The 55,190-nt window shown below is 65.6% G+C and carries 56 protein-coding genes and 1 pseudogene (1 of these 57 running past the window's edge); 27 read left to right on the top strand and 30 right to left on the bottom strand.

Annotated elements, in window-relative coordinates; translation table 11 throughout:
* On the bottom strand, positions 1-1,579 hold the 5' portion of the coding sequence (gene acs, locus QX051_RS20105) for an acetate--CoA ligase (RefSeq protein WP_315777312.1). 374 nt of this gene lie to the left of the window's left edge; 1,579 of the gene's 1,953 nt are visible here — the first part of the coding sequence; it begins with the start codon at positions 1,577-1,579; its stop codon lies off the left edge, out of view.
* A 377-nt stretch (positions 1,580-1,956) separates the two neighbouring features.
* On the opposite strand from acs, the gene QX051_RS20100 reads away from it, so the two are divergent.
* Positions 1,957-3,144: a DNA topoisomerase IB gene (locus QX051_RS20100; protein WP_315770588.1), complete on the top strand. Its 1,188-nt coding sequence runs from the start codon at positions 1,957-1,959 to the stop codon at positions 3,142-3,144.
* 12 nt (positions 3,145-3,156) lie between these two features.
* On the opposite strand, the gene QX051_RS20095 is transcribed toward QX051_RS20100, so the two are convergent.
* Positions 3,157-3,525 (bottom strand): hypothetical protein, encoded by a 369-nt coding sequence (locus QX051_RS20095; protein WP_315777311.1) that lies wholly within the window; start codon positions 3,523-3,525, stop codon positions 3,157-3,159.
* A 481-nt stretch (positions 3,526-4,006) separates the two neighbouring features.
* Between QX051_RS20095 and QX051_RS20090 the strand changes: the two genes are divergently transcribed.
* The 3 genes from QX051_RS20090 to QX051_RS20080 all read left to right on the top strand — a co-directional run bounded on the left by QX051_RS20090 (position 4,007) and on the right by QX051_RS20080 (position 6,227).
* Positions 4,007-4,561 (top strand): fasciclin domain-containing protein, encoded by a 555-nt coding sequence (locus QX051_RS20090; RefSeq protein ID WP_315777310.1) that lies wholly within the window; start codon positions 4,007-4,009, stop codon positions 4,559-4,561.
* Positions 4,562-4,776: 215 nt separating this feature from the next.
* Positions 4,777-5,430, top strand: a complete 654-nt coding sequence (locus QX051_RS20085) for a cytochrome b/b6 domain-containing protein (protein ID WP_315777309.1) — start codon at positions 4,777-4,779, stop codon at positions 5,428-5,430.
* A 14-nt stretch (positions 5,431-5,444) separates the two neighbouring features.
* Positions 5,445-6,227, top strand: a complete 783-nt coding sequence (locus QX051_RS20080) for a molybdopterin-dependent oxidoreductase (protein ID WP_315777308.1) — start codon at positions 5,445-5,447, stop codon at positions 6,225-6,227.
* A 167-nt stretch (positions 6,228-6,394) separates the two neighbouring features.
* Here QX051_RS20080 and QX051_RS20075 read toward each other — a convergent pair whose 3' ends face one another.
* Positions 6,395-7,627, bottom strand: a complete 1,233-nt coding sequence (locus QX051_RS20075; protein ID WP_315777307.1) for a YbfB/YjiJ family MFS transporter — start codon at positions 7,625-7,627, stop codon at positions 6,395-6,397.
* 214 nt (positions 7,628-7,841) lie between these two features.
* On the opposite strand from QX051_RS20075, the gene leuB reads away from it, so the two are divergent.
* From leuB to QX051_RS20040, 7 genes and pseudogenes are all read left to right on the top strand, one after another.
* On the top strand, positions 7,842-8,954 hold the full coding sequence (gene leuB, locus QX051_RS20070) for a 3-isopropylmalate dehydrogenase (RefSeq protein WP_315777306.1): 1,113 nt from the start codon (positions 7,842-7,844) through the stop codon (positions 8,952-8,954).
* 566 nt (positions 8,955-9,520) lie between these two features.
* Positions 9,521-11,032, top strand: coding sequence for a sugar ABC transporter ATP-binding protein (locus tag QX051_RS20065; RefSeq protein WP_315777305.1), 1,512 nt, complete (start codon positions 9,521-9,523; stop codon positions 11,030-11,032).
* A gap of 4 nt (positions 11,033-11,036) precedes the next feature.
* Positions 11,037-12,077 carry an ABC transporter permease gene (locus QX051_RS20060; RefSeq protein WP_315777304.1) on the top strand — a complete coding sequence of 347 codons (1,041 nt, stop codon included), beginning with the start codon at positions 11,037-11,039 and terminating at the stop codon, positions 12,075-12,077.
* 135 nt (positions 12,078-12,212) lie between these two features.
* Entirely contained in the window at positions 12,213-13,154 is a 942-nt protein-coding gene (locus QX051_RS20055; protein WP_315777303.1) for an ABC transporter substrate-binding protein, read from the top strand.
* Positions 13,155-13,282: 128 nt separating this feature from the next.
* Positions 13,283-13,441, top strand: a pseudogene (locus QX051_RS20050) (IS1595 family transposase); the annotation flags it as partial.
* 8 nt (positions 13,442-13,449) lie between these two features.
* Positions 13,450-14,316 (top strand): hypothetical protein, encoded by an 867-nt coding sequence (locus QX051_RS20045; RefSeq protein WP_315777302.1) that lies wholly within the window; start codon positions 13,450-13,452, stop codon positions 14,314-14,316.
* Positions 14,300-14,848 carry a type II toxin-antitoxin system VapC family toxin gene (locus QX051_RS20040; RefSeq protein WP_315777301.1) on the top strand — a complete coding sequence of 183 codons (549 nt, stop codon included), beginning with the start codon at positions 14,300-14,302 and terminating at the stop codon, positions 14,846-14,848. The genes QX051_RS20045 and QX051_RS20040 overlap by 17 nt, the downstream gene beginning before the upstream one ends.
* Before the next feature lie 1,366 nt (positions 14,849-16,214).
* Here QX051_RS20040 and QX051_RS20035 read toward each other — a convergent pair.
* Both QX051_RS20035 and QX051_RS20030 read right to left on the bottom strand, forming a co-directional pair.
* A complete protein-coding gene (locus QX051_RS20035; protein ID WP_315740669.1) occupies positions 16,215-16,598 on the bottom strand; it encodes a hypothetical protein in 384 nt (127 codons plus the stop codon).
* 228 nt (positions 16,599-16,826) lie between these two features.
* Entirely contained in the window at positions 16,827-17,630 is an 804-nt protein-coding gene (locus tag QX051_RS20030) for a hypothetical protein (RefSeq protein ID WP_315777300.1), read from the bottom strand.
* A 114-nt stretch (positions 17,631-17,744) separates the two neighbouring features.
* Between QX051_RS20030 and QX051_RS20025 the strand changes: the two genes are divergently transcribed.
* Both QX051_RS20025 and QX051_RS20020 read left to right on the top strand, forming a co-directional pair.
* Entirely contained in the window at positions 17,745-18,779 is a 1,035-nt protein-coding gene (locus tag QX051_RS20025; RefSeq protein WP_315740740.1) for an aspartate-semialdehyde dehydrogenase, read from the top strand.
* Positions 18,780-18,827: 48 nt separating this feature from the next.
* A complete protein-coding gene (locus tag QX051_RS20020) occupies positions 18,828-19,370 on the top strand; it encodes a TIGR00645 family protein (RefSeq protein WP_315740671.1) in 543 nt (180 codons plus the stop codon).
* Between the two features lie 66 nt (positions 19,371-19,436).
* Here the strand turns inward: QX051_RS20020 and QX051_RS20015 are convergent, their stop codons facing one another.
* Positions 19,437-20,081, bottom strand: coding sequence for a carbonic anhydrase (locus QX051_RS20015; protein WP_315777299.1), 645 nt, complete (start codon positions 20,079-20,081; stop codon positions 19,437-19,439).
* A gap of 101 nt (positions 20,082-20,182) precedes the next feature.
* Here QX051_RS20015 and QX051_RS20010 point away from each other — a divergent pair, with 101 nt between their 5' ends.
* Positions 20,183-21,061 carry a CoA ester lyase gene (locus tag QX051_RS20010; RefSeq protein WP_315740673.1) on the top strand — a complete coding sequence of 293 codons (879 nt, stop codon included), beginning with the start codon at positions 20,183-20,185 and terminating at the stop codon, positions 21,059-21,061.
* 4 nt (positions 21,062-21,065) lie between these two features.
* Here the strand turns inward: QX051_RS20010 and QX051_RS20005 are convergent, their stop codons facing one another.
* The 5 genes from QX051_RS20005 to QX051_RS19985 form a co-directional block, all read right to left on the bottom strand.
* Positions 21,066-21,437, bottom strand: coding sequence for a cytochrome c (locus QX051_RS20005; RefSeq protein ID WP_315740674.1), 372 nt, complete (start codon positions 21,435-21,437; stop codon positions 21,066-21,068).
* Between the two features lie 34 nt (positions 21,438-21,471).
* A complete protein-coding gene (locus tag QX051_RS20000; protein WP_315740675.1) occupies positions 21,472-21,888 on the bottom strand; it encodes a DUF6455 family protein in 417 nt (138 codons plus the stop codon).
* A 111-nt stretch (positions 21,889-21,999) separates the two neighbouring features.
* Positions 22,000-22,800, bottom strand: a complete 801-nt coding sequence (locus QX051_RS19995) for a hypothetical protein (protein WP_315740676.1) — start codon at positions 22,798-22,800, stop codon at positions 22,000-22,002.
* 81 nt (positions 22,801-22,881) lie between these two features.
* Positions 22,882-23,484 carry a 3-isopropylmalate dehydratase small subunit gene (gene leuD / locus QX051_RS19990; protein WP_315777298.1) on the bottom strand — a complete coding sequence of 201 codons (603 nt, stop codon included), beginning with the start codon at positions 23,482-23,484 and terminating at the stop codon, positions 22,882-22,884.
* Positions 23,485-23,573: 89 nt separating this feature from the next.
* Positions 23,574-23,972 carry a metallopeptidase family protein gene (locus tag QX051_RS19985; RefSeq protein WP_315740677.1) on the bottom strand — a complete coding sequence of 133 codons (399 nt, stop codon included), beginning with the start codon at positions 23,970-23,972 and terminating at the stop codon, positions 23,574-23,576.
* 143 nt (positions 23,973-24,115) lie between these two features.
* Here QX051_RS19985 and QX051_RS19980 point away from each other — a divergent pair, with 143 nt between their 5' ends.
* From QX051_RS19980 to QX051_RS19965, 4 genes are all read left to right on the top strand, one after another.
* Positions 24,116-24,424: a hypothetical protein gene (locus QX051_RS19980; protein ID WP_409997714.1), complete on the top strand. Its 309-nt coding sequence runs from the start codon at positions 24,116-24,118 to the stop codon at positions 24,422-24,424.
* Positions 24,425-24,699: 275 nt separating this feature from the next.
* Positions 24,700-24,969: a hypothetical protein gene (locus QX051_RS19975; RefSeq protein ID WP_315777297.1), complete on the top strand. Its 270-nt coding sequence runs from the start codon at positions 24,700-24,702 to the stop codon at positions 24,967-24,969.
* A gap of 94 nt (positions 24,970-25,063) precedes the next feature.
* Complete coding sequence (locus QX051_RS19970) at positions 25,064-25,339, top strand: hypothetical protein (RefSeq protein ID WP_315757122.1); 276 nt, start codon at positions 25,064-25,066, stop codon at positions 25,337-25,339.
* Between the two features lie 327 nt (positions 25,340-25,666).
* On the top strand, positions 25,667-26,311 hold the full coding sequence (locus tag QX051_RS19965) for a hypothetical protein (RefSeq protein ID WP_315770560.1): 645 nt from the start codon (positions 25,667-25,669) through the stop codon (positions 26,309-26,311).
* Positions 26,312-26,395: 84 nt separating this feature from the next.
* Here the strand turns inward: QX051_RS19965 and QX051_RS19960 are convergent, their stop codons facing one another.
* The 7 genes from QX051_RS19960 to ffh form a co-directional block, all read right to left on the bottom strand.
* Positions 26,396-26,611, bottom strand: coding sequence for a hypothetical protein (locus QX051_RS19960; protein ID WP_315715897.1), 216 nt, complete (start codon positions 26,609-26,611; stop codon positions 26,396-26,398).
* Between the two features lie 191 nt (positions 26,612-26,802).
* Positions 26,803-28,209: a 3-isopropylmalate dehydratase large subunit gene (gene leuC / locus QX051_RS19955; protein WP_315777296.1), complete on the bottom strand. Its 1,407-nt coding sequence runs from the start codon at positions 28,207-28,209 to the stop codon at positions 26,803-26,805.
* 448 nt (positions 28,210-28,657) lie between these two features.
* Complete coding sequence (gene rplS, locus QX051_RS19950; RefSeq protein WP_015663536.1) at positions 28,658-29,041, bottom strand: 50S ribosomal protein L19; 384 nt, start codon at positions 29,039-29,041, stop codon at positions 28,658-28,660.
* A 109-nt stretch (positions 29,042-29,150) separates the two neighbouring features.
* On the bottom strand, positions 29,151-29,927 hold the full coding sequence (gene trmD, locus QX051_RS19945; protein ID WP_315777295.1) for a tRNA (guanosine(37)-N1)-methyltransferase TrmD: 777 nt from the start codon (positions 29,925-29,927) through the stop codon (positions 29,151-29,153).
* Between the two features lie 202 nt (positions 29,928-30,129).
* A complete protein-coding gene (rimM, locus tag QX051_RS19940; protein ID WP_315777294.1) occupies positions 30,130-30,726 on the bottom strand; it encodes a ribosome maturation factor RimM in 597 nt (198 codons plus the stop codon).
* Positions 30,727-30,853: 127 nt separating this feature from the next.
* Positions 30,854-31,186: a 30S ribosomal protein S16 gene (gene rpsP / locus QX051_RS19935; RefSeq protein ID WP_008964221.1), complete on the bottom strand. Its 333-nt coding sequence runs from the start codon at positions 31,184-31,186 to the stop codon at positions 30,854-30,856.
* A 140-nt stretch (positions 31,187-31,326) separates the two neighbouring features.
* Positions 31,327-32,877 carry a signal recognition particle protein gene (gene ffh, locus QX051_RS19930; RefSeq protein ID WP_315777293.1) on the bottom strand — a complete coding sequence of 517 codons (1,551 nt, stop codon included), beginning with the start codon at positions 32,875-32,877 and terminating at the stop codon, positions 31,327-31,329.
* Positions 32,878-33,290: 413 nt separating this feature from the next.
* Between ffh and QX051_RS19925 the strand changes: the two genes are divergently transcribed.
* Positions 33,291-34,283 (top strand): MBL fold metallo-hydrolase, encoded by a 993-nt coding sequence (locus tag QX051_RS19925; protein ID WP_315777292.1) that lies wholly within the window; start codon positions 33,291-33,293, stop codon positions 34,281-34,283.
* Positions 34,284-34,495: 212 nt separating this feature from the next.
* Here QX051_RS19925 and QX051_RS19920 read toward each other — a convergent pair whose 3' ends face one another.
* Positions 34,496-35,206 carry an SIMPL domain-containing protein gene (locus QX051_RS19920; RefSeq protein WP_315740687.1) on the bottom strand — a complete coding sequence of 237 codons (711 nt, stop codon included), beginning with the start codon at positions 35,204-35,206 and terminating at the stop codon, positions 34,496-34,498.
* Positions 35,207-35,211: 5 nt separating this feature from the next.
* Positions 35,212-35,982, bottom strand: coding sequence for a GyrI-like domain-containing protein (locus QX051_RS19915; RefSeq protein WP_315777291.1), 771 nt, complete (start codon positions 35,980-35,982; stop codon positions 35,212-35,214).
* A gap of 170 nt (positions 35,983-36,152) precedes the next feature.
* Here QX051_RS19915 and dapF point away from each other — a divergent pair, with 170 nt between their 5' ends.
* Together dapF and mtaB are read left to right on the top strand one after the other, a co-directional pair.
* Complete coding sequence (gene dapF, locus QX051_RS19910) at positions 36,153-37,019, top strand: diaminopimelate epimerase (protein WP_315740689.1); 867 nt, start codon at positions 36,153-36,155, stop codon at positions 37,017-37,019.
* Positions 37,016-38,308, top strand: coding sequence for a tRNA (N(6)-L-threonylcarbamoyladenosine(37)-C(2))-methylthiotransferase MtaB (gene mtaB, locus QX051_RS19905; RefSeq protein ID WP_315777290.1), 1,293 nt, complete (start codon positions 37,016-37,018; stop codon positions 38,306-38,308). The genes dapF and mtaB overlap by 4 nt, the downstream gene beginning before the upstream one ends.
* 64 nt (positions 38,309-38,372) lie before the next feature.
* Here mtaB and QX051_RS19900 read toward each other — a convergent pair whose 3' ends face one another.
* Entirely contained in the window at positions 38,373-39,266 is an 894-nt protein-coding gene (locus tag QX051_RS19900; RefSeq protein ID WP_315777289.1) for an RNA pseudouridine synthase, read from the bottom strand.
* A 59-nt stretch (positions 39,267-39,325) separates the two neighbouring features.
* Here QX051_RS19900 and ftsY point away from each other — a divergent pair, with 59 nt between their 5' ends.
* Positions 39,326-40,273, top strand: a complete 948-nt coding sequence (gene ftsY / locus QX051_RS19895; RefSeq protein WP_315777288.1) for a signal recognition particle-docking protein FtsY — start codon at positions 39,326-39,328, stop codon at positions 40,271-40,273.
* Between the two features lie 119 nt (positions 40,274-40,392).
* Positions 40,393-40,995, top strand: a complete 603-nt coding sequence (locus QX051_RS19890) for a septation protein A (RefSeq protein WP_315740693.1) — start codon at positions 40,393-40,395, stop codon at positions 40,993-40,995.
* A 312-nt stretch (positions 40,996-41,307) separates the two neighbouring features.
* Here QX051_RS19890 and QX051_RS19885 read toward each other — a convergent pair whose 3' ends face one another.
* The 5 genes from QX051_RS19885 to ccmA all read right to left on the bottom strand — a co-directional run bounded on the left by QX051_RS19885 (position 41,308) and on the right by ccmA (position 44,572).
* Positions 41,308-41,904 (bottom strand): DsbE family thiol:disulfide interchange protein, encoded by a 597-nt coding sequence (locus tag QX051_RS19885; protein ID WP_315777287.1) that lies wholly within the window; start codon positions 41,902-41,904, stop codon positions 41,308-41,310.
* Positions 41,901-42,080 carry a heme exporter protein CcmD gene (gene ccmD, locus QX051_RS19880; RefSeq protein ID WP_315740695.1) on the bottom strand — a complete coding sequence of 60 codons (180 nt, stop codon included), beginning with the start codon at positions 42,078-42,080 and terminating at the stop codon, positions 41,901-41,903. Before ccmD ends, QX051_RS19885 begins: the two co-directional genes overlap by 4 nt.
* Before the next feature lies 1 nt (position 42,081).
* Positions 42,082-42,858, bottom strand: a complete 777-nt coding sequence (locus QX051_RS19875) for a heme ABC transporter permease (protein ID WP_315740696.1) — start codon at positions 42,856-42,858, stop codon at positions 42,082-42,084.
* Positions 42,859-42,951: 93 nt separating this feature from the next.
* On the bottom strand, positions 42,952-43,620 hold the full coding sequence (gene ccmB, locus QX051_RS19870; RefSeq protein ID WP_315740697.1) for a heme exporter protein CcmB: 669 nt from the start codon (positions 43,618-43,620) through the stop codon (positions 42,952-42,954).
* Positions 43,621-43,942: 322 nt separating this feature from the next.
* On the bottom strand, positions 43,943-44,572 hold the full coding sequence (ccmA, locus tag QX051_RS19865; protein ID WP_315777286.1) for a heme ABC exporter ATP-binding protein CcmA: 630 nt from the start codon (positions 44,570-44,572) through the stop codon (positions 43,943-43,945).
* A gap of 223 nt (positions 44,573-44,795) precedes the next feature.
* Between ccmA and acnA the strand changes: the two genes are divergently transcribed.
* The 3 genes from acnA to QX051_RS19850 all read left to right on the top strand — a co-directional run bounded on the left by acnA (position 44,796) and on the right by QX051_RS19850 (position 49,273).
* Complete coding sequence (gene acnA / locus QX051_RS19860) at positions 44,796-47,513, top strand: aconitate hydratase AcnA (protein WP_315777285.1); 2,718 nt, start codon at positions 44,796-44,798, stop codon at positions 47,511-47,513.
* Positions 47,514-47,701: 188 nt separating this feature from the next.
* The gene (locus tag QX051_RS19855; protein WP_315777347.1) at positions 47,702-48,484 is read left to right on the top strand and encodes a DUF1223 domain-containing protein; all 783 of its coding nucleotides are present in this window, start codon (positions 47,702-47,704) and stop codon (positions 48,482-48,484) included.
* Between the two features lie 423 nt (positions 48,485-48,907).
* The gene (locus tag QX051_RS19850; RefSeq protein ID WP_315740700.1) at positions 48,908-49,273 is read left to right on the top strand and encodes a DUF2794 domain-containing protein; all 366 of its coding nucleotides are present in this window, start codon (positions 48,908-48,910) and stop codon (positions 49,271-49,273) included.
* A 43-nt stretch (positions 49,274-49,316) separates the two neighbouring features.
* Here the strand turns inward: QX051_RS19850 and QX051_RS19845 are convergent, their stop codons facing one another.
* From QX051_RS19845 to QX051_RS19830, 4 genes are all read right to left on the bottom strand, one after another.
* On the bottom strand, positions 49,317-49,844 hold the full coding sequence (locus QX051_RS19845; RefSeq protein WP_315740701.1) for a GNAT family N-acetyltransferase: 528 nt from the start codon (positions 49,842-49,844) through the stop codon (positions 49,317-49,319).
* 152 nt (positions 49,845-49,996) lie between these two features.
* The gene (locus QX051_RS19840) at positions 49,997-50,788 is read right to left on the bottom strand and encodes a Bax inhibitor-1/YccA family protein (RefSeq protein ID WP_315740702.1); all 792 of its coding nucleotides are present in this window, start codon (positions 50,786-50,788) and stop codon (positions 49,997-49,999) included.
* Between the two features lie 264 nt (positions 50,789-51,052).
* On the bottom strand, positions 51,053-53,623 hold the full coding sequence (locus QX051_RS19835) for an ABC transporter permease (protein ID WP_315777284.1): 2,571 nt from the start codon (positions 53,621-53,623) through the stop codon (positions 51,053-51,055).
* On the bottom strand, positions 53,620-54,357 hold the full coding sequence (locus QX051_RS19830) for an ABC transporter ATP-binding protein (protein WP_315757140.1): 738 nt from the start codon (positions 54,355-54,357) through the stop codon (positions 53,620-53,622). The genes QX051_RS19835 and QX051_RS19830 overlap by 4 nt, the downstream gene beginning before the upstream one ends.
* Positions 54,358-54,412: 55 nt before the next feature.
* Here QX051_RS19830 and QX051_RS19825 point away from each other — a divergent pair, with 55 nt between their 5' ends.
* Entirely contained in the window at positions 54,413-55,045 is a 633-nt protein-coding gene (locus QX051_RS19825) for an arylesterase (RefSeq protein ID WP_315777346.1), read from the top strand.
* Positions 55,046-55,190: the final 145 nt, after the last annotated feature.

Raw genomic sequence — 55,190 nt, 5'->3', positions numbered from 1 at the left:
CGGTGCCCATGCGGTGGCCGGAGACGTTGATGACGTCGTCGACGCGGCCGGTGATCCAATAGTAGCCGTCGGCGTCGCGGCGGCAGCCGTCGCCGGTGAAGTACTTGCCCTTGTAGGTCGAGAAGTAGGTCATCTCGAACCGGGCATGGTCGCCATAGACGGTGCGCATCTGGCCCGGCCAGGAGCGGGTGAGGCAGAGATTGCCTTCGGTCGCGCCCTCCAGCGGCTTGCCGTCGGCATCGACGATCTCCGGCACGACGCCGAAGAACGGCCGCGTCGCCGAACCCGGCTTCAATTTGGTCGCGCCCGGCAGCGGCGTGATCAGGATGCCGCCGGTCTCGGTCTGCCACCAGGTGTCGACGATCGGGCAGCGGTCGTCGCCGACGACGCGGTGATACCACTCCCAGGCTTCCGGATTGATCGGCTCGCCGACCGAGCCGAGCAGGCGCAGAGACGCGCGCGAGGTCTTCTTGACCGGCCCGTCGCCGCCCTGCATCAGGGCGCGGATCGCGGTCGGCGCGGTGTAGAAGGTGTTGACCTTGTGCTTGTCGATGACGTTCCAGAACCGCGAATTGTCCGGATAGTTCGGCACGCCTTCGAACATCAGCGTGATCGCGCCATTGGCCAGCGGCCCATAGAGAATGTAGCTGTGGCCGGTGACCCAGCCGACGTCGGCGGTGCACCAGTAGACGTCGCCGTCGTGATAGTCGAACACGTATTGATGCGTCATCGCGGCGTAGACGAGATAGCCGCCGGTGGTGTGCAGCACGCCCTTGGGCTGGCCGGTCGAGCCCGAGGTGTAGAGAATGAACAGCGGATCCTCCGCATGCATCGGCTCGCACGGGCACTCGGTGGTCACCATCTCCGCGGCCTCGTGGTACCAGAGGTCGCGGCTCGGGTTCATCTCGATCTTGCCGCCGGTGCGCTTGACCACGACGACCCAGTCGACATTGTCGACCTTGTTCAGCGCGGCATCGACATTGGCCTTGAGCGGCACCTTGCGGCCGCCGCGCAGGCCCTCGTCGGCGGTGATGATGATCTTGGAATCGCAGTCCTTGATGCGCTGGGCAAGCGAGTCCGGCGAGAACCCGGCGAACACCACCGAGTGGATGGCGCCGATGCGGGCGCAGGCCAGCATTGCATAGGCGGCTTCCGGGATCATCGGCAGATAGATGGTGACGCGGTCGCCCTTCTTGACGTTGCGGTTGCGCAGGATGTTGGCCATCCTGCACACCTCGTCGTGCAGCTCGCGATAGGTGATGCGCTTGGATTGCGAGGGGTCGTCGCCCTCCCAGATGATCGCGGTCTGGTCGCCGCGGGTGGCGAGGTGACGGTCGACGCAGTTGTAGGCGGCGTTGAGGACGCCGTCCTCGAACCATTTGATCGAGATGTTGCCGGGGGCGAAGGAGACGTTCTCGATCTTCGTCGGCGCCTTGACCCAGTCGACGCGCCTGGCCTGCTCGGCCCAGAAGCCGTTGGGATCCTTGATCGAGCGCGCGTACATCTCCTGGTACTTCGCGTCGTCGACAAAGGCGCGTTTCGCCCATTCGGCCGGAACGTCGTAGATCTTCTCGGACATTTCACACCCTCCACATGCGGCCCGCCGTGGTCCAGCGCAGGCCGTCGTTGTTCCCACTATGCGTCCGCGTAACCGGCGGCGACAAGGCAAGACAAGTAGAACCTTCGGCGGGGACCCGGTCTGCGCAGGATCAAAGAATTGTGCGCGGAGGTTGCGGCAGCCGGCCGCGCGGCAGAGGTCGCGACAATCAGCAGCATCAAGGTTACCCAGAATCGGGTCGCTGCCCGGTATTTTGAAACCACTTTGCCCAAAATTAGGGACTCGCTATCCGGCCCATCACGCCCTAAATCGCCTTGAAGCTGTGGATAACTGGGCCGGAACCAAACCGGACTCCGGGGCATTGAGCGGATCAACACGACGGCAGGGCGTCTAAAGCAATGATGGACCAGCAGAATTTCGAGAGCCCGCGGGTCGGCCCGGCCGACGCCGAGGTCGCGCTCGCGAAAGCGCTGGGCCAGTGGCCGTCCAAGCCGCCGCGCCGCAAGCTGACCTTGAAGGATCTGGCCCACGCCAAGACCGCCGACGCCCAGGGCAATGCCAAGACCTCGGTCGAGGAGCTCGCCAAGCGCATCGGGCTGAAGCTCGGTGACCAGGCCGAGCTGACCATCCGCCGCATCAAGCGCGGCAAGAGCTATACCTTCATCCGCGCCAATGGCACCCCGATCCGCCACGCCGGCACGATCCGCCGCCTGCACGCCATGGCGGTGCCGCCGGCCTATCGCGAGGTACGCTACGCCCCCGACCCGAGCCTGCACCTGCAGGCGGTCGGCGTCGACGCCGCCGGCCGGCTGCAATACCGCTATCACGCCGACTGGGAGAAGGTGCGCGAGCATCGCAAGGCGCATCGCCTCGCCAAGCTGGTCGGCGCGCTGCCGCGCATCCGTCGCGCGGTGTCGAAACATCTCGCCGGCGACGAGCCGACGCGCGAGTTCGCGCTCGCTGCTGTCATCGAGCTGATCGCGCGCACGGCAATCCGCCCCGGCAACGAATCCTATGCGCGGCTGAACGGCACCCGCGGCGCCACCACGCTCTTGAAGTCGAACGTCGCGCTCGAGGACGACAGCCTGGTGCTCACCTTCAAGGCCAAGGGCGGCAAGGCCGTGCGCAAGGAATGCGACGCCGCCAAGTTGGTGCGGGCCGTCGGCATCCTGCGCGGCGTGCCCGGCCGGCGCATGTTCCAGTATCGCGACGCGCAGGGCGTCGTGCGTGCGGTCTCGACCACGCAGGTCAATGCCTTCCTGCGCGAGATCGCTGGCATCAAGATCTCGCTGAAGGATTTCCGCACGCTGATGGCCTCCGCCGTCGCGCTGGAGACCTTGTCGCGGATCACGCCGGCGCCGAGCGCGCGCGGCCGCAAGAAGCAGATCCTGGAAGCGATCCGCGCCGCCGCCGACGAGCTCACCAACACGCCGGCGATCTGCCGCCGCAGCTATGTGCACGACACCATCGTCACGGCGTTCGAGGACGGCATTCTCGAACGCTTCGCCGCCACCATGAAGGGCCAGCGCTCGCAGACGCGGCGCGAGCAATTGCTGGCGCAAGTGGTGACGGCCGTCTCGGCCTGACACAGCTAACGATCAAGCCTGGCAGCGCGCCCCGATCTTGGCCGACGCAAGGAAGCGGGCGATCGGATCGAGCTGCCGGCACGGCACCGCCGCACTCTTCACCGTCGCGGCCTCGCGCCTGGCCGGCCGCAGCACGGTCGACTTGCTGGCCGGCTTGGCACGGCGGGCAGCCGACGCACCACGTCCCTCCGCGCGCACGGCCCTCGAGAGCAGCGGCAGGCGCGCGCCTTCGTTGAGATCGAGCGGCGGTGATTCGAAACTGCGATCGGACTCGTTCAACGTATCAACGCCGGGAATCGGCTCGCGGATCAGCGACGACGTCGCTTCGCCCGCGATGTCGCCGGGCGATACCGCGGCAAGCACCATCTTCGTTGCAAGCAAGCAGCAGATTATCACGAGGCAGAACCCCGCAATCCAGATCGTTCTGTTCACTGTAGGAACCCCCGCCGATCGCGCCGGACAGTGCGGGACATCCCCTTCCCGCAGCCGGCGCCGTGCCGACCAATCAACCTTAAGAAAGTCTTACTCGCAATGTTTTCGGCAGGTTCGGCCGGGCTCGGCTCGCATTGTAGTTAATGACGACGATGATCGGTCATCGGCATCGGCCAATGACCGACAGAGAGCTGATCAGTTCGCAGCAGGCTGCGACATTGCGGCGCGGCTCTCGTTCAATGAGTCGGCGAGACGATCTCGATGCCTTGAGGTTTCACGGATCACGTTAAGTTATTCGCCGAAACCAGCTTCCAAAAGCGTCCGTAGCTCGGCCCGACACGACGCGAGAGCAACAGCGCTCTCCAACGCATCGATGTCGCAGTCGAACTCATCGTGCGGCTCTGCCGCCGTCTTCATTAGGGAGCTAACCATGTCCAAGCGCATTGCCTTTCTCGCTGCCGCCGCCTTCGGCGCGCTGTCGCTGACCTCGACCTTCGTCGCGCCCGCCAGCGCCGAGGAGAAGACCGTGATGGTCGGAGGCGCGGCGATGTATCCGTCGAAGAACATCGTGCAGAACGCGGTCAACTCGAAGGATCATACGACGCTGGTCGCCGCGGTGAAGGCCGCGGGCCTGGTGCCGACGCTGGAAGGCAAGGGCCCGTTCACGGTGTTCGCGCCGACCAACACCGCCTTCGGCAAGCTGCCGGCCGGCACCGTCGACAGCCTCGTCAAGCCGGAGAACAAGGCGACGCTGACCAAGATCCTCACCTACCACGTCGTGCCCGGCAAGCTCGAGGCGTCCGACCTGAAGGACGGCCAGATGCTGAAGACGGTCGAGGGCGAGCAGCTCACCGTCAAGCGCGAGGGCAGGAACGTCATGATCGTCGACGCCAAGGGCGGCACCTCGATGGTGACGATCCCGAACGTCAACCAGTCGAACGGCGTCATCCACGTGGTCGACACCGTGCTGATGCCGGCGTCCTGAGACCCGGCGCGCCACCGGACACATCCGTTTCTTCCTCCTCCTCGCGGATGTGACCAGGAGCGAGCCGGGCCACCCCGGCTCGCTTTTTTGTGAACGCGATCGATTCTGCCTATCGTTTTGATCGGCGCCGCGGGTGTAACGGAGCCCGCCGAGCCGGCGTATACTTGGCGTGACGAATGCAAGCGACGCAAATGCAAGCGACGGAGCCGACCGCCATGACGAGCGCCACCACCAGCGTCCCCTCGACCCTCGCGGCGACCAAGGGGCCTGCAACCGCAGTCGCGACCAAAGTCATTCAGCCGGCCTGGGTGCGCGTCATGCATTGGATCAATGCCGTCGCGATGATCATGATGATCATGTCGGGCTGGCAGATCTACAACGCCTCGCCGCTGTTCGACTTCCGCTTCGACCGCAGCTTCACGCTCGGCGGCTGGCTCGGCGGCGCGCTGCTGTGGCACTTCGCGGCGATGTGGCTGCTGATGCTGAACGGCCTTGCCTATCTCGTCACCGGTCTCGCCACCGGCCGGTTCCGCCGCAAGCTGCTGCCGATCTCGCCGGCGTCCGTCGTCGCCGACCTCAAGGCCGCGCTGACCTTCAAGCTCGCCCATGACGACCTCACCGTCTACAACGCGGTGCAGAAGCTGCTGTATCTCGGCATCATCGGCGTCGGCATCGTCGTCGTGCTCACGGGCCTGTCGATGTGGAAGCCCGTTCAGCTGCATTGGCTGGTGAACCTGTTCGGCGACTATCCGGCGGCGCGCTACGTCCATTTCGTCTGCATGGCGCTGATCTGCGCCTTCCTGGTGATCCACATCCTGCTCGCGCTGCTGGTGCCGAAGAGCCTGCGCGCGATGATCATCGGCCGCTGAGAGGAGAGACAGCCATGGCGAAACGTCCGTTCCTCATTCCCGGCGTCGACAGGCGGCTCCTGATCAAGGACTCGCTGAAGGTGATGCCCGATCTCACGCGGCGCCGCTTCATCACCGGTGGCGCCAGCCTCGGCGCGCTGACCTTGCTCGCCGGCTGCGACGTCGTCGACGGCGACACCGCCGAGGAGCTGCTCAAGAAGGTCTCGAAGTTCAACGACGCGGTGCAGGCCTGGATGTTCAACCCGGATGCGCTGGCGCCGACCTTCCCGGAGAGCGCGATCACCAAGCCGTTCCCGTTCAATGCCTACTACACGCTCGACGAGGCGCCGGAGATCGACGCCGCCGACTGGAAGCTCGAGGTGCGCGGCCTCGTCGACAACAAGAAGTCGTGGACGCTCGACGAGCTGCATGCGCTGCCCCAGGTGACGCAGATCACGCGCCACATCTGCGTCGAGGGCTGGAGCGCGATCGGCTCCTGGACCGGCACGCCGCTGCGCGATTTCCTCAAGCTGATCGGCGCGGACACCCATGCGAAATACGTCTGGTTCAACTGCGCCGACAAGGACGGCTACAACTCGCCTTTGGACATGCGTACCGCGCTGCATCCGCAGACCCAGATGACGTTCAAGTTCGCCGACCAGATCCTGCCGCGCGCCTACGGCTACCCGATGAAGATCCGCGTCCCCACCAAGCTCGGCTTCAAGAACCCGAAATACGTCGTCGCGATGGAAGTCACCAACGACTACAAGGGCGGGTACTGGGAGGATCAGGGGTACAATTCGTTCAGCGGGAGTTGAAGACGTCGATCGATTGAGCCGCGATCGCCGCCACATCCTCCGCTGTCGTCCCGGCCTTGAGCCGGGACCCATAGCCACCGGCGGTGATGACGCGGGCAACTGGCAGCCTCGTCCCTCGATGGCTTCCGCGGTATGGGTCCCGGCGTTCGCCGGGACGACACCATTTGTTAGGCTCGATCGGCGGCTTTCAACTTCCCCTGCATCGCCGCCATGACCGCCCCCAACAGCAACAAGGCCGCCGACACATTCAGCGCATAGGTCAGGCTGCCCATCGCATCGGTGATCGCCCCGACCACGAACGGACCCAACGTCTGGCCGATGCCGAACACGATGGTCAGGGCCGCGATCGCGCGCGACCACGCCGCCTGCGGCAGGTTGAAGCGCACGAACGCGGTGGTTGCCGTGGTGACGGTGGAGAAGGCGACGCCGAAGATCGCGGCCGACAGCGCCAGCATGGCTGGCGAATGGCTGAGCGCCGGCAGCGCGGCGCCGATGGCGTTGATGGTGAGGATGATCGCGGCCGGCATACCGCCGCGATCCAGCGCCAGCACGCGGCGCCACACCCACGGCGTGGTGAAGCCGGCCAGCCCGATCAGGCACCAGAACGCGGACTGGGCGGCGGCGCCGCCGCCGAGGTCGCGGACATAGGCGATCATGAAGGTGAGATAGGCGATGTAGCCGGCGCCATAGAGGAAGTAGCCGAACAGATAGATCGCCATCGGCCGCAGCGAGACCGGGGCTGCGCCGCCGCCGGGCACGGCCGCCATCGCCGGGATCGGCGTCAGCAGCAGCGGTAGGATCAGCACGCAGCCAAGCGCGGTCAGCGCCAGCCAGACGATCCACCACGAGCCGGGCCCGAACGCCTGCAGCACGAACGGCGCCACCAGGCCGGAGGCGACGATGCCGAGCGGCGGTCCGGCATAGAACAGGCTGAGGATGAAGCTCGCCTGGGCCGGCCGCGATTGCGCGATCCGCGCCGCCAGCGTGCCGCCCGCGACGAAGGCGACGCCCGCGCCGACGCCGGTGATCAGCCGCGCCAGGCTGAGCGCGACGAAGTCGCCTGTCAGGGCGCAGACCGCGAGCGAGGCCAGCGCCGCCAGGGTTCCGCCACGCACCGTCGCCGGTGCGCCGATCCGGCCGATCAGACGCGACGCGATCAGCGCGCCGATCAGATAGCCGGCGGCGTTCACGGTGTTCATGAAACCCGCGGCCGAGTACGACCAGTGCAGCGAGTCGCGCATGTCCGGCAGCACCAGCGCATAGGCGAAGCGGCCGATGCCGAGGCCGACGATGGGGCCGAGCGAGAGCGTCAGGTTGAGCCGCGCCGGATGGGCCGGAGGCGGATCGGGCGTGGGATTCAGCAAGACATGCTCCGGCGCAGTGATCGTCCGGCAGTCCATGCTCTCTAGCGGCGATCCTGGAGAACATAGCAGCTCGGCGCGCCGGTCCAGAAGACGTGCGGCGGCAATGGTGGCTTGCCAACCGTGCAGGAGGGCTTTAGCACTCCGCGCGGATTTTCGTTCCCGTCATTGCCGGTTTGGCCGGCAATCCGGCCAAGAATGCTGGATGCCCGCGCAACGCCTGGGCATGACAAGCCCCGCGAGGACAACGACCATGGCGACCCACAAGCTCCTTTTGCTGCCCGGCGACGGCATCGGCCCCGAAGTGATGGCGGAGGTGAAGCGGCTGATCGGCTGGCTCAACGCCAAGGGCCTGGCCTCGTTCGAGACCGAGGACGGCCTGGTCGGCGGCGCCGCCTATGACGCCCATGGCGCGTCGATCTCCGAGGCCGACATGGCCAAGGCGAAGGCTGCGGACGCCATCATCTTCGGCGCCGTCGGCGGCCCGAAATGGGATGGCGTTCCCTACGAGGTGCGCCCCGAGGCGGGCCTCTTGCGCCTGCGCAAGGATCTCGGCCTGTTCGCCAATCTGCGCCCCGCGGTGTGCTACCCGGCGCTGGCCGATGCCTCCAGCCTCAAGCGCGAGATCGTCGAAGGCTTGGACATCATGATCGTGCGCGAGCTCACTGGCGGCGTCTATTTCGGCGAGCCCAAGACCATCACCGATCTCGGCAACGGCCAGAAGCGCGCGATCGATACCCAGGTCTACGACACCTATGAGATCGAGCGCATCGCCCGCGTCGCCTTCGACCTCGCGCGCAAGCGCCGCAACAAGGTGACGTCGATGGAGAAGCGCAACGTCATGAAGTCGGGCGTGCTCTGGAACGAGGTCGTCACCGCGGTCCACAACCGCGAATACAAGGACGTCACGCTCGAGCATCAGCTCGCCGATTCCGGCGGCATGAACCTGGTGAAATATCCGAAGATGTTCGACGTCATCGTCACCGACAATCTGTTCGGCGACATGCTCTCGGACATCGCGGCGATGCTGACCGGCTCGCTCGGCATGCTGCCGTCGGCCTCGCTCGGCGAGGTTGACGCCAAGACCCACAAGCGCCGCGCGCTGTACGAGCCGGTGCACGGCTCGGCGCCGGACATTGCCGGCAAGGGCCTGGCGAATCCGATCGCGATGCTGACCTCGTTCGGCATGGCGCTGCGCTACTCCTTCGACATGGGCGCGCTCGCCGACAAGCTCGACGCCGCCATCGCCGCCGTGCTGGCGTCAGGCCTGCGCACCGCCGACATCAAGGCGGAAGGCTCGACCCCCGCCTCGACTACGCAGATGGGCGAGGCGATCATCAAGGAGCTGGAGAAGCTCACGGCGTAGGCGGAGTCGAGGTTCCGCCGCGCCGAAGGTGCACTCCCCTCCCCCTTGCGGGGAGGGGTTGGGGGTGGGGGTCCCACCCAGTGACACCCGCTTGAGGCACCGTCTCACCTGCCCCGACGACTACTTTTCGTCGTTGCACGTCTCGACCCGAACTCATCACATCAAGCATCGCCCGGGGACCCCCACCCCCGACCCCTCCCCGCAAGGGGGAGGGGGGGCTCACCGTCGTTGTCGAGATCGCGCAAATCCAACGCACGACGTGTTCGATCTCGCCACCGGGCGCGTCGTCGCTATTCCGCGGTCGCGTCCTGCATGCGCATCGCAAGGCCTGTCGATTTTACCTATAGACTTTCATCCCCGGATGAATAGCCTGACCACAACGCCGCGCCATTGAATGGACGCGGTCTCGTACGCGTTCGACATGATGCGTGCGAAGGCCGGGGAGGATGAATGTGATCGCGCTTGCGATGCGATATGTCGCTCGCCGTGCATGGTGTTGCCGCCAATGTCGCGACCACCGCCCCGTGGCGATTGTACGCAACCTCCATCACCACATGCGCTGACGCATGAGCACGCCGCTCATCTCCGTTCACGGCCTGTGCAAGAGCTTCCCCGGCGTCCGGGCGCTGCACAATATCAGGTTCGAGCTGCGCGCAGGCGAGGTCCATGCCGTGATGGGCGAGAACGGCGCCGGCAAGTCGACCTTGATGAAGATCCTCGCCGGCGTCTACCGCAAGGACTCCGGCGAGATCATCTACGACGGCGCCAGCGTCGATTTTCCAGGCCCGCGCGAGGCGCAGGCCGCCGGCATCGGGATCATTCATCAGGAGCTGCAGCTGATGAACCACCTCACGGTGGCGCAGAACATCTTCATCGGGCGCGAGCCGATGAAGGCGTTCGGGCTGCTGCTCGATGAGGACAGGCTCAACCGGCAGGCGGCCGAGCTGCTTGCCCAGCTCAATCTGTCGATCGACCCGCGCACGACAGTCGGCGGGCTGACGGTGGCCAGGCAGCAGATGGTGGAGATCGCCAAGGCGCTGTCGTTCAACTCGCGCGTCCTGATCATGGACGAGCCGACCGCCGCGCTGAACAATCGCGAGATCGCCGAGCTGTTCAAGATGATCCGCGCGCTGAAGGCGCGTGGCGTCGGCATCGTCTACATCTCGCACAAGATGGACGAGCTGAAGCAAATCGCCGATCGCGTCACCGTGCTGCGCGACGGCGAGTATGTCGCGACGGTCCCGGCCGCTGATACCACGATCGAGACCATCATCGGCATGATGGTCGGGCGCAGCCTGAGCGATGCGCGCGTCGTGGGCACGGCGCCGTCCGGCGAGATCGCGCTCGAGGTGCGCGGGCTGAATTGCGGGCCGCTGGTCCGTGACGTCAGCTTCACCCTGCGCAAGGGCGAGATTCTCGGCTTTGCCGGCCTGATGGGCGCCGGCCGCACCGAGGTCGCGCGCGCGATCTTCGGCGCCGACGCCGTTCCGTCCGGGGATATTCTCGTCGACAATCGCAAGGTGACGATCCGCTCGCCGGCGCATGCGGTCGCCCACGGCATCGGCTATCTCTCCGAGGACCGCAAGCGCTTCGGCCTCGCCACCGGCATGGACGTCGAATCCAACGTCGTGATGTCGAACCTCGCGAACTACCTTGCAATGAAGTTCGTGCTCAGGAAGCGCGCGATCCGCGACACCGCTGGCCGCTTCATCCGGATGCTGAACATCCGCACGCCTTCGGTGTCGCAGCAGGTTCGCCTGCTTTCCGGCGGCAACCAGCAGAAGATCGTGATCGCCAAATGGCTCGATCGTGATTGCGACATCCTGTTCTTCGACGAGCCGACCCGCGGCATCGACATCGGCGCCAAGAACGAGATCTACCGCCTGCTCCGCTCGCTGGCCGACCAGGGCAAGGCGATTGTGATGATCTCGTCGGAGCTTCCCGAGGTGATCAGGATGAGCGATCGCATCGTCGTGATGTGCGAGGGCCGCATCACCGGCGAATTGTCGCCGGACGAGGCCACGCAGGAGCGGATCATGCATCTGGCCACCCAGCGCGAAACCATGAAGGCAGGCTGACGGCATGAGCGACCCCGCATTGGTCAAGGATCAGGTCAAGGATGGCCTCGCGCCGAGCGGCGCGATGGCGGCGCTGCGGCGCCGTCTGCTCGGGCCCGCAGCGCTGCAGAAGCTGCTGGCGTTCGCGAGCCTCGTGCTGCTGCTGGTCTATTTCAGCTTCGCCTCGCCGGCCTTCATGCAGACCGACAACATGATCAACATCCTGCAGGCGACCGCGGTCAATGGCGTGCTGGCGATCGCCTCGACCTTCGTCATCATCACCGCCGGCATCGATCTGTCGGTCGGTACGCTGATGACCTTCTGCGCGGTGATGGCCGGCGTGTTCCTGACCTATTGGGAGCTGCCGATGTGGACCGGCATCGTCGCGGCGATCGCCACCGGCGCGCTCAGCGGCGCGCTGTCGGGCACGGTCATCACCAAGATGAAGGTGCCGCCGTTCATCGCGACGCTCGGCATGATGCTGGTGCTGAAGGGGCTGGCCCTGGTCGTCTCCGGCAGCAAGCCGATCTATTTCACCAACACCGAGAACTTCTCGATGATCTCGCAGGACTCGCTGCTCGGCACGCTCGTGCCGGCGCTGCCGATTCCCAATGCAGCCCTGATCCTGTTCGTGATGGCGGTGCTGGCCTCCGTCGTCCTCAACCGCACCGCGCTCGGCCGCTACACCTTCGCGATCGGCAGCAACGAGGAGGCGGTGCGGCTCTCCGGCGTCAACGTGGACCGCTGGAAGATGATCATCTACGGCCTCGGCGGCGCCATCTGCGGAGTCGCGGGACTGCTGATCGCGTCGCGCATCAATTCCGCCCAGCCGGCGCTCGGCCAGGGCTATGAGCTTGATGCGATCGCTGCCGTCGTGATCGGCGGCACGTCGCTGAGCGGCGGCACCGGCACCATTCTCGGCACCATCATCGGCGCCTTCATCATGAGCGTTCTGACCAACGGCTTGCGCATCCTCTCGGTGGCCCAGGAATGGCAATTCGTCGTCACCGGGGTCATCATCATTCTCGCTGTTTACGCCGACATGCTCCGTCGAAACCGCGCCTGACCCTTCAAGGAGGACCAGCTACCAGCACCGCTACGACGTCGCGCTGAAGATTGCGCTGCCCGCCGACAGCGAGCGGCCACGACCACGATCATCAATGTAACGATAAGGTCACTGAAGAGAGCAGAGGAAACACCAATGTTGAGCAAGCATCTCCTCGGCGTCGCGCTCGGCGCCCTCATGGTCGCGGGAGTGTCCGCGAGCGCGCGTGCCGATGATGTCTACATCCCCCTCGTCTCCAAGGGCTTCCAGCACCAGTTCTGGCAGGCGGTGAAGCTCGGCGCCGAGCAGGCCGCGAAGGCCGCCAACGTCAAGATCACCTTCGAGGGGCCGGAGACCGAGGCCATGGTCGACAAGCAGATCGACATGCTCTCGGCGGCGCTCGCCAAGAAGCCGCAGGCGATCGGCTTCGCCGCGCTCGATTCCAAGGCAGCGATTCCGCTGCTGAAGAAGGCCGATGCGGGCAAGATCCCGGTGATCGCCTTCGACTCCGGCGTCGACAGCGACATTCCGTTGACGACCTGCACCACCGACAATCTCGCCGCGGCCGGCCTCGCCGCCGACAAGATGGCGGACATGATCGGGGATGCTGGCGACGTCGCTGTCGTCGTGCACGACCAGACCAGCCGCACCGGCATCGATCGTCGCGACGGCTTCCTGAAGCGCATCAAGGACAAGCATCCGAACATCAAGATCGTCAGCGTGCAGTATGGCGGCGGCGATCAGTTGAAGTCGACCGAGATCACCAAGTCGATCCTGCAGGCCAATCCGAACCTCAAGGGCATCTTCGGCGCCAACGAGGGCTCCGCGATCGGCGTGCTGAACGGCGTCAAGGAGATGAAGAAGAAGATCGTCGTGATCGGCTACGATTCCGGCAAGCAGCAGAAGGCGGCGATCACCTCGGGCGAGATGGCGGGCGCGATCACGCAAAATCCGATCGGCATCGGCAGCTGCACCGTGGAGTCGGCGGTCAAGGCGTTGAAGGGCGAGAAGCTGCCGAAGGTCACCGACACCGGCTTCTACTGGTACGACAAGTCCAACATCACCGATCCGAAGATCGCGGCGGTGCTGTACGATTGAGGTCCGACCCGAGATCGGGGCCCGGCGGCGTGTGGCCGCCGGCCTCGACCGCGCAGATGGCCAGGCGATCATCAAGGAGCTGGAGGGAGCCCAGCCGTTGCCGCGCTGGCGGTGCGCTCCCCTTCGCTGGCCCGCAGCATTTGAAGCGCTATCTTGCTGAGTTCGATCTTAGGTATAACGAGCGAATGGCGCTTGGTGTCTCTGATGAAGCTCGCGCGACCAAGGTCCTTCGTGGTATTGGTGGTAAACGGCTGACTTGCCGGGGCTCACAACGAGCTACCGGCTAACGCGGGCCATGGCCATGAGCACACGAATAAAGGTGAGCATTAAGGCGCGGGGTGAAACCGATTCCCCGACCGTAGACGATTTGCTTGATCAGCTGCGTGATTACTTTGATATCCTCCGGGGCGTCGAAGAGGCCACTGCAGAGGATGGAACGAGCGCAATCGACTGGCGAATTGTTGCGGCTACGACGAACAGCCCAATTGAATTCACTGCGGAAGCATCTGCGAAGCATTTTGCAACCAACGTTGACCAGCGTGCGGACTTGGTGACTCGCTTTACGGCTTATGGTTTGCAGCTTCTAAAGGTGCGCGGGGAGCGACCGCAGTACTTCACCGACAAAATCATGTTGAAGGCTGAGCGTTTTTTCGAACGCGTGACGAACGGTTTAGATGAGACCAAGATTGTCTACGAGGGAGATCGAAACCTCCCCACATTAGACATCACTCCGCGAGTCGCCAAGCAAGCTGCGGCCAATGTTCGCGCGGCGCTAACTCCGCCTGACAAGCCCTACAAGGAGATAGGTTCTGTTGAAGGCACGCCACGCACAATCGGCCGCGATGGACATGGTCGACTGGTGATGTGGCTGAAGGAAAGGCTTACCGGCGAGGAAGTAAAGTGCCTCCTGACCGGCGAAGCCGAAGATGAAATGGGCGAGCACCAAATCAAAGAGGTTTGGGAAAGGCGACGTTTGCTTGTTTTCGGAACCCTTCACTACAAGGGCGTTGGGAAGCTAAACCAAGTTGAAGGAACGCGCGTCAAGTTCTTCAGTGATGCCGCAGACCTTCCCGACGTTGACGACATTCTTGATGATAATTTCACGGGGGGACTCTCCTCCGAAGAGTATTTGAAGAGGCTGCGTGATGGCGAGCTCTCTTAAGCGGGTCTATTGGGATGCGTGCGTGTGGATCGCTCTGATCCAGAAAGAAAAGATTCTAAAGCCCGGCGGGAAGATTGAAGACCGAGAGCAGATGTGTCGAGAAGTGATCGAGTCTGCTAAAAAGCGGAACATCGAAATATTAACATCCGCGCTCTGCTTAGCGGAGGTCTGCAAGCATCCTGAGTTGGTGAAAACGCAGACCGATGACAAAATCGCTGCCTTCTTTGAGCGTGACTTTGTCTTTGTCGTTAATGTCGATACGGGTGTTGGCGAGCGCGCCCGTAAACTTATGATGGCAGGACACAAAGGCTTGAGGCCACCCGACGCCATCCATGTAGCCACGGCTCTTCTGTTGCCTGGCATCGAAGAGATGCATACCTTCGATGGGAAGCTGCTCGACTTGGATGGGCTATTAAGCAAGCCAACCGGCGAAAAGCTCAAGGTATGCAAACCTGGCTCGGCCGCAGCCGCGCCGCTGTTGGAGAAATTGAATGAAGGCCAAAGCGCCTCAGAAGATCGCCCCCCGGCGTGACAATCCGGAGCAATCGAAAGCCTTCATTGAGAAGGCGCGCGAGATCGAAGCGAATTAAGACAAGTCTGCTGCCGACGAGCTCTGAAGCGGCTGGCGTCAAAGACGCCGGAACCACAAAAATTGTGCAATGTACGATTGGTACATCAGAACTTCAGATATCGGGGATTCATTGGCTACGTTCTGCCGCTTGCTAGAGATTGAGCAAGTAGACCACGGTCGTGGCTGGACTATCATCCGATGCACTCACCCAGATCAGAGACGCGCGCTACAAATATCGCGCGAGCGGTCTGTTGAGGCGGCGTTGCAGTACTTGGTAAGTATATAACACCACGCAAGGGGGGAGCGCGCCGTCATCCTCGAGATAGCTCGCGCCAAATCAGAAAAGAGGCTCGCCTGACTGGCGCCATCGCGCAGTGCCGGGCAATTGCCCGACGGGCGACTCAGGACAGCGCATCTGCGCGATCTGCCCCGACGACTCTACCTCACCATGCCCTCCATTGTCCGAAATCGGCAGCGCCGAACAACTCATTTCACTCGCGTCATCAGATACATCCCACGATCCACCCGCCGCGGGCCAAAAATTTCACTTTCGTTTTTCCAGAATCCATGGTCTTCTCCCTCCATCCCGCTTCGCTTGCGAGGGGCGTTTCGCGATCGTCACGAGGCGCGAGGCGGGAATGCGGTGGCCGCGAAGGCTCGCAGCATGTCCTAGGGGCATGCGGACGAACGAGGCTCTTGCGGACGTGAAGCTGCGTGGTCCTGGCGCCCCGATGCTGGCGCCAAGTCGGAAGGGCGATGATCCCGACGACAACGGTGGCTAACAGGCCGGACACCGGGGAGAGCGTAGAGTAAGCGTGAAAACCATCGCGCAGGGAAGGCCGGGTCGGTCCGGCTGTACCTGTGGTTCCTGCCCCGTGCATTTTTTCCGCACGGGGGCCACGGGCCTCAGCCGAGGCCCGGCCTTCCCTGCGCCCTCTGCAAGGAGAGGGCGATCCGACGAGCAAAGACTCGGACGCGAAAGCGGGTGCGAGGATGACCAGTCGTGCCGAAAATTCCGGTGTCGTCCCGGCGAACGCCGGGACCCAGACTCCCCGACATGGGTGTGAGGCACGCTGGAGCGATGAGACCGGGCGGTCATGCCGGCCGGTCCCGGCGTTCGCCGGGATGACACTGAGGGGTGGGAGCAGGCTGGCCTCCATCGGCGTGTAGCGAGGTGTCAGCCATGTCTCCGAACGGTCGTCTCACACGTTCGAAATCGAGCAGTGACCAGCTCATGATCGATGACGACGCGATGGAACGTCAGCGCGGCAAAACAGCAAAAAGCCGAGCGGGGCCCGGCTTTGATGATCTGACGATGCGGCCGCCCTCAGTAGGGGATCGGAATCCGGGTCGGGTAGCCGCCGAGATCGGACGGCGCCATCAGCGGCTGGCGGTCGATCGGCCGGTTCAGATTCTCGCGCGCGAACGACGGGTAGCCGACAGCCGGCGGGAACGCATAGTCCGAGAACTTGCGGTCGCCCGGAAGCACCTCGGTGCCGCCGTCGAGGAACGAGCGGCGGGTGATGTAGATGCGGGTGCGCGGGCCGGACTGGTAGGAATAGTTCGGATTGCCGTTGTTGGTGACGGCAACGGCACGGCGCTTGGTGGTGGCGGCATCCGCCGAGGTGGCGGCAAGAGACGTGACGGCAAGGCCCGTCGCGGCGATCACCGCCAAGGCCATGACCCGGGTCGCAGCAGGAAATTCGATCATCACGTCCTCTTCCTCGCGCCAAAAGGGGCGGGCGCTCGCCATGCGCATGATTTGGCCCGCACAATATCTGGGTCGGCTGTGGCATCACAAGGTCATTCCCGCGGCGAGGGGCAAGATAAATCCCTGCTGTGGCGGGAAAGTTGCATCAATATCCGTCACTTGCCCGTGGGTTTGACGGGTCGAATAGGATGCGGTCACGCCCAGCAACATCCGGACGCAGGCAGACATTCACAAGGCGCCGCGCAGCCTCGGATTGGCGGTCGAAGTCACCCAATCGCCGCTGCCGCTGGCGATGGCGGGTTCGTCGCAGCCGCCGCGCCGCTGATCGGTCCCCATGAAAAGCTGGCTCAGGGCCCGGTTCTGGTCGGGCGCCAGCAGGGTCAGCCGGTTGAGCATGCAGCCGACCATGGCGCGGCGCGCCGGCATCGTCACGCCCTGGCACGACCAGCCGGAGATCCGCAGCGCCGGCTCGGCGATGGTCTTGAGAAAGCCGAGGCAGGCTCCGGCGCCCTCGGGAGCCCCAGCCCGGCGAACCAGACTGACGGGGCCGAACCGGCTGTCGATCACGCCGGCGGTCTCGAGCTCGGAGGCGGAGTTGCGCCCCATCCGGACCGCGAGATCGGCCCGGGGATCACGCCTTGCATCGCGCTCCGGTCCGAACCGGTAGACCTCAAGCTCGGCAGCGGGGCGATCGGCGGGTTCGCCCCAGCGCAACACGTCCTTGCGGCCGCCTTCGGGATGGATGAGCACGGTGTAGGTGGCGGTCCTGTCGGGCTGGTCGGCGAGACGGAGCGAGAACGCCGGCACGGCGCCGTCGGCCAAGGTCCAGCCGGCGCGGCCGGGCGACGTGTCATCGCCGCCGTCGAGATGGTTCCAGCCGGCCACGCCGAGCATGGCGATCAGCGCCAGAGCCCCCACATAGGCGAACAGGCGCGCAAATGTGCCGCAGACCTCGTCCGCGAAGCTCTGGAGCCCCTGCAGGACGGACGCGGATCGGGGCGCTGCGGCTGTTCTGGCCGAATCGGACTGCATCGAATGCGAGACATCGTGGTAACGTTGTGTCAGGGACGTTTCTCGCATAGAAGCGCTGCCGCTTCGGTTTCCGCTGACATGCGCGGTCGGCCATATTTCTTCGGAGAGTGAATGATGGGTTACAAAGTCGCAGTGGTCGGCGCGACCGGCAATGTCGGACGGGAAATGCTCAATATTCTGGACGAGCGACAATTCCCCGCCGACGAGGTCGTGGCGCTGGCCTCGCGCCGCAGCGTCGGCGTCGAGGTGTCCTATGGCGACCGCACGCTGAAGGTCAAAGCGCTCGAGCACTACGATTTTGCCGACGTCGACATCTGCCTGATGTCGGCCGGTGGTTCGGTGTCGAAAGAGTGGTCGCCCAAGATCGGCGCCGCTGGCGCGGTCGTGATCGACAACTCGTCGGCCTGGCGCATGGATCCCGACGTGCCGCTGATCGTGCCGGAGGTGAATGCCGACGCCGCCGCCGGCTTCAACAAGAAGAACATCATCGCCAACCCGAACTGCTCGACGGCGCAGCTCGTCGTCGCGCTGAAGCCGCTGCACGACAAGGCGAAGATCACGCGCGTCGTGGTGTCGACCTATCAGTCGGTGTCCGGTGCCGGCAAGGATGCGATGGACGAATTGTTCTCGCAGACCAAGGCCGTCTACACCAATGACGAGCTGGTCAATAAGAAGTTCCCCAAGCGCATCGCCTTCAACGTCATTCCACAGATCGACGTCTTCATGGAAGACGGCTTCACCAAGGAAGAGTGGAAGATGATGATGGAGACCAAGAAGATCTTGGATCCGAAGATCAAGCTGACCGCGACCTGCGTTCGCGTGCCGGTGTTCGTCGGCCACTCCGAAGCCGTCAATGTCGAGTTCGAGAATCCGATCACGGCGGATGAGGCCCGCAACATCCTGCGCAACGCGCCGGGCTGCCTCGTCATCGACAAGCACGAGCCGGGCGGCTACGTGACGCCCTACGAGGCGGCCGGCGAGGACGCGACCTATATCAGCCGCATCCGCGAGGACGGCACGGTCGAGAACGGTCTCGCCTTCTGGTGCGTGTCCGACAACCTGCGCAAGGGCGCGGCGCTGAACGCGATCCAGATCGCCGAGGTGCTGATCAACCGCAAGCTGATCACCGCGAAGAAGAAGGCGGCGTAACGGACTCGGTCAACACGCAACGTCTTCGGGGCGGGGGCGCGGGACACGATGAGCGAGAAGACCACGCCGGAAGCCGCCAAGCACGTCCCGGGTCCGGTCGAGCGCGGCCTCGAAGGCTTCCTGTTCAAGAGCCGCTGGCTGATGGCGCCGTTCTATGTCGGCCTCGTCATCAGCCTCGCGGTGCTCTTGTTCAAGTTCGTGTTGCTGCTGTGGGAGAGCGTCATTCATCTGCCCACCGCCAAGGAAAGCGACATCATCCTCGGCGTGCTCAGCCTGATCGACGTCTGCCTGACCGGCAATCTCGTGCTGATCGTGGTGTTCTCGGGCTACGAGAACTTCGTCTCGCGCATCGATCCCGGCGGCCATCCGGACTGGCCGGAATGGATGACCAAGGTCGACTTCGCCGGGCTGAAGCAGAAGCTGCTCGCCTCGATCGTCGCGATCTCGGCGATCCAGCTGTTGAAGGCGTTCATGAATCTCGACGCCGGCTACGACTCGACCAAGCTCGCCTGGCTGGTCGGCGTGCACATGACCTTCGTGGTGTCGACGGTGATGCTCGCGCTGTCGGACCGCTGGTCGGGTGATCATTGAACAGGGACGAATAGCGAGGAGCGAATGGCGAATAGGGCCGGTGAACTCCTCGCTACTTCCCATTCGCTATTCGCCAGCGCGCGCGCTCTTGAATTCCTTGGCCGCCTTGTCGAGCACGAACAGCGAGCCCTCGGCGACGCCGAAATAGGCCCCATGGAGCTGCAGGTCGCCGGCCTCGACCCGGCCGCGGACGAAGGGGAACGTCATCAGGTTCTCGAGGCTACGGAACACCGCGGCCTTCTCGATCCGGGTGACGAAGTCCTGCATGCTCTCATGCGCCCGCTGCTCGACGACCTCGCCGGGCTTGATGAACATCGACATCCAGCGGCCGATGAAGTCGCCCGGGGACAGCGGCGCCGCCTTGTCGACGAAGGCGCGGATGCCGCCGCACTGGGCGTGGCCCAGGATGACGATGTGCTTCACCTTCAGCACGGTGACGGCATATTCCAGCGCCGCCGACACGCCGTGCGCGTTGGCGTCGGGCTGATAGATCGGCACCAGATTGGCGATGTTGCGGAGCACGAACAATTCGCCGGGGCCGACGTCGAAGATCACCTCGGGCGAGACGCGCGAGTCGCAGCAGCCGATCACCATGACTTCGGGCGACTGGCCGCGCTCCGAGAGCTCGAGGTAACGGCTCTGTTCGGTCGGCAGGCGTTGGGTGGCGAAGGCGCGATAGCCTTCGAGCAGGCGTTGCGGAAACGAGATCATGGACCTTGCCTAAACACATGCGCCTTCCGGGAACAAGCCTTTCGGCCTGGCTCTCGAAATGGTATCGCGGGCCGCGTCGATAAACCAAGGGAAACGCCGAAATGATCCGCCCGCGCCGCAGTCTCCTGTTCATGCCCGGCTCCAATGCGCGTGCGCTGGAGAAGGGGCGGAACCTGCCGGCCGACGGGCTGATCCTCGATCTCGAGGATTCGGTGGCGCCGGATGCCAAGGCCGCCGCCCGCGACCAGATCGCCAAGGCGGTGGCGGCCGATGGCTACGGCAAGCGGGAACTGCTGATCCGTATCAACAGCCTGGATACGGCGTGGTGGAGCGACGACGTCGCCATGGCGGGACAAGCGGCGACCGACGGCATCCTCGTTCCCAAGGTGTCGACCGTCGAGGACCTTCGTCTGGTCACGGATCGTCTGGCCGAGGTCGGGGCAGATCCGGCGCTGAAGGTCTGGGCCATGATCGAGACGGCGCGCGCCGTGCTCGATGCCGATCTGCTCGCGGCCACGGTGCACGAGCCGGGCTCGCGGCTCGCCGGCTTCGTGTTCGGTCCCAATGACATCTCGCGCGAGACCCGCATCCGCATGCTGCCGGGCCGCTCCACGATGCTGCCGATGATCAGCCACTGCATCCTGGCGACGCGGGCCCATGGGCTGGAGATTCTGGACGGGCCTTACAGCGACTTCGCCAACACCGACGGCTTCGCGCAAGAATGCATCCAGGCCCGCGATCTCGGCTTCGATGGCAAGACGCTGATCCATCCCGGCCAGATCGATGCCTGCAACGCGATCTTCACGCCGCCGGCCGACGAGGTCGCCGCGGCACGCAAGATCATTGCCGCGTTCGAGCTGCCGGAGAATGCTTCGCGCGGCGCGATCCAGATCGACGGCCGCATGGTCGAGCGGCTGCATGCCGAGATGGCGCGGCGCACGATCGCGATCGCCGATGCGATCGCAGCTGTGGCGAAGTGAGGCGTCAGATGCGGCGGAGACTGAGGATGTAGTTGACCAAGTCGCCGCGCTGCTCGGCGGTCAGGATGACGTTGGGCATCGTCGGGTGGCTGCTCTGCAGGAACACCTTGAGCGACAGCTCGGTGGTCGAGGGCATGTTGGCGACGGCCACAAAGTCGGGGGCGGTCGTGGTCTGGCTTCGCGCGCCGCTGGCGTCGATGGCGTGGCAGGTGCTGCACCAGGCCTCCGCCAGCTTGCGGCCGGCCTGCACGCTGTCGGCCGCGGGCGTCACGCCGCCGGCATTGTGCAGCCGGATCAGCAGCATCGCGCCGAGCGCGAGCAGGATCGCGACGCCGACATGGAGCCAGGTGTTGCGGTACAGTTTGGGCAGGCTCATCGCGTTGCTTCGCTCAGTGGGAGGGAGACGGCGATCAGTGCTTGACCGCGGCGGTGCCCAGGCGGTCGATGGTCGGGGCGTTGAGGCAGTACTCCTCATAGTGCTCGGCGCTCGTGCCGGCGGCAAGATCGCGATGGCAGCGCGGCTTGTCCTTGCACATGGCGCAGACGCGCTCCATGTCGCGCAGCACCAGCGGCTCGGCGCGCCCCAGCGAGGCTTCGTCGATGCCGAGCGCCTTCAGCATCCGGGGCAGCTCGTCGGCGGCGTGCTCGCCGTGACGGACCAGCTCGTCGAGATCCGCCGGTGTGACCTGCAGGTCCATCGCGATGCGCTCGAAATCGTCGCGGTCCAGCTGCCGGATCTCGCTCAGCTCACGCCGGTGCCGGAGCCATTGCGCGAACGTATCGATCAGGAACTGAACCCGCGGATAGGGCTTGGCGTCTACGGTCATGACACGTCTCCGATGATTGTCCGCAATCAATCACCGGGTGGACGCGCGGACGTTGCGGTAGATCAAGCAGCGAATCGGTCCTGCGCAGGCCGCAAAGCTGCGCGGCGAAGGTCAGCGCGGGGCAAATCGCTCGGCCGCCCACGCATACAGGCTGCCAGGGATCGGCGCCTCGCCGCCGCGGCCCTTCGGCGAGATGTGCAGGCCGATGATCGCGGGATCGCCGATCAGGCCGGAGAAGTCGGAGGGATCGAAGAACGCCTTCGGCTCGGCATGGACAGCGTAGAAGCTGCGCTTCGGCAGCGCGTGGCGCAGCGAGCCGTGGCGGCGGGCCAGCGCCGTCAGCGCGGCAGGGCCGAAGATGGCGACGCGGATGTCCGAGAGGCGGTCGGAGCCGCCGCGCAGGCGGCGCATCGCATAGGTGAGGCGATGACGCAGCGACAGCCAGTTCGGCGTCAGCTCGTCCTGCGCCATCAGCGCAGCGAACTCGGCGACGATCGGATCGTCCGGCGGCAGGTAGAGCACGGAGTTGCCGAGCTGCCGCGGACGCTCCCAGGCGAAGTAGGGCAGAGCCGGATCGATCTCGACCGGCCTGAGCAGCAGCACGTCGGCATCGAGCCAGAGGCCGGCGCGCTGTGCCATCAGCCGCATCCGGAAGAAGTCGCTGAACTGCAAGGTGGTCCAATCGCGCCAGCTGCCGTCGGGCTGCGGCGGCCTGAGACGTTCGGAGAATGCGTAAGGAAGGACCGCCTCGGCCTCGGCATTGCCGACGCCGTCGGGCAGGCCGGGCAGCGGATCGAAGCTGTAGACGGTGACCTTGTGGCCGGCGGCGAGCTGCGAGCGCAGGCAGGTCTGGCGCAGCCGGTCGAGCGGCCCGCGCCAGAAGGTGACGACCTCGGGCAATACACGCGTCAACGGCGGACCTGCTGGGCTGCTCTCGAAACGAGGCCCCGGACGAGGTCCGGGGCCCGCGAACTCTCTGCCTTCAAGCGGGGCTCAGGCCCAGGCGCGCTCGGCCAGCTTGGCCTCGTAGCTGTCGATCGAGGCCTTCTTCTCCAGCGTCAGCCCGATGTCGTCGAGCCCATTGAGGAGGCAGTGCTTGCGGAACGGGTCGATGTCGAACTTGACGGTGCCGCCGTCGGGGCCGCGGATCTCCTGGTTGGCGAGATCAACCGTTAAAGTCGCGTTGGCACCGCGCTCGGCGTCGTCGAACAGCTTGTCGAGATCCGCCTGCGACACGCGGATCGGCAGAATGCCGTTCTTGAAGCAGTTATTGTAGAAGATGTCGCCGAACGAGGTCGAGATCACGCAGCGGATGCCGAAGTCGAGCAGCGCCCAGGGGGCGTGCTCACGGCTCGAGCCGCAGCCGAAATTGTCGCCGGCGACCAGGATCTTGGAATTGCGGTAGGCCGGCTGGTTGAGGACGAAATCCGGGTTCTCGCTGCCGTCGTCCTTGTAGCGCTGCTCCGAGAACAGGCCCTTGCCGAGGCCGGTGCGCTTGATGGTCTTCAGGTACTGCTTGGGGATGATCATGTCGGTGTCGACATTGATGATCTTCAGCGGCGCGGCGACGCCTTCCAGCGTGGTGAACTTGTCCATCGGGGCACCTTCGAGAATACGGGCAGGCCGCTGTTTAGCCCGAACGGCAGGGCGGATAAAGTCAAAATCCCGGTGCTATCGCCGGGTCGTCAGTCGACGGACGCCTCGATCGCCTCCATGTCGTCGTCGGACATTCCGAAATGGTGGCCGATTTCGTGGATCAGGACGTGGCGGACGATGTGCCCAAGACTCTCGTCGTGCTCGGCCCAGTAATCCAGGATCGGACGGCGGTAGAGCCAGATCATGTTGGGCAGCCGCGGCAGGTCGTCATTGCTGCGAAACGGCAGTCCCGTGCCCTGGAACAGGCCGAGCAGGTCGAACTCGCTTTCGGCCTGCATCTCGTCGAGCACCTCCTCGGTCGGAAAGTCGTCGACCCGGATGATGACGCCCTCGCAAAGCCTGCGAAAATGCTCGGGCAGACGCTCGAACATCTCGTGCGCCATGACTTCCATGTCGGCGAGCGATGGGGCTTTCAGATCCGTCCACATTGCCGCCTTCTAGCCCGGCTTTGATCATCTTGCATCTTGGTTCTATGACATGTGGGGCGGCGCCGGTTGACGCAGGGGATGAAAACGGCGACCGTCTTGGCGCGCGAATTGGGGGTTGGGGACAGATGAGACAGATGTCGATGGTGCTGGCCGGGACGGCGCTGGCCGCGGCGGTCGTGATCTCGATCTCGGCGGGAGCGCAAGCGGAGCAGGCCGCGGGCGTACGCGGCGCCGTCCAGAGCGAGATGAGCACGGATCTCTCCGCGCAGCGTCGGCAACGACGGATCCAGATCTATCCGCGCTACGAGGGCCATTGGCAGCCCGATGTGGTGCCGCGCTTCAATCCGGGTCCGAACGCGGTTCGTGTATGCGATGCCACCTATGTTCCAGAGCATCGGCCGAGCGGCACCGTGATCGTCCCGCATATGAGTTGCGTCTGGCGGCGCGGCTGACCGCTGGTCCCGCGCACTGCGCTGCTTGGCGGCGCGGCGAGGCGCGGATCGAGCGCGGCGACGTCACCGTCCGGACACAGTGCCGATATGTCGCGCACTGCGGTGGAACCATGTGCGACATATCGGCATTCTGCTCCTGCGCAGGTCTTCATGTCCCATTCACGTCGCTCGTTCGAGACTGGTCTGCGTCGCGCTGCTGCGGCCGCCCTTCAGGCAACTGACAAGGCGGAATGTACGGTGCCGGACGTGATGTCAGGCGATCGAGGGAGAAGTTCATGACTGTGATGAAGCTGTTGGGCATCGCGGCGGTTGGCGCCGTTCTCGCGATGGCTGCCCCCGCCGAACGCGCGCAGGCGCTGTCGCTGATCAATCCGGGCGCCGCGACCGCGGTGCAGCAGGGCACGGTGCAGGAGACCACGCAGGTGCATTGGCACGGCCGCCACCATTGGCATCCCCGGCGCTACTACTATCCTCGGCATTACTATCATCCGCGGCATCACTGGCGGCCGCATCACTACGGATATCGCCATCACGGCCGCTGGTAAGCCGCGCTTTCCGGCCGATCGAGACAATGACCGAAATCAAACAGGCCCGCTTTGCGGGCCTGTACGTTGATGGGGGCTGGCAACGAGGTTCGCCATGAAACCATCAGTCAACAGAACCTGGCTCGGGATCGGCATCGTCACGGTGGCGATGCTGCTCGCGAGTTCCGCCGCCACCTCTCCTGTCGCCGCAGCGCCCGCCGTCACGCAGGCGCGTCAGACCGCAACGGATCCTGGCCCGCGCCGGGAGGGTCGCAGAGTGAAGCCCGTGGTGTCGACGGCGGAGGTGCCCCACTATCTTGACCGTCCCACGGACTACGCGCCGGCCTATCCGCCGGGCCCCTTGGTTCTATTCACGCCGTTCTACGATTGAGGCCATGTCAGCGAGGCGCGTCGCGTTCGCGGAGCAAATGCCTGCGCGTGGTTAGTTGCGAAGTCCCCGCACGAGCAGCGCGTCAACCCTTGCGTCGGCATCCGTGATCCTGAGTTGCAGGACGACCTAGAGGCTCACGTGCATCTCCTCTGCCGCGACGCCACGCCGCAGATGCGCGTGCACCGTGCATCACTGACGAGCATCATTCATGCCGCATTCACGTCGCTATCTCTACGTTCATGTTGGGGCGCGCCAATCCACCGATCGGACGACCAGCATCGGCGCTGCATGGGTCCATCGTTGCACGGCATTCAGGGAGAAGGGACCATGATGAGGATGAAGGACCAGCGCGCTGGTCTGGCTCGTCGCCTCAGTCTTGCGGCGGCGACATTGTTTCTCTTGGCCGGCGCGTCCGGCCGGCCGGCGCTTGCGATGTCGCCGGTGAGTCCCGGCGCCGGGCCTGCGACGCAGGCGCCCTCCGACGTGTTGGCCGTTCAGGTCCGAGGACCCGGCGGCCATGGCGGGGGTGGCGGCGGCGGACATCCCGGCGGTGGTGGATTTCACGGCGGACCGGCCTTCCACGGCGGCGGCGGTGGCCCGGCGTTCCATGGCGGCGGCGGCCACGCCTTCGGAGGCGGCGGTCCGCGTCCCGTCTTCCACGGCGGCGGCCCGGCCTTTCACGGCGGATTCGGCCCGCGGCCGGTGTTCCATGGCGGCGGCTATCATTATCGTCCGCACTATGCCTACCGGCCGTACTTCCATCACCACCGCCGGCACTTCTACGGCTATCGCAGCTACTACACGCCGGTCTATACGTCCGGCTACTACTATCCTTATCGCCGCTGTCGCGTCGTCTGGACCTATTACGGGCCGCGCCGCATCTGCCACTATCGGCATTGGCGGGGTCATCACTGGCGTCCGCATCACCGGTGGCATCATCGCCACCACCGGCACCATTGGCGCTACTACTGACGGTGTCTGAAGTTCGAACGAGACAGGGAAGGACGCTCAACGGCGTCCTTCTCTCATTTCAAGGGGATGAGTGGGGCGCGGCGGTCAGAGCCAGTCCTTGAACTGCCAGTTCCTCACACTCAGCTTCCAGGGCACCAGCGTTTCCAGGCGCCATTTGGCAAAGCGGCCGGGCGGCCAGTTCGACAGCCGCCGCTCCTCCTTCGGAGCCTCGGGCTGGGCAATGATCTTGGCGGGCGGTGTCTTCCGGCGCTGGCGCGTCGCATCACGGATGAGGTCGACGTATTCCGGCTTGTCGGCCATGTCAGGCTCCTCGGCACGTTCCTCTGCAGACGCAGCGCGTCCGGCGGTAGGATTGTGCGCGCTGAGACTTAAGAAGCCATTGCCGAACCGTGTCGATGTTGAGGTGAAATGAAAAACGCGACGGCTTGGTGAAGCCATCGCGCTCGTTTGTAGACCGGCCGCCGTGCCGGATGTGAAGCAGCGAGATGACGTCAGCGCCAGTCGCGCACGTCGACGAAGTGCCCTGCGATCGCGGCCGCCGCAGCCATCGCGGGCGACACCAGGTGGGTGCGGCCCTTGAAGCCCTGGCGTCCCTCGAAATTTCGGTTCGAGGTCGAGGCGCAGCGCTCTTCGGGCGCCAGCTTGTCCGGGTTCATGGCGAGGCACATCGAGCAGCCTGGCTCGCGCCATTCGAAGCCGGCCTTGATGAAGATCTTGTCGAGGCCCTCGGCTTCCGCCTGCTCCTTGACGATGCCCGAGCCCGGCACGACCATCGCATTGACGTGGCCGCTGACGGTCTTGCCTTCGGCGATCTTGGCTGCGGCGCGCAGATCCTCGATGCGACCGTTGGTGCACGAGCCGATGAAGACGCGGTCGAGCTTGATGTCGGTGATCTTCGTGCCCGCGGTCAGGCCCATGTACTTCAGCGCGCGATGCTTGGAGATGCGCTTGGCCTCGTCGGCGATCTTGTCCGGATCGGGCACAACGCCGGTTACCGAGATCACGTCCTCGGGCGAGGTGCCCCAGGTCACGATCGGCGGCAGCTTGACGGCGTCGAGCCGGAGCTCATGGTCGAAATGCGCGCCGTCGTCGGAGCGCAGCGTCTCCCAGTAGCGCATCGCCGCATCCCAGGCCGCGCCCTTCGGCGCCTTGGGACGGCCGCGCAGGAAGTCGAACGCCTTCTGGTCGGGCGCGACCAAGCCGGCTCGTGCGCCGCCCTCGATCGACATGTTGCAGACGGTCATGCGGCCTTCCATCGATAGCGCGCGGATCGCCTCGCCGGCATATTCCAGCACGTAGCCGGTACCACCCGCGGTGCCGATCTCGCCGATGATGGCGAGGATGATGTCCTTGCCCGTCACGCCGTCCGGCAGCACGCCGTCAACCGTGACGCGCATGTTCTTCGCCTTCTTCTGGATCAGCGTCTGCGTCGCCAGCACGTGCTCGACCTCGGAGGTGCCGATGCCGTGCGCCAGCGCCCCGAACGCGCCATGCGTCGAGGTGTGGCTGTCGCCGCAGACGATGGTGGTGCCGGGCAGCGTGAAGCCCTGCTCCGGGCCGATGACATGGACGATGCCCTGGCGGCGGTCGAACTCGTTGTAATATTCGATGCCGAATTCCTTGGCGTTCTCGGCCAGCGTCTTGATCTGCTCGATGCTCTCCGGATCAGGGTTCGGCTTGGTGCGGTCGGTGGTCGGCACGTTGTGGTCGACGACGGCGAGCGTCTTCTCCGGTGCATGCACCTTGCGGCCGGTGGCGCGCAGGCCTTCGAACGCTTGCGGCGAGGTGACCTCGTGCACCAGGTGACGGTCGATGTAGAGCAGGCAGGTGCCGTCCTCGGCTTCGTGCACCAGATGGTCGTTCCAGATCTTGTCGTACAGCGTGGTCGGTTTCGACATGAGCGAATGCTCCCGGGAATTTAAGGTTTGAAACAGGACGCGTGAGGGGCACGCGTGAACAATCAGGAATGGCGCTGCGGCTTACAGCGCGCGCCTAAGCTCTGATGTTGCCGAGGTGGCGAAGCGTCCGAAGAACCGCCCGGGCAGCCGGCGGCGATCGTCGATGACGACGCGGCGACAGGCCATGCTGGTGCGATCTAGAACCATTTCAGAGGGATATATAGCACGCACGCCGGGGAGTGCGAGATGCGTTTGTCGCGGTGAGGACGCGCGATCTCTCCGCCGCCATTCCGGGCGCGTCGAAGACGCGAACCCGGAATCCCGAGGTGATCAGGCCATCTCGAGATTCCGGGCTCAGCCCCTTCGGGGCTGCCCCGGAATGACAGCAGCGTAAAAGAAAAAGCGCGGGACCAGCCCGCGCTCTCCGTCAACCCACTGAAAGCAACGATTACTCGTTGACGGCGGTCTGCTGGCGGTCCTGCTTCTCGACGATGCGGGCCGACTTGCCGCGCAGCTGACGCAGGTAATACAGCTTGGCGCGACGCACCTTGCCGCGGCGCACGACCTTGATCGAGTCGATCATGGGGGACAGTATCGGAAACACGCGCTCCACGCCCTCGCCATAGGAGATCTTGCGCACCGTGAAGCTCTCGTTGATGCCGCCGCCGGACCGGCCGATGCAGACGCCCTCATAGGCCTGCACGCGCGTGCGCTCGCCTTCGACCACCTTCACGTTGACGATCACGGTGTCGCCTGGGCCGAACTCCGGAATGGTCTTGTTGGCGGACAGCTTGTCGAACTGCTCTTTTTCGAGCTGCTGAATCAGGTTCACGGGTAAATCTCCATCGGCGGCGCGCCCAGCCGGGTCACGCGGGGGCTGCGCTTGTTCCTGCCGTCACTTGCGGAATTGGGCGCTCCTATAAGCCAAAGCGCGAGGCTTGTCACCCGTCTGTCGTGCTTTTTGGCTCTTTTTGGCCGGTCTCTCTTTGTTCTCGGCCGTCGCGCGCCTGCCATTCGGCCCACAAATCCGGCCTTCGCGCTTCAGTCAGCGCCTCGGCCTGGGCGCGGCGCCAAGCGGCGACCTTGGCGTGGTCACCCGAGGTGAGCACATCCGGAATGGTCCGGCCTTCGAATAGCTGGGGCCGGGTGTATTGCGGGTATTCAAGTAGGCCATCGGAAAAACTCTCGTCGGTGCCCGATTCGAGCTTGCCCATCACGCCTGGGAGCAGCCGGACGCAGGCGTCGATCAGCACCAGGGCCGCGATCTCGCCGCCCGACAGCACGTAGTCGCCGATCGAGACCTCGGTCAGCGAGCGGGCATCGATGACACGCTGGTCGATGCCTTCGAAGCGACCGCAGACGATCAGCGGGCCTGGGCCAGCGGCGAGGTCGCGGACGAAGGCCTGTGTCAGGGGCCGACCGCGCGGACTCATCAGCAGCCGCGGCCGCTCAGGCGCGATGGCAGCGGCGTCGATCGCAGCGGCCAGCACGTCGGCCCGCAGCACCATGCCGGGCCCGCCGCCGGCGGGGGTGTCATCGACGCTGCGGTGCTTGTCGGTGGCCGACGCCCGGATGTCGCGCGCCTCCAGCGCCCAGATGCCGGACGCCAGCGCCCGGCCGGCTAGGCTGACGCCAAGCGGCCCCGGGAACATCTCGGGGAACAGGGTGAGCACGGTGGCGTGCCAGGGCGTGGGAGGGGCGGAAGGCGAAGCGGTCATGATGCTCTGTTACGGCACCGGCGCGGTGAGATCGAGCCCCCGCAGCGGCGCTGGCCAACTGATGCAACTCTCCATTACCGGTGTCGTCCCGGACAAGCCGTGACGCGCACCCGCGCGTCGCGGCGCCGATCCGGGACCCATACCGCGCGATGTTGGAAATGGGCACGCGGCCAATCCCGCGTGAACCAACCAGCTGCGGTGGTTATGGGTCCCCGCTTTCGCGGGGACGACGAGCGGAGTTTGAGGCGGCAGCGTCGTCTTGATCCGAGGCCAACTCATCCGAGGCCGATTCATCATCGCCCTCGATCTCCGCTGGCAGCTCGATGATCACGCGGCCGCCGGCAAGATCGACCGTCGGCACCACCGCATTGGTGAACGGCAGCATCAATGTGCTGCCCGAGGGCGGGGCGATCTCGATGATGTCGCCGGCGCCGAAATTATGGATGGCGAGCACGCGGCCGAGCTGCGCGCCGTCAGCGGTCTCCGCGGCGAGGCCGATCAGGTCGGCGTGGTAGTATTCGTCGTCAGCCGTCTCGGGCAGGCGGTCTCTGGGCACGTAGAGCTCGAGCCCGTTGAGGCGTTCGGCCGCATTGCGGTCGGTGACGCCCTTGATGGTTGCGACCAGATGGTCCTTGGCCTCGCGCGCTTTCGCGACCTCGAACGAACGGCTGCCGTCCTTGGTCGTGAGCGGGCCGTAATGCAGCACGGCCAGCGGATCCTCGGTGAAAGCCCATAAGCGAACCTCGCCGCGCACGCCGTGCGCGGCGCCGATTCTGGCGACACAAATGAGCTTGGACATCAGCGTGCCTCGTCCTTCGAGACGCGCTCGAACGCGCGCTCCTCAGGAGGAGGAGCCAGTTCCTCATGCTGAGGAGCACGGCGCAAGCCGTGCGTCTCGAAGCATGAGTCCGCGCTCGTCAACGACCTTAGCCCTTGGCGGCGGCTTCGGCCTGCGCCTTGCGCTCCTTGCGCGGCACGGCCTTGATCGGGTTCTGGCGGGCTTCGCGCTTCTTGACGCCGGCGGCGTCGAGGAAGCGGGCGACGCGGTCGGACGGCTGCGCGCCCTTGGCGAGCCAGCCCTTCACCTTCTCCATGTCGAGCTTGAGGCGCGCCTCGTTGTCCTTCGGCATCAGCGGATTGAAGTAGCCGAGACGCTCGATGAACCGGCCGTCACGCGGGAAGCGCGAGTCGGCGACGACGACGTGATAGACCGGGCGCTTCTTGGTGCCGGCACGGGCGAGACGGATAACGACGGACATGAAAGTTCTCCTTTGAGGTCGATATATCGGTTTGAAAGTTGGAAGAGGTCGTCATTGGGAGCGAAGCGAAGCAATCCAGAGCGGCGTGCGCGACTCTGGATTGCTTCGCCGTTTCGCGCCTCGCAATGACGGGAGTGAGATCATTTCTTCTTCCCCGGAGGGAGGCCAAGACCAGGAAGCGTCGGCTTGCCGCTGAGACCGGTGAGGCCGGGGAGATTCGGCAGTCCGCCGCGCAGGCCGGCGGGCAGATCCTTCGGCAGGTTCGGCAGCCCGCCGCCGGGCATGCCACCCGGCATCTTTTCCGCAAGCGCCTTGAGCTGATCCGGTGACGGCATGCCGCCACCGCCGCCAAAACCCATCGCCTGGGCGATGCCAGCCAGCGGGCCGCGCTTGCCGGAACCCATGGCCTTCATCACGTCGGCCATGTTCCGGTGCATCTTGAGCAGCTTGTTGACGTGCTCGACGCTCTGGCCGGAGCCGGCGGCGATGCGCTTCTTGCGGCTCGCCTTGAGCAGGTCGGGATGCTTGCGCTCCTCGCGCGTCATCGAATCGATAATCGCGACCTGGCGCTTGAGGATCTTGTCGTCGATCCCTGCGGCCGCGATCTGGTTCTTCATCTTCGAGATGCCGGGCATCATGCCCATCAGCCCGCCGATGCCGCCCATGCTCGCCATCTGCGAGAGCTGCTCGCGCATGTCGTTGAGGTCGAACTGGCCCTTGCGCATCCGCTCGGCGGCGCGGGCGGCCTTCTCGGCGTCGATGTTCGCCGCGGCCTTCTCGACCAGCGAGACGATGTCGCCCATGCCGAGGATGCGGCCGGCGATACGCGAGGGATAGAAATCCTCTAGCGCGTCGGTCTTTTCGCCGGTGCCGAGCAGCTTGATCGGCTTGCCGGTGACGGCGCGCATCGACAACGCCGCACCGCCACGGCCGTCGCCGTCGATACGGGTCAGCGCGATGCCGGTGAGGCCGACGCGCTGGTCGAAGGCGCGGGCGAGATTGACCGCGTCCTGGCCGGTCAGCGAATCCGCGACCAGCAGCACCTCGTGCGGATTGGCGACCGCCTTGATCTCGGCGGCCTCCTTCATCATGTCCTCGTCCAGCGTGGTGCGGCCGGCGGTGTCGAGCAGCACCACGTCGTAGCCGCCGAGCTTGGCGGCCTCGATGGCGCGGCGCGCGATCTGCGGCGGCATCTGGCCGGCGACGATCGGCAGGGTCGGAATGTCGAGGTCGCGGCCGAGCACCGCGAGCTGCTCCATCGCCGCCGGACGATAGACGTCGAGCGAGGCCATCAGCACCTTGCGCTTGTCGCGCTGGACCATGCGGCGCGCGAGCTTGGCGGTGGTGGTCGTCTTACCCGAGCCCTGCAGGCCGACCATCATGATCGGCACCGGCGGCACGGCGTTGAGGTCGATGGTCTGGCCGTCGTCGCCGAGCGTCTTGACCAGCTCGTCATGGACGATCTTCACGACCATCTGGCCGGGGGTGACAGACTTGACGACGGTAGCGCCGATCGCCTGCTCGCGCACGCGCTCGGTGAAGCTGCGGACAACCTCCAGCGCGACGTCGGCCTCGAGCAGCGCCCGGCGAACCTCGCGCATCGCGGCGTCGACATCGGCCTCCGACAGGGAGCCACGCCCCGTCAGCCGATCGAGAATGCCGCCAAGCCTTTCCGACAGATTGTCGAACACTTGCTTCGTCCTTTGTCCTGCGGAACGCAGGCGCTTGAATTGCTCGGTCGTCATGCCCCGCGCAAACGGGGCATCCAGTACGCCGCGGCGTCTCGGATCGAGCCGCACCGTCTCGGAGTACTGGATCACCCGCTTTCGCGGGTGATGACCACCATGTATGTTTCGGCAAGGCTCGCCGAAACGGAAGTTCCAAACACGTTTGCGCCCGAGGGCGCACAGCGCTGTCGGGCGGTGACCTCCGGCCTCCAGGGCCGGGCGGTGGCTCGAAAAGACGAAACTTTCCGAAATTCGGTCGGGTTAAACCTTCAGTAGCCGCAAAAGTCAAGGAAACTTGCTTCTCGCCGTCCCGTTGCCGGACCCTGTGGGGGCGCTTACCTCTTGCGCCAGTTCAGCTTTCCCTTGCGAGGACGACCTTGCTGCGCCGTTCCAGGACCTATTCCGGCCCCGTCACCGACCATTTCGACGGCAAGCGCTTCTACGATCCCGACGGCGTTCCGCCCAAATCCCTGTCCCAGGTGCTGCGCTGGCAGTTCGACCGCAACCGCAAGCGTTCCCGCTGGCCGTCCTGGGCGGCGAGCCCGCACGCCGACACGCCGCCGCACCGGATCGACGGCGAGACAGTGCGGCTGTCCTTCATCGGCCACGCCAGCTGGCTGGTCCAGACCGGCGGGCTCAACATCCTGATCGATCCTGTCTGGTCGGAGCGGGTGTCGCCATTCGCGTTCGCCGGTCCCCGGCGGCACAATGATCCCGGCATCGCCTTTGAGGGGCTGCCGCATATCGACGTCGTGCTGGTGTCGCACGGGCACTACGATCATCTCGACCTCCGGACCTTGTCGAAGCTGACCGCGCGCTTTTCGCCGCGGGTCGTCACGCCGCTCGGCAACGACCTTACGATGATCGACGCTGACTCCAAGATCCGCGCCGAGGCCTATGACTGGCACGATCGCGTGACGCTGAACGAGGAGGTCGCCGTGACCCTGGTGCCGACGCGGCACTGGACGGCGCGCGGGCTCTTCGACCGCAACAAGGCGCTGTGGGCGAGTTTCGTGCTGGAGACGCCGCGCGGCAGGGTCTACATCGTCTGCGATTCCGGTTACGGCACGGGCAAGCATTTTCGCCGCGTCGCGGAGCAGCACGCGCCGATCAGGCTCGCCATCCTGCCGATCGGCGCCTACGAGCCGCGCTGGTTCATGCGCGACCAGCACATGAACCCAGAGGACGCCGTGCAGGCGCTGCAGGATTGCGGCGCGGAGGCCGCGCTGGCGCATCACCACGGCACGTTCCAACTGACGGACGAGGCGATCGACGCGCCGGTCCACGCCCTGCACGCTGCGCTCGATTCCGCCGGCATTCCACGCGAGCGGTTCGGCGTGCTGAAGCCGGGGCAGGTGGTGGAGATCTGACTCGCTGTCGCAACCACAAAAGGTGTCGTCCCGGCCAACGCCGGGACCTATCACCACCGGATCAAGTTTTGCGAAGATCAGCCGCTCCATCTCGCACGACAACATCCGCCGCGGATTATGGGTCCCGGCGTTGGCCGGGACGACACCGAGTTTGTCGTCGCGCTGTGGGTTCACGACCGCGCGTGAATGGGCCGCGCCGAAGGGAGTGCGCCTTACTGCCCCGGCTTGATCGCCCAGGTCACGTTAACCGTGATCGCCAGCGTCTCCTCGCCCTGTGCCACCGGCGTCGGCGTCGCGGCCATCGGTGCGGCGAAGGTCTTGGCACGGAACACCGGCGCCGGAGCGCCGTCCTCGGAGATGCTGAGCGGCTGGCCCAGCGTCACGCCGGCGGCCTTGGCGTAGATCTCGGCCTTGCGGCGCGCGTCTGCGACGGCCTTCTCGCGCGCCTGGTCGAGCAGCTTGGACGGCTCGGCGACGCTGAAATAGATGTTGCCGACATCGTTGGCGCCGGCGGCGACCAGCGTGTCGATCACGCTGGCGACCTTGGCGACGTCGCGCACCTTGATGGTGACGCGATTGCTGGCGCGATAGCCGGTCACGGCCGGCTGGGCCGGCCGGTTCTGCGCATATTGCGGCTGCAGCGACAGCCGCGAGGTCTGATAGTCCTTGTCGGCGATCCCCGCCTGCTTGAGCGCCTGCAGCACCTTGGCCATAGCGGCGTTATTGGCCTCGGCCGCCTCGCGCGCGGTCTTGGCGTCGGACGCCACGCCGGCGTCGATCTGCGCCAGATCCGGCGGCGCCGACACGCTGGCTTCGCCGCTGACGGTGATCGCCGGCGTGTCCTGCCGGGCGATGTCATCCGCGAGGGCGGGCATTGCGAAGCTGGTCGCGAGCGCGACCGCAAGGATGGGTCTGATGATCATGGTGCTCACTTCAGCGGCACGTAGACGTTGATGACGAGCTTGTCCTCGGCCGTCTTCAAGGGGTCGGTCAGGTACTCCTCGATGAAGGTGTCCTTGGCCTCCAGCCGGCGCTCATCAAGGTGGTTGGTGATCGCCTCGTAGGTGTTGTCCATGTTGTCGTAGGAGCCGCGATGGACGAACTTCAGCGCCTTGCCCTCGGGCGACTGGCCGATGCTCATGCCCTTGCCGAGCGTCTTCGGCTCCTGCTCGATCGGCATCTCGGCCAGGAAGGTGAAGCCGGTGTCGTCGGTCGAGGTGTAGACGATCATGCCGTTGCCGGCGGGCTTGATGCCCTGCTTGTCCAGCGTGGCCGACAGCGCTTTGAAGGAGTCGATCAGCGTTTCGAACGCATTGTCCCAATTGGCGGTGCCCTTGACGAGGACAACCTTCTTCGCCTCGAGCTTGATCTCGTCGCCGAAGGCGTCGGCCGCCTGGGCTGGCGCCGCGGCCGGCGGCGACGTGGCCGGGGACTGGGCCGCGGTCGGAGATGACGACGGCGAGGGGCTTGCGCTGGCGGCCGGCGTCGGGCTGGTCGCGGGCGCCGGACTGGCCGACGCGGCAGGCGCAGGAGAGGCCGGCACCGCCGGGGCCGGTAGCGCGCTCGGGGCCGGTGCGGGCGTGGCTGAGGCCGCCGGAGCCGGCGAGGCCGAGGGCGCCTGGGCCCGGGCGAGCGTGCCGCCGAGCAGAAGCGCGACCGAGCTCACGGCCAGAACGAGGCGGAAAGTGCTGAGATTCATTCGACTATTCTCCAGTGGCCGTGCTGCTTTGCCCGGTTCGTGCCGGCGAATGAACCGGTCCTAACATGCTCGGCGGCGCGGCGTCCCATGACAGATGCGTCATGTCGCTCTGCAGGCTGGTCAATGCCGCGCCATTCGCCATATAAGGCGGACACAATTTGGATATTTTCATGAGCGCGCTGGCCAACCACAGCTTCGTCAAGATGAACGGGATCGGCAACGAGATCGTCGTGGTCGATCTGCGCGACGTGAAGCATGTCGTCACGCCCGACGAGGCGCGCGCGGTGGCGGCCCGCGTCCCCTACGACCAGCTGATGGTGCTGCAGCCGCCGCGGCTCGACGGCACCGAGGCCTTCATCCGCATCTACAACAATGATGGGTCGGAGTCCGGCGCCTGCGGCAACGGCATGCGCTGCGTGGTACGGCAGGTGTTCGGCAAGACCGGCCAGACCAGCGCGACGTTCGAGACCCGCGCCGGATTGTTGAACTGCTGGCAGGGGCCGGCGCCCGACCTCTACACCGTCGACATGGGCGTGCCGAAGTTCGGCTGGCAGGAGATTCCTCTCGCCGAGGAGTTCCGCGACACCCGCTACATCGAGCTGCAGATCGGGCCGATCAATGCCCCGATCCTGCATTCGCCCTCGGTCGTCAACATGGGCAACCCGCACGCGGTGTTCTGGGTCGACGACGTCAATGCCTATGATCTGGAGCGCTTCGGGCCGCTGCTGGAGAACCATCCGATTTTCCCGGAGCGTGCGAACATCACGCTCGCCCACATCGTCGATCGCGACCACATCACGATGCGCACCTGGGAGCGCGGCGCGGGGCTGACCAAGGCCTGCGGCTCGGCGGCCTGCGCGACCGCGGTCGCGGCTGCCAGGCTGAAGCGCGCCAACCGGATCGTGCAGATGACGCTGCCCGGCGGCGAGCTCACGATCGAGTGGCGCGAGCGCGACGATCACGTGCTGATGACGGGCACCGCCGCATTCGAGTTCGAGGGGCGGTTCGAGCCGTCGATGTTCGCCAGCGTCGCATGAGCGTCGACGTCGTCACCTTCGGCTGCCGCCTGAACGCGTTCGAATCCGAGCTGATCGCGAAACATGCCGAGGCGGCCGGCGCCGATGACACCATCGTCATCAATAGCTGCGCCGTCACCAACGAGGCCGTGGCGCAGGCGCGGCAATCCATCCGCAAGCTGAAGCGCGAGCGCCCGGCGGCGCGCATCGTCGTGACCGGCTGCGCCGCGCAGACGCAGGCCACCATGTTCTCTTCCATGCCCGAGGTCGACCGCGTCATCGGCAATGACGACAAGCTGCAGCCCGACGCGTGGCGTGCGACGACACAGGCGCTGGCCGTGCCACGCTTCGGCATCGATGCATCCGAGAAGGTCGCCGTCTCCGACATCATGGCGGTGACGGAGATGGCGCCGCATCTGGTCGATGGCTTCCAGCGGGGCCTGCCGCGTGTCTTCGTCCAGGTGCAGAACGGCTGCGACCATCGCTGCACGTTCTGCATCATCCCGTTCGGCCGCGGCAATTCGCGTTCGGTGCCGATGGGCGCCGTGGTCGATCAGGTGCGGACGCTCGTCGAGCGCGGCCATGCCGAGATCGTGCTGACCGGAATCGACCTCACGAGCTACGGCGCGGATCTGCCGGGTGCACCCAAGCTCGGCCGGCTGGTGAAGCAGATCCTGCGCCACGTGCCCGAGCTGAAGCGCCTGCGCATCTCCTCGATCGATTCGATCGAGGCGGATGCCGACCTGCTCGATGCCCTCGCTGATGATGCGAGGCTGATGCCGCATCTGCATCTGTCGCTGCAGGCGGGTGACGATCTGATCCTGAAGCGCATGAAGCGGCGGCATGCGCGCGCCGATGCCATCGCATTCTGTGCTCAGGTGCGCCGGCTGCGGCCGGACATCGCGCTTGGCGCCGATCTGATCGCGGGCTTCCCGACCGAGACCGAGGAGATGTACGCGCGCTCGCTCGATCTCGTCGAGGAATGCGGGCTGACCTTCCTGCACGTCTTTCCCTATTCGCCGCGGCCGGGCACGCCGGCCGCGCGCATGCCGCAGGTGGATGGCGCCGTCATCCGCGAGCGGGCGCGGCGGCTGCGGGCTGCGGGCGACGCGGCGCTGCGGCGGCGGTTGGAGCAGGAGATCGGCTGCCTGCGCGACGTGCTGATCGAGAGCGAGACGCAGGGCCGGACGGAGCATTATCTGCCGGTGGCCGTAGCGGGTCACACGATGGGCACCGTGCAGCGCCTCACGATGTCAGGTCATGATGGGGGCAGGCTGTTAGTCCCGCCCCCGCCGTCATCGCCCGGTTGAACCGGGCGATGACGGCGGTAGGTGTGGTGCGAGCCCAGGTCTCGCTTGCGCCTGATGCGGCGGCTCACTCCCCGTTCCACCCGCACATCCTGAGTCGCTCATGCATGTGCACCGGCGCCGGCGCCACCACGTGTACCGGCGGCTTGTTTTTCGACAGCGGGATCGAAATCTCGCGCGCGTGCAGATGCAGCCGCGGCTCGCCGAAGCGCGGGCCGTTGCCGTAGATGTTGTCGCCGACGATCGGCCAGCCCGACGCAGCCGAATGCACGCGCAATTGATGGGTGCGGCCGGTCACTGGTTCCATGGCGAGCCAGGTGAGTCGCGCACTGCGATTGGAGTGCACTGACTCTACACCCGGCAGATGCGCTCCCTCCCCCCTTGTGGGGGAGGGCTGGGGAGGGGGGTGGCTCCAAGCGACACTGCCCGTGGGGGCCCTCACCCCCGACCCCTCCCCGCAAGGGGGAGGGGAGTCGTTGCCACGAGTGGGAGGGGAGTTCAGGGATAGACTGGCAAGAGAGTATGACCGCCCCAGCACGCGCCATTTCGTCACCGCCGGCTGCCCTTGCGGATCCGGCTTCTGCCACCAGCCGCGCTCGGCGTTGAGCTTGCCGAGCGGCAGCTCGATCACGCCCTCGTCAGCGTCAGGCCCGCCCTCGACCACCGCCCAATAGGTCTTCGAAATCTTGCCGTGCTTGAACAAAAGCCCGAGCGAGGCCGTTGCCTTGCGATGACGGCCGAGCACCAGACAGCCCGAGGTTTCCTTGTCGAGCCGATGCGCCAGCACCGGCGGGCGCGGCAGGCCGAAGCGCAGTGCGTCGAACGAGGCTTCGAGATTCGGTCCGCCCTTTGGTCCCTTGTGCACGGGAATGCCGGCCGGCTTGTCGATCACCAGCATCAGCCCGTCGCGATGAAGCACGCGGGCGAGCATCTCCTCGTTGCTGGGTTGGTTAATGTCCATGGAAACCGTAACGCGGGTGTGAGCTTTCGTTTGCGAATGGAAAGGGCTAACACCACGCCATGAACGATACCACCTCCGAAACACCCAAGCTGTCGTGGTGGCGGCGGCTGTCCGCGGGCCTGAAGCGCACCTCCGGCGCGCTCGGCACGGCCGTGGCCGATCTCGTCACCAAGCGCAAGCTCGACCGCGCGATGCTGGACGACATCGAGGACGTGCTGCTGCGCGCCGATCTCGGTACCCAGGTCGCTGCGCGGATTGCGGAGGCCGTCGGGACCGGCCGTTACGACAAGGCGATCAGCGCCGACGAGGTGAAGGCGGTGGTCGCGACCGAGGTCGAGAAGGTGCTGTCGCCGGTGGCGAAGCCGCTCGAGATCGCGCCGGGCCACAAGCCGTTCGTCATTCTCGTCGTCGGCGTCAACGGCTCCGGCAAGACGACCACCATCGGCAAGCTGGCCGCGAAATTTGCGTCCGAGGGCAGGCAGGTGATGCTGGCGGCGGGCGACACGTTCCGCGCCGCCGCCATCGAGCAGCTCAAGGTCTGGGGCGAGCGCACCAAGGCGCCGGTCATCGCCGGCGCGCAGGGCTCGGACTCGGCCAGCCTTGCGTTCACCGCCATCACCGCGGCCAAGGAGCAGGGCCGCGACATTCTGCTGATCGACACCGCCGGTCGTTTGCAGAACAAGGCCGAGCTGATGAACGAGCTCGAAAAGGTGGTGCGTGTCATTCGCAAGGTCGACGCGTCGGCGCCGCATGCGGTGCTGCTCGTGCTCGACGCGACGGTGGGACAAAATGCGCTGTCGCAGGTCGAGGCGTTTCATCGTACGGCAGGCGTCACCGGTCTCGTGATGACCAAGCTGGATGGCACGGCGCGCGGCGGCATCCTGGTGGCGCTGTCGGAGAAGTTCAAGCTGCCGGTGCACTTCATCGGCGTCGGCGAGGGGGTCGACGATCTCTCCCCGTTCGCCGCCAGGGATTTCGCGCGGGCGATTGCGGGAATCGAGGATTGACGTCACGGTGCGGCGCGCCTGCGAGCCTTTCCGCCCGTTGCGCGCCTCCTCCGCCACGAGACATCAGGGGCTACTGGATCATCCGCGGCCGCGGATGATGACAGCCAACGGGACATGGAATGGACAAGACCCAGCCGCATCCGCTGTTCAAGCTCGCGACCGAACTCGGTCCGCTGATCGTGTTCTTCGTGGTCAACGCCAAGTTCAATCTGTTCGCTGCGACCGGCGCGTTCATGGTGGCGATCATCGCGGCGCTGATCGCGTCCTATGTGGTGACGCGGCACGTGCCGCTGATGGCGCTGGTGACCGCCGTCGTCGTCATCGTGTTCGGCACGCTGACCCTGGTGCTGCACGACGAGACCTTCATCAAGGTCAAGCCGACCATCATCTACTGCCTGTTCGCGGCCGTGCTCGGCGGCGGTCTGCTGTTCAACCGCTCCTTCATCGCGATCATGTTCGATCAGATGTTCAACCTGACGGCCGTGGGCTGGCGCATCCTCACCTTCCGCTGGGCGCTGTTCTTCGCGGCGATGGCGGTGCTGAACGAGATCATCTGGCGCACGCAGAGCACCGATTTCTGGGTCGGCTTCAAGGCTTTCGGGGTTGTGCCGCTGACCATGATCTTCGCCATCGCCCAGATGCCGCTGATCAAGCGCTACCACCAGGACCCGGCGTCGCTCGAAGCCAGCGATGCGGCCGAGGGGGATGTGAGCAAGGGGTAGTACGCGGTGCTGTCATTCCGGGACGCTCGCGTCGGCGAGCGGACCCGGAATCTCAAGGTTCCGGGTTCGATGCTCCGCATCGCCCCGGAACGACAGGCGCAAACTGATCTTGCAAGACGCCGCGCGCCTCAGCGCCTCACTCTCAGTGTCATCATCCGCGAAAGCGGATGATCCAGTACGCCGCGGCAGTCGTGAGTCACCGCGCAGTCATGTCGTACTGGATCGCCCGGTCAAGCCGGACGATGACAGCGAGGATTCGACCAACAGCTTCGCTCGCGATCACGAGAAAACAACTGCTGGTCTTTCAGCAAACTACCCGCCCGCCTTGAGCGCCTTCTCGATCTCCGGCTTCAACACCGCATCGATGTTCTGCGCCGTGATCGGGCCGACCAGCTTGTAGACGATGGTGCCCTCGCGTCCGACGACGAAGGTCTCGGGCACGCCGTAGACGCCCCATTCGATGCCGGCGCGGCCATTGCCGTCGACGCCGACGACGTCATAGGGATTGCCGTAGCGGCCGAGGAAGCGGCGGGCGTTGTCGGCGCCATCCTTGTAATTGATGCCGATGATCTGAAAGCGCTTGTCGCGGCCGAGCTCGACCAGCAGCGGCGCCTCGTCGTGACATGGCACGCACCACGACGCCCAGACATTGACGATGCTGACCTTGCCCTTGAGCGCGGCCGGATCGAGTCCGGGCACCGGTGTGCCGTCTCTGGCCAGCTCCGGCAGCGGCGGCAGCAGTGTGGCCGGCGCTGGACGGCCGATCAGCGCCGACGGAATGCGCGACGGATCGCCGTTGCCGAGGCGCGACCAGAACAGCGCCGCCAGCCCGAGGAACACCACGAGCGGCAGCAGCATGAGGAATGAGCGGCGGCGCGGCGCCGGCTCTGTCGCGGCCTGTTCAGTCATTGGATGTCCGTTGCCGCGCGGCCGGAACGGCGGCTGATGCCGCTGTCCTCGAGCGCGCGCAAGCGCGCCTTCTGGGTGCGGTAGTCGATGGCGATCCAGCCGATCAGCACCACCACGACCAGCGCCGCCGCAAGATAGGAGGTGGCGATGAAGGAGGTATAGGGGCCGAGGTCCATATCAAGCCGCTCCCGCGATCTGGCCTGCCGGATCGTCGGCTGGTGCGGTCGTTGTGTAGGCGCGCGCCTGCATCATCTGCAGGCTGCGCACACGACGACGCAGGATCTCGTTGCGCATCGCCGCGACATGCAGCGTCACGAACAGGAACGTGAACCCGATTGCCATCACCAGCAGCGGGATCAGGAATGATTTGTCGAGCGCCGGACCGCCCATCCGCATCACCGACGCGGGTTGATGCAGCGTGTTCCACCAGTCGACTGAGAACTTGATGATCGGCAGGTTGATGGCGCCAACCAGCGTCAGCACGGCGGCAGCACGGGCGGCGCGGGTGGGATCCTCGACCGCGCGCCACAGCGCCATCAGGCCGAGATACATCAGGAACAGGATCAGCACCGAGGTCAGCCGGGCATCCCACTCCCAATAGGTGCCCCACATCGGCCGGCCCCACAGCGAGCCGGTGAGCAGCGCGAGGAACGTGAAGCTGGCGCCGATCGGGGCGGCGGCCTTGGCGGCGACGTCGGCGAGCGGATGCCGCCATACCAGGGTGCCGAGCGAGGCGATGCTCATGACGCCCCAGACGAACATCGACAGCCACGCATTGGGCACGTGGATGAACATGATCTTGACGGTCGCGCCCTGCTGATAGTCGTCGGGCGCCAGCGCCGAGAGGTACAGGCCGGCAGCCAGCAGCGCGGTCGTGACCAGCGCCAGCCACGGCAGCAACCGTGCGGCGAGGCCGAGGAACCGGGTGGGATTGGCAAGGTCGATCAGCGACATGAGACCCTTGTTAAAGGCGGAAGCGGTTGCAGGCAATCAGCACGGCGCCACCAGGTAAGAGTTGATCATGGTCAAACCTCGGCGGGCGGTGGGTCAATCCAGCCCGTTCCGCAAGCTTGTCGCAGCGGCGAACGGGCCGATCACGAAACTCACCAGCGACAATGCGCACAGGATCGAGAATGGCGCCCCGAACGGCAGCGGACCGACGATGGCCGCCTGCGACGCCGCGACGCCGAAGATCAGCACCGGGATCGATAGTGGCAGCACCAAGACCGCCAGCAGCAGCCCGCCGCGGTGCATGGTCACCGCCAGCGCCGCACCGATCATGCCGATGAAGGTCAGGGCAGGCGTGCCCGCCAATAGCGTCAGCGCGACGGCGCCGGTGGCGGTGGCGTCGAGATTGAGAAGCAGTCCGAGCACGGGCGTCGCGATCACCAGCGGCAGGCCGGCGGCGAGCCAGTGCGCCAGCGCCTTGGCAGCGCAGGCCAGCTCCAGCGGTGTCCGGCTCATCACGACCAGGTCGAGCGAGCCGTCCTCGTGGTCGGCGGTGAACAGCCGGTCCAGGGTGAGCAGGCTGGAGAGCAGGGCACCGAGCCAGAGGATGGCGGGGCCGAGCCGGGTCAGGAGCGCCAGATCCGGTCCGACCGCGAATGGCATCAGCACCACGACGGTGAGGAAGAACAGCACGCCGATCAGCGCACCGCCGCCGATGCGCAGCGCGATCCGGATGTCGCGGCGGATGAGGGCACCGAGCGCGGTCATGCGGGGAGGGCCTTGGCTGATTGCTTGATGGCAGATGGTGAGCCGCGCTCCCTCCACCCGCAAACTGCGTTCCCTCCCCCCTTGTGGGGGAGGGCTGGGGAGGGGGGTGCCTCCGGGTGACGCTGCCGTTGTGGACCCCCACCGCCGACCCCTCCCCGCAAGGGGGAGGGGTCGGCGCGCCGATGGGACGTTGGTTGGTGCGACCGAATCTCGTCAAACAAGTTAGAGCGCGTCGTGGGGCACCCCCCTCCCTGACCCTCCCCCACAGGGGGGGAGGGAACGGAGAGAGCGGTGGGTGGGACTGCGAAGAGGCGAGAGGGAATCATCGAGCCTCCCCGATCCGCAGCTCACGCGCGGCGATGCCGAGCGGTCCATGTGTCGCGGCCACGATCAGCCCGCCGCCAGCGAGATGCTCGCGCATCAGGCCGGCGAACATCGTCTGTCCGGCGACGTCGAGCGCGGCGGTCGGCTCGTCCAGCAGCCACACCAGGCGCGGCACCGCCAGCAGGCGCGCCAGCGACAGGCGGCGGCGCTGGCCGGCGGACAGATAGGCAGCGGGCAGGTCGATGGCGTGCGCGATGCCCACCGCCGCCAAACAGTCGGGGATCGGCCGCGTGACGCCGCCGCCGAGGAATTCGGCCCAGAAGGTCAGGTTTTCGCGCACGCTGAGCGCCGGCTTCAGCGCGTCGCGGTGGCCGAGATAGTGCGCCTGCTCGGGCACCGTCAACTCGCCTTCGCCGCCCTCGATGGCGATGGAGCCGCCCGCCGGCAGCAGTAGGCCGGCAATCAGCCGCAGCAGTGATGTCTTGCCCGCACCATTGTGTCCGGTCACCGCCAGCGCCTCGCCCGCGACCGCTTCGAACGCAAGTCCTGCGAACACCTCGCGACCGCCGCGCACGCATCTGACGTCGCGGCCGAACAGTTTCGGAGACAATGTTGGAGAAAGCTGCATGGCCCGTCGTGACAGCCCTTACGAAATTGATGGCTAGCGCGTGAGAATTTGTGGGTGATGCCACGTCGCGGCTTGCTTGTGGCTGTGGCGGCGCAGTTAGAAAGCTTCTATAAGCCCGACCTTGATGCAGCACACAATCGCCCGCTGCAAGCCATCCGGCGCCTCGCGCTGACGGTTCTTAAATACCCCCTCCGGGTATACAGATCAATTGGGATTTCCACGCATGACCTCGCTCGACAGCTTCAAGTGTCGCAAGACCCTCAAGGTCGGAACGAAGAGCTACATTTACTACAGCTTGCCCACAGCCGAGAAGAACGGTCTCAAGGACATCTCCAAGCTGCCCTATTCGATGAAGGTGCTGCTCGAGAATCTGCTGCGCAACGAGGACGGCCGCACCGTCACCAAGGACGACATTGTCGCGGTGTCGAAATGGCTGCGCAAGAAGTCGCTGGAGCACGAGATCGCCTTCCGTCCGGCGCGCGTGCTGATGCAGGATTTCACCGGCGTGCCTGCGGTGGTCGATCTCGCGGCGATGCGCAACGCGATGCAGAAGCTCGGCGGCGACGCGGAGAAGATCAACCCGCTGGTGCCGGTCGATCTCGTCATCGACCACTCGGTGATCGTGAACTACTTCGGTGACAACAAGGCGTTCGGCAAGAACGTCGCCGAGGAGTACAAGCAGAACCAGGAGCGCTACGAATTCCTGAAGTGGGGCCAGAAGGCGTTCTCGAACTTCTCCGTCGTGCCGCCCGGCACCGGCATCTGCCACCAAGTCAATCTCGAATACCTCGCGCAGACCGTCTGGACCAAGAAGGAGAAGATGACCGTCGGCCGCACCAAGGGCACCTTCGAGGTCGCCTATCCGGATTCGCTGGTCGGCACCGATTCGCACACCACGATGGTCAATGGTCTGGCCGTGCTCGGCTGGGGCGTCGGCGGCATCGAGGCTGAGGCCTGCATGCTCGGCCAGCCGCTGTCGATGCTGCTGCCCGACGTCGTCGGCTTCAAGCTGACCGGCGCGTTGAAGGAAGGCGTGACCGCGACCGACCTGGTGCTGACCGTCACCCAGATGCTGCGCAAGCTCGGTGTGGTCGGCAAGTTCGTCGAGTTCTTCGGGCCCGGCCTCGACCATCTCTCGGTCGCCGACAAGTCGACCATCGCCAACATGGCCCCCGAATATGGCGCGACCTGCGGCTTCTTCCCGGTCGACGCCGCCACCATCGACTATCTCAAGACCTCGGGCCGCAAGGGCCCGCGCGTCGCGCTGGTCGAGGCCTATGCCAAGGCGCAGGGCCTGTTCCGCACCGCCAAGTCGGCGGACCCGGTGTTCACGCTGACACTGACCCTCGATCTCGCCGACGTCGTGCCGTCGATGGCTGGTCCGAAGCGTCCCGAGGGCCGCATCGCCCTGCCGGCGGTGGCCGAGGGCTTCGCCACCGCGCTGGCCGGCGAGTACAAGAAGAGCGATGCCGCGCAGCGCTTCCCCGTTGAGGGCAAGGACTTCGACATCGGCCATGGCGATGTCGTCATCGCCGCCATCACCTCCTGCACCAATACCTCGAACCCGAGCGTGCTGATCGGCGCCGGCCTGCTGGCCCGCAACGCCGCCGCCAAGGGCCTCAAGGCCAAGCCGTGGGTGAAGACCTCGCTCGCCCCGGGCAGCCAGGTGGTCGCCGAGTACCTGGCTAACTCCGGCCTGCAGAAGGACCTCGACAAGGTCGGCTTCAACCTGGTCGGTTTCGGCTGCACCACCTGCATCGGCAATTCAGGTCCGCTGCCGGAGGAGATCTCGAAGTCGATCAACGACAACGGCGTCGTCGCGGCGGCCGTGCTGTCGGGCAACCGCAACTTCGAAGGCCGCGTCTCGCCGGACGTGCAGGCCAATTACCTGGCCTCGCCGCCGCTGGTCGTGGCCTACGCGCTCGCCGGCACCGTGACCAAGGATCTTTCGGTCGAGCCGATCGGCATCGGCAAGGACAAGAAGCCGGTCTACCTGAAAGACATCTGGCCGACGACCAAGGAGGTCAACGACTTCGTCAAGAAATTCGTCAAGGCGTCGATCTTCAAGAAGCGCTACGCCGACGTGTTCAAGGGCGACACCAACTGGCGCAAGATCAAGACGGTCGAGAGCGAGACCTATCGCTGGAACATGTCGTCGACCTACGTGCAGAACCCGCCGTATTTCGACGGCATGAAGAAGGAGCCCGAGCCGATCAAGGACATCGTCGAGGCCCGCGTGCTGGCGCTGTTCGGCGACAAGATCACGACCGACCACATCTCGCCGGCCGGTTCGATCAAGCTGACCTCGCCCGCCGGTAAATTCCTCAGCGAGCACCAGGTCCGCCCGGCCGACTTCAACCAGTACGGCACGCGCCGCGGCAATCACGAGATCATGATGCGCGGCACCTTCGCCAACATCCGCATCAAGAACTTCATGCTCAAAGGTGCCGACGGCAACATTCCGGAAGGCGGCCTGACCAAGCACTGGCCCGACGGCGAGCAGATGTCGATCTACGACGCTGCGATGAAGTACCAGGAAGAGGGCGTGCCGCTGGTGGTGTTCGCCGGCGCCGAATACGGCAACGGCTCGTCGCGCGATTGGGCTGCGAAAGGTACCCGGCTGCTCGGCGTCCGCGCCGTGATCTGCCAGAGCTTCGAGCGCATCCATCGTTCGAACCTGGTCGGCATGGGTGTGCTCCCGCTCACCTTCCAGGAAGGCACGTCCTGGTCCTCGCTCGGCCTGAAGGGCGACGAGAAGGTCACCATCAAGGGCCTGCAGGGCGACCTGAAGCCGCGTCAAACCCTGACCGCCGAGATCGTGTCGGCCGACGGGGCGGCGCAGCAGGTGCCGCTGCTCTGCCGGATCGATACGCTGGACGAGCTGGACTACTATCGCAACGGCGGCATCCTGCACTACGTGCTGCGCAAGCTCGCTGCTTAACCAAAGCGCGACGCGACAGTTTGGCTCACTCTGAAGTGAGTAGCGGGTGATGAAGGAGGCGGCCTATGACAAAGGCCGCCTCCTTTTCGTTTGCAATCTATTAACTACGAGGGCGGCTTCGCAGATCATTGACGCGGCAGGGCGCAGCGGACCATGTTCCAGACAGGACAGTGACGATGAGTGGACAGATGTCGTGGTGGTCGCGCGCGGCGCTGAGTGTCTGTGCGGTCATCGCTTTCGTCCGGCCGGCTGCGTCCGATCCGCGTGCGGTGATCGAACTCTTCACGTCCCAGGGCTGTTCATCCTGCCCGCCGGCCGACAAGATCCTCGGCGAGCTCGCCAGAGATCCCTCGGTCATCGCGCTGTCCCTGCCGATCGACTACTGGGACTACCTGGGCTGGAAGGACACGCTGGCCGACTCCCGCTTCACGGCCCGGCAGCGGGCCTATTCCAGGGCGCGTGGCGATCGCGAAGTCTATACGCCGCAGGCGGTGGTCAACGGCTCCGTGCATGTGATCGGCAGCGACCGCGAGGCGATCGAAGGCGCCATCGAGGAGACTGTCCAGGGTGGCAGCGTGATGTCGGTGCCGGTGAGGCTGTCGGTCGACGGCCAGGACCTCACTGTCTCCGTGGCCGCGGCCAACGACCAGATGCCGCGCAAGCACGGCGAGGTCTGGGTCTGCTCGATCTCGCGGGTGGTCCCGATCTCGGTCGGCCGCGGCGAGAACAGCGGCCGTGATCTGACCTATTACAATGTCGTTCGCGGTCTTCAGAAGCTGGGTGACTGGAATGGTTCGCCGGTCAGATGGAGCGTGCCGCTGGAGAAGATCGCCCGCGAGGGCGTCGATGGCACCGTCGTCTATGTGCAGGACGGCAGTCGCGACCGCCCCGGTGCGATGCTCGGGGCCGCCTTTTCCGAGTTGCCATTGGTCGGACGGGCTTCAGCAACGGCGCGTGCTCCCGAGCGCTGATCTTCCATCGTCCTGATCTTCGTTTCCGTTGACCTGCGGTAGGCGCGTCACGTCCATGGGACGGAGGCGCGCCACAACATGTTCCGTGCAGCTCACGCCAAAAAAGCAAAAGGACCAACTTGCGTTGGCCCTTTGCCTTACTTGTGAATGGACCCGATCCTGACGACCCCGGGGGGCTGGGGGCTGAGGAATCCGGAACCGAAAGGACCGGGCCAACGCACACGAATCTTATGCCTAAGGTCGGGGGCGGTCGGTGGGCGGAAAGACGGCGCGATTATGATTCTGCTAACGATCCCGTGACGCTTGCGTGTTCGCGGAGTTCGCGCGGTTGGCACGCGCGGCCGAACTTCAACAATGAAAACGGCCCCTTGCGGCTTCCGGCGGATGGCGCGATCATGTCACACAGATGACAGGAGGACGCTCATGAACCTCACTCCGGAGGATGCCGACCCCAGCGAGAACCGCGCGGCGGCGCGCAACGCGGCCGCAGCGCCCAACCGGGTGACGTTCGATCGCCTCGAGCTGAATCGTATCCTCAACCTCTACGGCCGCATGGTCGCCGACGGTGAGTGGCGCGACTATTCGATCGACTTCCTGCGTGACCGGGCCGTTTTCTCCGTGTTTCGCCGGGCGTCCGAGGTGCCGATCTACCGCATCGAGAAGGACCCGCGGCTGGCGCGTAAGCAGGGCATGTACAGCGTGGTCTCGGCCACCGGCCTGATCCTGCGCCGCGGTCATGAGCTCGAGCGCGTGCTGCTGGTGATCGCGCCGAAGCCGGCGCTGGTCTGATCCCACGCGCTCCGGCTGATCCTGACATTCCGACTGGCGTTGCTTACGCCGGGACGTCGCTGCTCCCGGCCCCGAGCGGGCGCTGCATCATCACAGTATCGAGCCAGCGGCCGAATTTCAGGCCGACGCTCGGGTGGGTGCCGATCATCTGGAAGCCGCAGGCGGTATGCAGCCGGACCGAGCCGGCATTGGCGGAGTCGCCGATGACGGCGATCATCTGGCGAAAGCCTCCCTCCTCACAGGCGTCGATCAGCCGCCGCATCAGTCGCATTCCGATGCCACGACGCTGGCTGGCGGGGGCGAGATAGATCGAGTTCTCCACCGTGAAGCGATAGGCCGGGCGAGGCCGGTAAGGCCCCGCATAGGCATAGCCAACCACCTCTCCGTCCAGCAGGGCGGCGAAATAGGGAAAGCCGTCGTCGGTGAGCGCCCGGAAGCGGCGCGTCATTTCCGTCAGATCCGGAGGGTCGAGCTCGAAGGTGGCCGTGCCCTCGCGGACGGCCTGGCCGTAGATGGCGGTGATGGTGGGAAGGTCGGCCTCCCGGGTGGGCCGGATCTCAATGTCGGACATGGTGGAAACATACCAAAGCGGACGCGGCGATCAATCCGGCCTCGCGGCATGGCTGCCGTCGCGTCCGCGCCGCGGTCGCAATTGGCTTGCGCAAACGAAAAGCCCCGGCGGTGAGGCCGGGGCTTCGAAGGTCGCTCGTGTGAGCCGCTGGCTCAGTCGCGCTGTCCGAGCAGCTGCAGCAGCAGCGTGAACAGGTTGATGAAGTTCAGGTACAGCGACAGGGCGCCGGTGATCGCTGCGCGCTCGGCAATGTCGCCGCCCGCGGAAGCGTAGCCGTAGATGTACTCGTTCTTCAGACGCTGCGTGTCCCAGGCGGTCAGGCCGGCGAACACGAACACGCCGATCACCGAGACGATGAACTGCAGCATCGAGCTCGCCAGGAACAGGTTCACGAGGCTCGCCAGCACGATGCCGACCAGGCCCATGAACAGGAACGAGCCCATGCCGGTCATGTCGCGCTTGGTCGTATAGCCGTACAGGCTGAGCGCGCCGAACGTCGCCGCGGTGATGAAGAACACCCGCACGATCGAGGTGTGAGTGTACACCAGGAAGATCGACGACAGCGAGATGCCCATCAAGGCCGAGAACACCCAGAACAGGATCTGCGCGGTCGACGGCGCCAGGCGGTTGATGCCGGCCGAGATCGCGAACACCATGACCAGTGGGGCCAGGATGAACAGCCACTTCAGCGGGCTCACGAACATCGCGTAGCCGAACTGCGTCAGGTACGCGTTGCCGAACTTGAATACGCCGGCAGCCGGATCGCCGGTCACCGACGCCATGTAGACGCCCAGCGCCGCGAGGCCGGTGATGGCCAGGCCGATGCTCATGTAATTGTAGATGCGCAGCATGTAGGCGCGCAGACCGGCGTCGACGGTCGCGGCATCGGCGCGCCCGGCCACCCGGCCAAAGGGTGAAGCATAATTGCGGTCTAGGTCCGACATGGTCGATTCCCGTTGGTTGCCCGGCAGTCCGGTCCTGGCAGGACCCTTAGCCGGTTCTCGAAAAACCCTATCTCATACCCACTGCCACAGATATTAAATTTGCGTCATCGGCAAAATCGCCATCTTTTGGCAGGTCTCTGAGCCCATTCCCTAGATGGGAAACTAGCATATCCGCCGCAAGCGTCCACGCGCGGCTGAATGTCGCTCCGCGCGCGTCCCAGCCGTATAAATCGCGTTAACCGTGCGGCATGAGCGCGCAAGCCGCTAGAGATTCCGAAGGACCGTCGCCGGCTTCTGGTTGAGCGCAAGCAGGGTGCCGGCCAGACCGAGGCCGACCGTCACGATCAGCGCGGTCAGGACGACCAGCGCGGCGCTGCCCGCCTGCCAGGCGAAGCTCAAGGTCATCAGCCGGGTCACGATCAGCCACGCGGCGACCGACCCCGCGACGACGCCGAAGGCGGCGGTGGCGAAGCCGATCATCAGATATTCGAGCGCGTAGGCGCCGAGCAACCGCAGCCTGGTGGCGCCCAGCGTCTTCAGGATCACGGCATCGTAGACCCGGTGGCGGTGGCCGGCGGCCAGCGCGCCGCCCAGCACCAGGATGGCCGAGATCAGCGTCACCGCGCTGGCGCCGCGGATGGCGAGCGCAAGGTTGGAGACGACCGAGCCGACCGTCTCCATCACCTCGCGGACCCGCACGCTGGTCACCATCGGGAAAGCGTCGGCCACCTTGCGGATGACGCGCGCATCCTCGACGGCATCGGAGCGCGCCTCGGTCAGGGTGGCGACATGGGTGTGGGGCGCGCCCTTGAAGGCATTCGGGGAGAACACCAGCACGAAATTGATGCCGAGCCCCTGCCAGTCGATGGTGCGCATGTTGCCGATCCGCGCCGTGATGTCGCGTCCGAGCACGTTGACCACGATGTCGTCGCCGAGCTTGAGGCCGAGACCGTCGGCGATCCGCTTCTCGATCGAAACCAGCGGCGGGCCGCTGTAGTTCTCGCCCCACCACGCGCCCTCGACGACCTTGGATCCCTTGGGAATCTCGGCGGTATAGGTCAGGCCGCGGTCGCTCTGCAGCACCCATTCGGTGTCCGTCGTCGCCTTGAGGTCCTCGGCGCGCACGCCGCGGGCGGAGACGATGCGCCCGCGCAGCATCGGCACGTCTTCGACTGCCGATTGAGGGGCGAGGTCCTTGAGGAAGCCGCGGAAGCGGTCGGCCTCGCCCGAGGGGACGTCGATGAAGAAAAACGACGGCGCCTGCTCCGGCAGCTGTGCCAGGAACTGGCGTCGCAGATTGCCGTCGATCTGGGTGATGGTGACCAGCACGGCGAGCCCCAGCCCGAGCGACAGCACTACGGACGGTGTCAGCGCGCCTGGGCGATAGATATTGCTGACCGCCAGCCGCAGCATCGGGAAGCGGCTGCGCGGCAGGGCGCGCGCAATCGCCATCACCGCGGCGGCAATGCCGCGCAACAGCACGAACACCAGCGCGGCGGCCGCGACGAACACCGCGGCGATGCGCTTGTCGTAGGACAGGCCGATCACCACCGCGATCAGCAGCACGACCGTGCCCGCGATCAGCACCAGATAGCTCCAGCGCGGCCGGTGCCATTCGGCGATGACCGCCTCGCGGAACAACGCCGCCACTGGCACGTCACGCACGCGCCCGAGCGGCCACAGACCGAACGCGAGCGCGGTGAGCAGGCCATAGACGAAGGACAGCGCCAGCTCGTCCGGATGAATAGCCGGGATCACGGGCAGTGGCAGGATGTTGCCGAACAGCCCGACGATGGCAAACGGCAGGGCCGCGCCGGTGCAGAGTCCGATGATCGAACCAATCGTGGCGAGCACCATCACCTGCACGAGGTAGATGCCGAACACGTCGCGGCTGGTGGCGCCGAGCGCCTTGAACGCCGCGATCACCTCGGTGCGGCAGTCGACATGGCTCTTGACCGCATTGGCGACGCCGACGCCGCCGACCAGCAGGGCGGCGAGACCGACCAGGGTCAGGAACTGGGTGAAGCGGCCGATGGTCCGCTCCAGTTGCGGCGAGGCGTTGCTGCGGCTGCGGATCTCCCATCCGGCCGACGGCAGCGTCAGGCGGGTATCGGCGATGAAGGACGCCGCGGCGTGATCGTCCTTGGCATTGTCGGGCAGCCGGACCCGGTAGGTCCAGCGCACGAGACTGCCCGGCTGCAGCAGCGGCGTCGCCCGCAGACCCGCCTCGCTGATCAGGAAGCGCGGCCCGAGGCCGATGCCGCCGGACAATTTGTCGGGCTCGGCCTGCAGCGCGCTGCGAATCTGGAAGCGGACCGTGTCGATCGTGACGATGTCGCCGACCTTCAGGTCGAGCCGGGCCAGCAGCGCCGGATCGGCTGCGGCTCCGTAGACGCCGTCGCGCTCGGCCAGGATGTCGGCCATCGGCAGATCGGGCTGGAGCTCGGCCTTGCCGAGCAGCGGATAGGCGTTGTCGACGGCCTTCAGCTCGACCAGGGCCAGCTTGGCGTCGCTGGAGCGCACCATCGCGCGCAGGGTTGCCGCCAGCGACAGCTGTCCACGCGAGCGCAGGAAGTCGATCTCCTCCGGCTTGGCCTCGCGCTGAAACAGCGAAAAGGCAACGTCGCCGCCGAGCAGCGTGCGTCCTTCGCGAACCAGGCCGTCATTGAGGCTCGCTGCCACCGAGCCGACGCCAGCGATGGCGAGGACGCCGAGCGCGATGCAGGCGATGAAGACATAGAAGCCGCGCAAGCCGCCGCGCAGCTCGCGCAACGCGTAACGAACGGGCAGGAGGGCGATCCGGCCGCTCGCGACCGGTTCTGACATGGCGCTCATGCGTCAGCCGGCTCGCGGGCGTCGCTCTCGCTTTCGATCCGCCCCGAGCGCAGCCGCACGACGCGGTCGCACCGGTGCGCGAGGCTGCTGTCGTGGGTCACCAGCACCAAGGTCATGCCGCGCTCGGCGTGCTTGGTGAACAACAGATCGACGATCTGCCGTCCGGTGGTCTCGTCGAGATTGCCGGTCGGCTCGTCGGCCACGAGAATTGCAGGATCGGGAGCGAGGGCGCGGGCCAGTGCCACGCGCTGCTGCTCGCCACCCGACAGCTGGGTCGGATAGTGATGCAGCCTGTGGCCCAGCCCGACCGAGTCGAGCTCGCGGGCCGCGCGCTCGGCGGCGCCGGCGTGGCCGGCCAGCTCAAGCGGCACCGCGACGTTCTCCAGCGCCGTCATGGTCGGGATCAAATGAAAGGACTGGAAGACAATGCCGACCTGGCGGCCGCGGAACCGGGCCAGGGCGTCCTCGTCCAAGACATTGAAAGCGGTCCCGTTGACCACCACCTCACCGCTGTCAGGACGTTCCAACCCCGCCATCACCATCAGCAATGTGGACTTGCCAGAGCCCGACGGTCCGATCAGACCGATCGTCTCGCCCTGTCCGACCCGCAGGCTGACGTCCTTGAGGATATGGACCCGCGCCGCGCCGGTGCCGAGCGAGAGGTTGACGTTCGAGATGGTAATGGTGTCCGGCGCGAGGCCGGCCAAACGCGAGGTTTCGATGAGACTGTCCATGGCTCGGTCATATGGCAACTCCGCAAGCCGGGTCGAGAGGCGCGGACACATCTTCGTGCACATACTCGTGTTGATGCTCGCCTTGATGACAGTCGGGTCCGCGTTCGCCGCTGCCGAGGCCGTCAAGCCGATCAAGCTGGTCGTTCTCGGCGATTCCTTGAGCGCGGGACTCGGCCTGTCCGCTTCAGATGCGTTTCCAGCCAAGCTGCAGAAGGCCTTGCAGGCCCAGGGGCTGCCGATCGACCTCACCAATGCCGGCGTATCCGGGGACACCTCGTCCGGCGGCCGCGACCGGCTCGACTGGTCGGTGCCGGAGGGGACCGAAGCGGTCATCGTCGAGCTCGGCGCCAATGACGCGCTGCGCGGCATCGATCCCGCCGTGACGCGCAAGGCTTTGAGCGAGATCGTGACCCGGCTGAAAGCCAGGGGCATCGCCGTCATGCTCTGCGGCATGCTGGCGCCGCCGAACTACGGCAGCGACTATGCCGCGAAATTCAACGCGATCTATCCCGAGCTCGCCAAGGAATTCGGCGTGCCGCTGTATCCATTCTTGCTCGACGGTGTCGCCGCTGACCCCAAGCTGAACCAGGCGGACGGCATTCACCCCACCGCAGCGGGCGTCGACATCATCGTGTCCAGGCTGTTGCCTACGGCGGAAGCATTCCTGCGTCCGCTTCGTGGGCAATAGCGAAACGAAGCCCTGCGCCGATCATTTGCGATAGCCTTAAGGCCGGGTTTTCCGCAGCTTTTACCGGCGTTAACCCACCTTCCGTCGCGGAGTCATATAAGTTCGGTAGGAATTATGCATTGGCGATTCGTCGTCGATCATTTCT

Source organism: Bradyrhizobium sp. SZCCHNR1053, assembly GCF_032381235.1.
Lineage (GTDB): Bacteria > Pseudomonadota > Alphaproteobacteria > Rhizobiales > Xanthobacteraceae > Bradyrhizobium.
The sequence above is the reverse complement of the archived record's forward strand: the minus strand, read 5'-3'. Positions and strand labels throughout refer to the sequence as shown.

Excerpts from the sequence above, each read along its gene's own strand:
- QX051_RS20100 (WP_315770588.1), top strand. The coding sequence starts at position 1,957 with ATGATGGACCAGCAGAATTTCGAGAGCCCGCGGGTCGGCCCGGCCGAC.
- QX051_RS20090 (WP_315777310.1), top strand. The coding sequence starts at position 4,007 with ATGTCCAAGCGCATTGCCTTTCTCGCTGCCGCCGCCTTCGGCGCGCTG.
- QX051_RS20085 (WP_315777309.1), top strand. The coding sequence starts at position 4,777 with ATGACGAGCGCCACCACCAGCGTCCCCTCGACCCTCGCGGCGACCAAG.
- QX051_RS20080 (WP_315777308.1), top strand. The coding sequence starts at position 5,445 with ATGGCGAAACGTCCGTTCCTCATTCCCGGCGTCGACAGGCGGCTCCTG.
- QX051_RS20075 (WP_315777307.1), bottom strand. The coding sequence starts at position 7,627 with ATGGACTGCCGGACGATCACTGCGCCGGAGCATGTCTTGCTGAATCCC.
- leuB (WP_315777306.1), top strand. The coding sequence starts at position 7,842 with ATGGCGACCCACAAGCTCCTTTTGCTGCCCGGCGACGGCATCGGCCCC.
- QX051_RS20065 (WP_315777305.1), top strand. The coding sequence starts at position 9,521 with ATGAGCACGCCGCTCATCTCCGTTCACGGCCTGTGCAAGAGCTTCCCC.
- QX051_RS20060 (WP_315777304.1), top strand. The coding sequence starts at position 11,037 with ATGAGCGACCCCGCATTGGTCAAGGATCAGGTCAAGGATGGCCTCGCG.
- QX051_RS20055 (WP_315777303.1), top strand. The coding sequence starts at position 12,213 with ATGTTGAGCAAGCATCTCCTCGGCGTCGCGCTCGGCGCCCTCATGGTC.
- QX051_RS20045 (WP_315777302.1), top strand. The coding sequence starts at position 13,450 with ATGGCCATGAGCACACGAATAAAGGTGAGCATTAAGGCGCGGGGTGAA.
- QX051_RS20040 (WP_315777301.1), top strand. The coding sequence starts at position 14,300 with ATGGCGAGCTCTCTTAAGCGGGTCTATTGGGATGCGTGCGTGTGGATC.
- QX051_RS20035 (WP_315740669.1), bottom strand. The coding sequence starts at position 16,598 with ATGATCGAATTTCCTGCTGCGACCCGGGTCATGGCCTTGGCGGTGATC.
- QX051_RS20030 (WP_315777300.1), bottom strand. The coding sequence starts at position 17,630 with ATGCAGTCCGATTCGGCCAGAACAGCCGCAGCGCCCCGATCCGCGTCC.
- QX051_RS20025 (WP_315740740.1), top strand. The coding sequence starts at position 17,745 with ATGGGTTACAAAGTCGCAGTGGTCGGCGCGACCGGCAATGTCGGACGG.
- QX051_RS20020 (WP_315740671.1), top strand. The coding sequence starts at position 18,828 with ATGAGCGAGAAGACCACGCCGGAAGCCGCCAAGCACGTCCCGGGTCCG.
- QX051_RS20015 (WP_315777299.1), bottom strand. The coding sequence starts at position 20,081 with ATGATCTCGTTTCCGCAACGCCTGCTCGAAGGCTATCGCGCCTTCGCC.
- QX051_RS20010 (WP_315740673.1), top strand. The coding sequence starts at position 20,183 with ATGATCCGCCCGCGCCGCAGTCTCCTGTTCATGCCCGGCTCCAATGCG.
- QX051_RS20005 (WP_315740674.1), bottom strand. The coding sequence starts at position 21,437 with ATGAGCCTGCCCAAACTGTACCGCAACACCTGGCTCCATGTCGGCGTC.
- QX051_RS20000 (WP_315740675.1), bottom strand. The coding sequence starts at position 21,888 with ATGACCGTAGACGCCAAGCCCTATCCGCGGGTTCAGTTCCTGATCGAT.
- leuD (WP_315777298.1), bottom strand. The coding sequence starts at position 23,484 with ATGGACAAGTTCACCACGCTGGAAGGCGTCGCCGCGCCGCTGAAGATC.
- QX051_RS19985 (WP_315740677.1), bottom strand. The coding sequence starts at position 23,972 with ATGTGGACGGATCTGAAAGCCCCATCGCTCGCCGACATGGAAGTCATG.
- QX051_RS19975 (WP_315777297.1), top strand. The coding sequence starts at position 24,700 with ATGACTGTGATGAAGCTGTTGGGCATCGCGGCGGTTGGCGCCGTTCTC.
- QX051_RS19970 (WP_315757122.1), top strand. The coding sequence starts at position 25,064 with ATGAAACCATCAGTCAACAGAACCTGGCTCGGGATCGGCATCGTCACG.
- QX051_RS19965 (WP_315770560.1), top strand. The coding sequence starts at position 25,667 with ATGATGAGGATGAAGGACCAGCGCGCTGGTCTGGCTCGTCGCCTCAGT.
- QX051_RS19960 (WP_315715897.1), bottom strand. The coding sequence starts at position 26,611 with ATGGCCGACAAGCCGGAATACGTCGACCTCATCCGTGATGCGACGCGC.
- leuC (WP_315777296.1), bottom strand. The coding sequence starts at position 28,209 with ATGTCGAAACCGACCACGCTGTACGACAAGATCTGGAACGACCATCTG.
- trmD (WP_315777295.1), bottom strand. The coding sequence starts at position 29,927 with ATGACCGCTTCGCCTTCCGCCCCTCCCACGCCCTGGCACGCCACCGTG.
- rimM (WP_315777294.1), bottom strand. The coding sequence starts at position 30,726 with ATGTCCAAGCTCATTTGTGTCGCCAGAATCGGCGCCGCGCACGGCGTG.
- rpsP (WP_008964221.1), bottom strand. The coding sequence starts at position 31,186 with ATGTCCGTCGTTATCCGTCTCGCCCGTGCCGGCACCAAGAAGCGCCCG.
- QX051_RS19920 (WP_315740687.1), bottom strand. The coding sequence starts at position 35,206 with ATGATCATCAGACCCATCCTTGCGGTCGCGCTCGCGACCAGCTTCGCA.
- QX051_RS19915 (WP_315777291.1), bottom strand. The coding sequence starts at position 35,982 with ATGAATCTCAGCACTTTCCGCCTCGTTCTGGCCGTGAGCTCGGTCGCG.
- dapF (WP_315740689.1), top strand. The coding sequence starts at position 36,153 with ATGAGCGCGCTGGCCAACCACAGCTTCGTCAAGATGAACGGGATCGGC.
- mtaB (WP_315777290.1), top strand. The coding sequence starts at position 37,016 with ATGAGCGTCGACGTCGTCACCTTCGGCTGCCGCCTGAACGCGTTCGAA.
- QX051_RS19900 (WP_315777289.1), bottom strand. The coding sequence starts at position 39,266 with ATGGACATTAACCAACCCAGCAACGAGGAGATGCTCGCCCGCGTGCTT.
- ftsY (WP_315777288.1), top strand. The coding sequence starts at position 39,326 with ATGAACGATACCACCTCCGAAACACCCAAGCTGTCGTGGTGGCGGCGG.
- QX051_RS19890 (WP_315740693.1), top strand. The coding sequence starts at position 40,393 with ATGGACAAGACCCAGCCGCATCCGCTGTTCAAGCTCGCGACCGAACTC.
- QX051_RS19885 (WP_315777287.1), bottom strand. The coding sequence starts at position 41,904 with ATGACTGAACAGGCCGCGACAGAGCCGGCGCCGCGCCGCCGCTCATTC.
- ccmD (WP_315740695.1), bottom strand. The coding sequence starts at position 42,080 with ATGGACCTCGGCCCCTATACCTCCTTCATCGCCACCTCCTATCTTGCG.
- QX051_RS19875 (WP_315740696.1), bottom strand. The coding sequence starts at position 42,858 with ATGTCGCTGATCGACCTTGCCAATCCCACCCGGTTCCTCGGCCTCGCC.
- ccmB (WP_315740697.1), bottom strand. The coding sequence starts at position 43,620 with ATGACCGCGCTCGGTGCCCTCATCCGCCGCGACATCCGGATCGCGCTG.
- ccmA (WP_315777286.1), bottom strand. The coding sequence starts at position 44,572 with ATGCAGCTTTCTCCAACATTGTCTCCGAAACTGTTCGGCCGCGACGTC.
- acnA (WP_315777285.1), top strand. The coding sequence starts at position 44,796 with ATGACCTCGCTCGACAGCTTCAAGTGTCGCAAGACCCTCAAGGTCGGA.
- QX051_RS19855 (WP_315777347.1), top strand. The coding sequence starts at position 47,702 with ATGTCGTGGTGGTCGCGCGCGGCGCTGAGTGTCTGTGCGGTCATCGCT.
- QX051_RS19850 (WP_315740700.1), top strand. The coding sequence starts at position 48,908 with ATGAACCTCACTCCGGAGGATGCCGACCCCAGCGAGAACCGCGCGGCG.
- QX051_RS19845 (WP_315740701.1), bottom strand. The coding sequence starts at position 49,844 with ATGTCCGACATTGAGATCCGGCCCACCCGGGAGGCCGACCTTCCCACC.
- QX051_RS19840 (WP_315740702.1), bottom strand. The coding sequence starts at position 50,788 with ATGTCGGACCTAGACCGCAATTATGCTTCACCCTTTGGCCGGGTGGCC.
- QX051_RS19835 (WP_315777284.1), bottom strand. The coding sequence starts at position 53,623 with ATGAGCGCCATGTCAGAACCGGTCGCGAGCGGCCGGATCGCCCTCCTG.
- QX051_RS19830 (WP_315757140.1), bottom strand. The coding sequence starts at position 54,357 with ATGGACAGTCTCATCGAAACCTCGCGTTTGGCCGGCCTCGCGCCGGAC.